Annotated in this window: 43 protein-coding genes (1 of these 43 only partly in view); 36 read left to right on the top strand and 7 right to left on the bottom strand. The window is 68.9% G+C overall.

Annotated features, from left to right (window positions below; all coding sequences use genetic code 11):
• Together SK854_RS42925 and SK854_RS42920 are read left to right on the top strand one after the other, a co-directional pair.
• Positions 1 to 250 (top strand): adenosylhomocysteinase (locus tag SK854_RS42925; RefSeq protein WP_319980902.1); only part of this gene is annotated, 250 nt, incomplete at its 5' end.
• A 106-nt stretch (positions 251 to 356) separates the two neighbouring features.
• Positions 357 to 1547 (top strand): cytochrome P450, encoded by a 1191-nt coding sequence (locus SK854_RS42920; protein WP_319980901.1) that lies wholly within the window; start codon positions 357 to 359, stop codon positions 1545 to 1547.
• Between the two features lie 6 nt (positions 1548 to 1553).
• On the opposite strand, the gene SK854_RS42915 is transcribed toward SK854_RS42920, so the two are convergent.
• On the bottom strand, positions 1554 to 2273 hold the full coding sequence (locus tag SK854_RS42915; RefSeq protein WP_319980900.1) for a DinB family protein: 720 nt from the start codon (positions 2271 to 2273) through the stop codon (positions 1554 to 1556).
• 103 nt (positions 2274 to 2376) lie between these two features.
• Between SK854_RS42915 and SK854_RS42910 the strand changes: the two genes are divergently transcribed.
• The 7 genes from SK854_RS42910 (at position 2377) to SK854_RS42880 (ending at position 9067) form a co-directional block, all read left to right on the top strand.
• Entirely contained in the window at positions 2377 to 2820 is a 444-nt protein-coding gene (locus SK854_RS42910) for a hypothetical protein (RefSeq protein WP_319980899.1), read from the top strand.
• Entirely contained in the window at positions 2817 to 4025 is a 1209-nt protein-coding gene (locus SK854_RS42905; RefSeq protein WP_319980898.1) for an ATP-binding protein, read from the top strand. Before SK854_RS42910 ends, SK854_RS42905 begins: the two co-directional genes overlap by 4 nt.
• The gene (locus SK854_RS42900; RefSeq protein ID WP_319980897.1) at positions 4022 to 5785 is read left to right on the top strand and encodes a tetratricopeptide repeat protein; all 1764 of its coding nucleotides are present in this window, start codon (positions 4022 to 4024) and stop codon (positions 5783 to 5785) included. Before SK854_RS42905 ends, SK854_RS42900 begins: the two co-directional genes overlap by 4 nt.
• A 225-nt stretch (positions 5786 to 6010) precedes the next feature.
• Positions 6011 to 6583, top strand: coding sequence for a hypothetical protein (locus tag SK854_RS42895; protein WP_319980896.1), 573 nt, complete (start codon positions 6011 to 6013; stop codon positions 6581 to 6583).
• Positions 6584 to 6758: 175 nt separating this feature from the next.
• Positions 6759 to 7286, top strand: a complete 528-nt coding sequence (locus SK854_RS42890; protein WP_319980895.1) for a MarR family winged helix-turn-helix transcriptional regulator — start codon at positions 6759 to 6761, stop codon at positions 7284 to 7286.
• Positions 7287 to 7450: 164 nt separating this feature from the next.
• Positions 7451 to 7864, top strand: a complete 414-nt coding sequence (locus SK854_RS42885; RefSeq protein ID WP_319980894.1) for a PPOX class F420-dependent oxidoreductase — start codon at positions 7451 to 7453, stop codon at positions 7862 to 7864.
• A 237-nt stretch (positions 7865 to 8101) separates the two neighbouring features.
• Positions 8102 to 9067: an MBL fold metallo-hydrolase gene (locus tag SK854_RS42880; RefSeq protein ID WP_319980893.1), complete on the top strand. Its 966-nt coding sequence runs from the start codon at positions 8102 to 8104 to the stop codon at positions 9065 to 9067.
• Positions 9068 to 9267: 200 nt separating this feature from the next.
• Here SK854_RS42880 and SK854_RS42875 read toward each other — a convergent pair whose 3' ends face one another.
• A complete protein-coding gene (locus SK854_RS42875) occupies positions 9268 to 11169 on the bottom strand; it encodes an ATP-binding protein (RefSeq protein WP_319980892.1) in 1902 nt (633 codons plus the stop codon).
• Between the two features lie 193 nt (positions 11170 to 11362).
• Here SK854_RS42875 and SK854_RS42870 point away from each other — a divergent pair, with 193 nt between their 5' ends.
• From SK854_RS42870 to SK854_RS42775, 20 genes are all read left to right on the top strand, one after another.
• A complete protein-coding gene (locus SK854_RS42870) occupies positions 11363 to 11824 on the top strand; it encodes a carbohydrate-binding protein (protein WP_319980891.1) in 462 nt (153 codons plus the stop codon).
• Positions 11825 to 12379: 555 nt separating this feature from the next.
• A complete protein-coding gene (locus SK854_RS42865; protein ID WP_455032271.1) occupies positions 12380 to 13231 on the top strand; it encodes a winged helix-turn-helix transcriptional regulator in 852 nt (283 codons plus the stop codon).
• Positions 13232 to 13769: 538 nt separating this feature from the next.
• Entirely contained in the window at positions 13770 to 14573 is an 804-nt protein-coding gene (locus SK854_RS42860; protein ID WP_319980889.1) for an HAD-IIA family hydrolase, read from the top strand.
• A gap of 90 nt (positions 14574 to 14663) precedes the next feature.
• Positions 14664 to 15728 (top strand): Rossmann-fold NAD(P)-binding domain-containing protein, encoded by a 1065-nt coding sequence (locus tag SK854_RS42855; RefSeq protein WP_319980888.1) that lies wholly within the window; start codon positions 14664 to 14666, stop codon positions 15726 to 15728.
• A gap of 50 nt (positions 15729 to 15778) precedes the next feature.
• Positions 15779 to 15982, top strand: a complete 204-nt coding sequence (locus SK854_RS42850) for an MbtH family protein (protein ID WP_319980887.1) — start codon at positions 15779 to 15781, stop codon at positions 15980 to 15982.
• Positions 15983 to 16082: 100 nt separating this feature from the next.
• A complete protein-coding gene (locus tag SK854_RS42845) occupies positions 16083 to 20978 on the top strand; it encodes a non-ribosomal peptide synthetase (RefSeq protein ID WP_319980886.1) in 4896 nt (1631 codons plus the stop codon).
• Positions 20979 to 21090: 112 nt separating this feature from the next.
• The gene (locus SK854_RS42840; RefSeq protein WP_319980885.1) at positions 21091 to 21723 is read left to right on the top strand and encodes a hypothetical protein; all 633 of its coding nucleotides are present in this window, start codon (positions 21091 to 21093) and stop codon (positions 21721 to 21723) included.
• Positions 21724 to 21762: 39 nt separating this feature from the next.
• A complete protein-coding gene (locus tag SK854_RS42835) occupies positions 21763 to 22923 on the top strand; it encodes a pyridoxal-phosphate dependent enzyme (protein ID WP_319980884.1) in 1161 nt (386 codons plus the stop codon).
• 78 nt (positions 22924 to 23001) lie between these two features.
• The gene (locus SK854_RS42830; protein ID WP_319980883.1) at positions 23002 to 24543 is read left to right on the top strand and encodes an AMP-binding protein; all 1542 of its coding nucleotides are present in this window, start codon (positions 23002 to 23004) and stop codon (positions 24541 to 24543) included.
• Between the two features lie 42 nt (positions 24544 to 24585).
• Complete coding sequence (locus SK854_RS42825; protein WP_319980882.1) at positions 24586 to 26919, top strand: FAD-dependent oxidoreductase; 2334 nt, start codon at positions 24586 to 24588, stop codon at positions 26917 to 26919.
• A 5-nt stretch (positions 26920 to 26924) separates the two neighbouring features.
• The gene (locus SK854_RS42820; RefSeq protein ID WP_319980881.1) at positions 26925 to 27263 is read left to right on the top strand and encodes a chorismate mutase family protein; all 339 of its coding nucleotides are present in this window, start codon (positions 26925 to 26927) and stop codon (positions 27261 to 27263) included.
• Positions 27260 to 29356: an aminodeoxychorismate synthase component I gene (gene pabB, locus SK854_RS42815; protein WP_319980880.1), complete on the top strand. Its 2097-nt coding sequence runs from the start codon at positions 27260 to 27262 to the stop codon at positions 29354 to 29356. Before SK854_RS42820 ends, pabB begins: the two co-directional genes overlap by 4 nt.
• Positions 29357 to 29423: 67 nt before the next feature.
• Positions 29424 to 30275, top strand: coding sequence for a prephenate dehydrogenase dimerization domain-containing protein (locus tag SK854_RS42810; protein ID WP_319980879.1), 852 nt, complete (start codon positions 29424 to 29426; stop codon positions 30273 to 30275).
• Between the two features lie 67 nt (positions 30276 to 30342).
• The gene (locus SK854_RS42805) at positions 30343 to 31590 is read left to right on the top strand and encodes an MFS transporter (protein WP_319980878.1); all 1248 of its coding nucleotides are present in this window, start codon (positions 30343 to 30345) and stop codon (positions 31588 to 31590) included.
• Positions 31591 to 31653: 63 nt separating this feature from the next.
• Positions 31654 to 32796 (top strand): 3-deoxy-7-phosphoheptulonate synthase, encoded by a 1143-nt coding sequence (locus tag SK854_RS42800; protein ID WP_319980877.1) that lies wholly within the window; start codon positions 31654 to 31656, stop codon positions 32794 to 32796.
• A gap of 179 nt (positions 32797 to 32975) precedes the next feature.
• On the top strand, positions 32976 to 35405 hold the full coding sequence (locus SK854_RS42795; protein ID WP_319980876.1) for a condensation domain-containing protein: 2430 nt from the start codon (positions 32976 to 32978) through the stop codon (positions 35403 to 35405).
• Between the two features lie 130 nt (positions 35406 to 35535).
• Positions 35536 to 35931, top strand: coding sequence for a GntR family transcriptional regulator (locus tag SK854_RS42790; RefSeq protein WP_319980875.1), 396 nt, complete (start codon positions 35536 to 35538; stop codon positions 35929 to 35931).
• The gene (locus tag SK854_RS42785; protein WP_319980874.1) at positions 35928 to 36836 is read left to right on the top strand and encodes an ABC transporter ATP-binding protein; all 909 of its coding nucleotides are present in this window, start codon (positions 35928 to 35930) and stop codon (positions 36834 to 36836) included. The genes SK854_RS42790 and SK854_RS42785 overlap by 4 nt, the downstream gene beginning before the upstream one ends.
• Positions 36824 to 37801, top strand: a complete 978-nt coding sequence (locus tag SK854_RS42780) for an ABC transporter permease subunit (RefSeq protein ID WP_319980873.1) — start codon at positions 36824 to 36826, stop codon at positions 37799 to 37801. The genes SK854_RS42785 and SK854_RS42780 overlap by 13 nt, the downstream gene beginning before the upstream one ends.
• Positions 37802 to 38172: 371 nt before the next feature.
• Positions 38173 to 39426 carry a PP2C family protein-serine/threonine phosphatase gene (locus SK854_RS42775; RefSeq protein ID WP_319980872.1) on the top strand — a complete coding sequence of 418 codons (1254 nt, stop codon included), beginning with the start codon at positions 38173 to 38175 and terminating at the stop codon, positions 39424 to 39426.
• Here the strand turns inward: SK854_RS42775 and SK854_RS42770 are convergent.
• Positions 39402 to 39656, bottom strand: a complete 255-nt coding sequence (locus SK854_RS42770) for a hypothetical protein (RefSeq protein WP_319980871.1) — start codon at positions 39654 to 39656, stop codon at positions 39402 to 39404. The genes SK854_RS42775 and SK854_RS42770 overlap by 25 nt on opposite strands.
• Before the next feature lie 431 nt (positions 39657 to 40087).
• On the opposite strand from SK854_RS42770, the gene SK854_RS42765 reads away from it, so the two are divergent.
• Complete coding sequence (locus tag SK854_RS42765; protein ID WP_319980870.1) at positions 40088 to 40489, top strand: STAS domain-containing protein; 402 nt, start codon at positions 40088 to 40090, stop codon at positions 40487 to 40489.
• 49 nt (positions 40490 to 40538) lie between these two features.
• On the opposite strand, the gene SK854_RS42760 is transcribed toward SK854_RS42765, so the two are convergent.
• The 4 genes from SK854_RS42760 to SK854_RS42745 all read right to left on the bottom strand — a co-directional run bounded on the left by SK854_RS42760 (position 40539) and on the right by SK854_RS42745 (position 44206).
• Entirely contained in the window at positions 40539 to 40970 is a 432-nt protein-coding gene (locus tag SK854_RS42760) for an ATP-binding protein (RefSeq protein ID WP_319980869.1), read from the bottom strand.
• Positions 40971 to 41149: 179 nt separating this feature from the next.
• On the bottom strand, positions 41150 to 42727 hold the full coding sequence (locus tag SK854_RS42755; protein ID WP_319980868.1) for a hypothetical protein: 1578 nt from the start codon (positions 42725 to 42727) through the stop codon (positions 41150 to 41152).
• Between the two features lie 131 nt (positions 42728 to 42858).
• Positions 42859 to 43347 carry a GNAT family N-acetyltransferase gene (locus SK854_RS42750; protein ID WP_319980867.1) on the bottom strand — a complete coding sequence of 163 codons (489 nt, stop codon included), beginning with the start codon at positions 43345 to 43347 and terminating at the stop codon, positions 42859 to 42861.
• A 7-nt stretch (positions 43348 to 43354) separates the two neighbouring features.
• Positions 43355 to 44206 (bottom strand): aminoglycoside phosphotransferase family protein, encoded by an 852-nt coding sequence (locus tag SK854_RS42745; protein WP_319980866.1) that lies wholly within the window; start codon positions 44204 to 44206, stop codon positions 43355 to 43357.
• A gap of 263 nt (positions 44207 to 44469) precedes the next feature.
• Between SK854_RS42745 and SK854_RS42740 the strand changes: the two genes are divergently transcribed.
• The 6 genes from SK854_RS42740 to SK854_RS42715 all read left to right on the top strand — a co-directional run.
• A complete protein-coding gene (locus SK854_RS42740; RefSeq protein ID WP_319980865.1) occupies positions 44470 to 44928 on the top strand; it encodes a hypothetical protein in 459 nt (152 codons plus the stop codon).
• A 231-nt stretch (positions 44929 to 45159) separates the two neighbouring features.
• A complete protein-coding gene (locus SK854_RS42735) occupies positions 45160 to 46707 on the top strand; it encodes a PucR family transcriptional regulator (RefSeq protein ID WP_319980864.1) in 1548 nt (515 codons plus the stop codon).
• A gap of 84 nt (positions 46708 to 46791) precedes the next feature.
• Positions 46792 to 48045 (top strand): NAD(P)/FAD-dependent oxidoreductase, encoded by a 1254-nt coding sequence (locus tag SK854_RS42730; protein ID WP_319980863.1) that lies wholly within the window; start codon positions 46792 to 46794, stop codon positions 48043 to 48045.
• A 7-nt stretch (positions 48046 to 48052) separates the two neighbouring features.
• Positions 48053 to 48232, top strand: a complete 180-nt coding sequence (locus tag SK854_RS42725) for a hypothetical protein (RefSeq protein ID WP_319980862.1) — start codon at positions 48053 to 48055, stop codon at positions 48230 to 48232.
• A gap of 124 nt (positions 48233 to 48356) precedes the next feature.
• Positions 48357 to 48827: a GreA/GreB family elongation factor gene (locus tag SK854_RS42720; protein ID WP_319980861.1), complete on the top strand. Its 471-nt coding sequence runs from the start codon at positions 48357 to 48359 to the stop codon at positions 48825 to 48827.
• A 36-nt stretch (positions 48828 to 48863) separates the two neighbouring features.
• Positions 48864 to 49103, top strand: partial view of a DUF3040 domain-containing protein gene (locus tag SK854_RS42715; RefSeq protein WP_319980860.1) — the 5' portion only. The gene runs 45 nt beyond the window's last position; only the first 240 of its 285 coding nucleotides appear in the window; its start codon is at positions 48864 to 48866; its stop codon lies beyond the right edge, outside the window.

The raw sequence follows: 49103 nt of genomic DNA, 5'->3' as shown, positions 1-49103 counted from the left end.
GACGGGTCACCCGTCGTTCGTCATGTCGAACTCCTTCTCCAACCAGGTGATCGCCCAGATCGAGCTGTTCACCAAGTTCAAGGAGTACGACAACGAGGTCTACCGCCTGCCCAAGGTGCTCGACGAGAAGGTCGCCCGCATCCACCTCGAAGCACTCGGCGGCGAACTCACCGAGCTCACCAAGGACCAGGCCGCCTACCTGGAACTGGATGTCGCCGGGCCGTTCAAACCCGAGCACTACCGCTACTGAGCGCATGGACGGTGACGGGTCCGGCTCGACCTGGGGCCGGACCGTTGCCGTCGAACGTTGTTGCCACCAAAGGAAATTCCGTGCCTGAACACCGGAGTTGTGCGAGATGACCGAAGTGATCTCCGACAGACTGCCACTGGAACGCCAGAATCCGTTCGACCCGCCCGCCGAGGTCACCGCGATCCGTGACAAGGCCCCGATCAGCAGGCTGAGGTTCGCCGACGGACACCTGGGCTGGCTCGTCACCGGCTACCACCAGTTGCGGGAAGTCTTCGGCAGCCCCAAGTTCAGCAGCAGCAGGGAGAACCACCACCTGCTCGACCCGCGGTTCCAGGGTTCCGACGATCCCGGCAACTTCGTCAGCCAGGACCCGCCGGACCACACCCGGATGCGCAAGATGCTGCAGGGCCAGTTCACCGTGCGAAGGATGAACCAGCTGTCCGACTGGATCGGCGAGATCGTCGAGAACCAGATCAAGCATCTGCGCTCCCTCGGCAACCGGGCGGACCTGGTGAAGGAGTTCACTCTCCCGATCCCATCGCTGGTGATCTGCGCGATTCTCGGCATCGACTACGACGAACGGCACAGGTTCCAGGAAGACACCGAGATGCTGGCGAGCCAGAACACCTCGCCCGAGGAGCTGATGGCGGCGCTGCACCGAATCCGCAGCTTCATCGGCGAACTGGTGGTCAGGAAGAAGGCGAACCCCGGCGACGACATGCTCAGCGGCCTGCTGGTCACCGGAGGGCCGACCGACGAGGAAGCGTCGAACATGGCGCTGCTGCTCCTGCTGGCCGGCCACGAGACCACGGCGAACATGCTCGGCCTCGGCACGTTCGCGCTCCTGCAGCACCCGGACCAGCTGAAGATCCTCAAGGACGAACCGGAGATCATCGACAACGCCGTCGAGGAGCTCATGCGCTATCTCTCGGTCCCGCACTTCGGACCGTTGCGCACCGCGCTCGAAGACGTGGAGATCGACGGGCACGTGATCAAGGCCGGTGACACCGTGCTGGCGCACCTGCCCACGGCCAACCGGGACCCGAAGAAGTTCCCCGGCAACCCCGACGAGCTCGACCTGCGCCGCGAGGCACCCCACCACCACCTCGCGTTCGGCCACGGCATCCACCAATGCCTCGGCCACCAACTCGCCCGGATCGAGATGCGGCTCGGCCTCTCCAGGCTGTTCCAGGAGTTCCCCGACCTCCGCCTGGACGTGAAGCCGGAAGAAGTGCCGCTGCGCACGGACATGCTGCTCTACGGAGTCCACTCCTTGCCCGTGACCTGGTCGGAGTGAACGGCCCTACTCGGCGTCCCGCGCCTCGATCAGGTCGAGATCGCGGACGCAGAAGCCGTGGTGCTCGAAGGTCTCGTTGAGCACCGTGCGGAGGCACTGCCGCACCGAGCGGCCGCGCGCGTACGGCGGCCAGACGTCGTCGCCGGGCACCGGCGCCGGCGCTGCGAGCTGCTCGGCGGTGACGTCGTCGAGCCAGGCCTCGAGCTCGGCGGCCTGTGCGGCACGCACGGTCCCGATCTCGTCGAGGGTCGGGTCGAGCGAGAGGTCGAGCCCGTGCGCTTCGCGGTAGGGCTCGACGTCCGGCCCGATGCCCATCGGCGTGAACCGCTCCGTCGAGCCCAGGCAGCAGCGGCGGAACCACGAGTCGTGGACGAAGACGAGGTGGCGCATCGTCTGCACCGCCGACCACTCGTCGTTCACGCTGCGGCGCTCGATGCCGGGCGCACGGCGGATCCGCTCGGTCGTGGCGGCCCAGCCGGCGTGGAGCTGCCGCGCTGCCTCGCGCAGATCGGCGGGGTCCTCGGAGCGGACCAGCACCCGCGCCGGATGGCGCCGGTCGAGCTCCGCCTCGACGTACCCGGTGACCTCGACGCCGTTCACCACGAGGTTCGTGACGAGCCCCTCGATCACGGCGTCCTGCAGGACGACGCCGATCAGGCGTGCTCCGGTCAGATCGCACTCGCGGAACTCCGCACCGTGCAGGTCCTCGTCGACGTATCGCGTCATGCTCCGCATCCTAGGTCCGAGCACATGGCTGACCGGGTGTTTCGTCGTAATCGGCGGCATGGTTCTCTCTGGTCTGAAACCGGAGCAGACGAGAGAGAACCGCGTGATCAGAGACAACGACCCCGCGACGGTCGCCGAGCTTGACCGCCTCGACGAGGCGGTCAAGGCAGCGCCCGCGGGAGACACGACGGCGCAGATCGCGCTGTGGCGCCAGGCGACCGCTCTGGAGCACTGGTTCTTCATCGCGCGGGGCTCGGCCGACCAGCCCCGTCCCTATGCCGTGGCCGCTGAGCAGGGGTCGATGATCTGCCTCTACAGCAGCGCCGCACGGGCGAACGAGGCCGGCCACGTCCTCGGGCTGGCCGACTCGCAGGGGAGCGCGGTGCCGACGTTCGGCGTGCCGATGCCGGTCGCGATCGACTACGTCGCCTCGTTCGGCCAGGTCGGCGTTTTCGGCGTGACGCTGGACCATCCGCGGCTCGGTCACTACATCCCGCTGGCGAACCTGGGTCTGCTCAAGAGCTGGCTCGAGGGGGCCGGGCGGTGAACAGTGCCGGCTCGGGCGACGGCTTCGTCGAGGTGATCGCGCGCGAGGTGGACGCCGACCCCGCGAATCTGGCCCTGCGTGAGGACTTCGTCACGCTGCTACTGGAGCAGGACCTGGGACGCGCGGCCACCGAACTGAAGAAGTTCGAGGCCGTGGGCGGTGATCCGGCACGGGTCCGTCTGCTGCGCGCCCGGCTGATGGCGGCGCGGCTACGAGCTTCGAACCCGCCGCCCGCGGCACCGACCGGGGGAGGCGAGCGGACGCCGGTTCCGGCCCCGTCCGATGAGGACCGTCAGGACAGCGCTGCCGGTCAGGCGTCGCTGTGGGACGCCGAACGCCCGGCGGTGACGCTGGCCGACGTCGCGGGGCTCGCCGAGGTCAAACGGCACCTGGACACCACGTTCCTGGCGCCGCTGCGCAATCCCGAGCTGGCGGCGGCGTTCGGGCAGAAGCCGGGCGGGTCGCTGTTGATGTACGGCCCACCCGGATGCGGCAAGACGTTCATCGCCAGGGCGATCGCGGGCGATCTCGGGGCGTCGTTCATCCACGTGACCCTCGCGGACCTGCTCAGCAGGTGGATCGGGGAGAGCGAGAAGGCGATCCAGAGCGTGTTCCGCGACGCACGCGCGGCAACGCCGTGCGTGATCTTCTTCGACGAGTTCGACGCGCTCGGCGGCCGGCGCACGTCCGGTGGCGGCGGGTCGCAGTCGATGCGGATGCTCGTGACGCAGTTGCTGGAGGAGCTCGACGGTGTGGCGAGCGCCAACGACGGGGTCTACTTCCTGGCGGCGACGAACCGGCCGTGGGACATCGACCCCGCGCTGCGCCGACCGGGCCGGATCGACAGGACGGTGCTGGTGCTGCCACCGGACGCCGCCGCCAGGGCGTCGATCGTCCGGGGCGCGCTGGAGGGCAAGCCGGCCGGCGATGTCGACGTCGCCGCCGTCTCGGCGGCGACCGAAGGGTTCTCCGGCGCCGACCTCAGCCACCTGACGACCACCGTCCTGCAGCAGGCGATGGTCGAGTCGATGAGCAGGGGTGAGCTGGTGCCCGTCACCACCGACGCGATGCTGGCCGCGGTCGGCGGCGTCACTCCGTCCACCACGTCGTGGTTCGACCAGGTGGCGCCGGTGCTCGAGTACGGCGTCGACGACGGCACCTTCGATCAACTCCGGGCGTACCGGGTCAAGCGAGGCATGCGATGAGGGACTTCGGCCGCACGGCCTCCGGCGACGACGGCGCCGTCGAACGAAACCTGGACCTGGCCTGGGAGCTCTTCGCGGCACAACCGGCGCATCCCAGGATCGCCGAGCTGGCCTCACAGGTCCTCGCGTCCCAGCCGGAGCGGAGCAGCGCGGCGCTGTTGCTCGGCAATCACCGTGAGGTGTGCGGCGATGCCGTCGAGGCGCGGCGTCTCTATCTCCAGGTGGCCGGCCGCCGCGACGGCCAGTTCATCAACGCGGCTCGTGCCCTCCGGCACCTGGCGCTGGCCGAGCACGATCATGCCGAGGCGCTGCGGTGGGCGCGCAAGGTGCTGGGCGAGGACCGCGAGGAGTGGGACGACTGGATGGAGCTGGGCTTCGCCCAGGCACTGTGCGGGGACCACGAGGAGGGCTGGCGCCGGCTCGACGAGGCGGTCGCACTGTGCTCCCGGACGGCGCCGGACGGACTCCCCGGCGCGCTGGGGAAGCGCGCGGCGTACCTGCTGGGGACCTTCGCGCCACCCGACCGCTTCGCCGCCACGGCTGAGGAGGCCGTCCGGGTCGACGCGGCGAACTCGTGGGTCGCTCTGATGCTCGGCTGGGCCTATCTGGTGCAGTACCGGTTCGCCGACGCCGAACAACTCGGCCTGCGACTGCTGCGCGAGAACCCGACCGAGGAGATGCTGCACAACCTGGTGGGGACGGCGCGGACGTTGCGGCAGATCTTGGAGAACGCCCACGCCCAGGACATCTCGCTGGAGGACGTCCGCAACGCCGGGGTGATCGAGATGGGGTGGCAGCAGCTCCGCGACCAGATGCTCGGCACCGACCTGGCTTCCGCGCTGGCGGCGCTGGACGACGTGATGCCCGCCGGCCTGCGCGCCACCCTGCGACCGGGTACCTCGATCGCCGACGAGTCCCAGAGGGACGAGCTCGGCTCCATGGCCGCGGAGGACCTGGTGGCCTGGCACGACGGCCAGCAGCCCGGCTCCGGTGGCGCCTGGGGGCTCGCCGAGCCGTTCCGCCTGATGTCGGCAGCCGAGATCATCGCCATGAGCACCGAGATCGAGGCCGACCCTCAAGCGCACCCGGACTGGCCCGAGAACGAGGTCTGGGAACAGGTGATGACCGACGACGCCGGGGCGCACCTGGTCGTCGTCGCGTTCGGAGAGCTGGTCAAGCGCCGCCCAGGACACCCAGACGAGCCCGTGGCCGCGTCCGTGGCCGACTGGATCTGGGACCGGGTGGCGGGCTTCGGCGGTCAGGATCCGCGACCGGCACCCCGGAAGGCCGAGGCGCTCCCGGTCGGCCTGCCGGCTGTCCCCGGCACGTCGCTGAGCGGCACCATCGCCACGATGTACGCCGCTCTGGGAACGTCCGAGAGCTCTGCGCCGTACGAGGAGCTGCGCGGGCTCTTCCCCGGCTCGACCGTCCGGCAGAGCGCGCTGGACCCCGTGCTCCCAGGTCCCGACGGCGTCGACATCGCGTTGCTCGACGGTCTGGTGAAGAAGGTGACCGTCGACGTCGCGCTCTGCCCGAGCGCCGACCGCGTGATCTCCGGGCTGGACCTCGGCGGGCAACGCGAACCAGTCGATGCCCACGTGCGCGCTCACGGCGCCCTCGTGCACAACAGCTGGGAGAATCGCGCCTCCCGTGAGATCACCGTCAACTACGACCTCGCGGAGCATCGACTCGGCTTGCAGTGGAAGGCTGGGGAACTCGCCCGGATCTTCGTGGCCGCCGTCCAGCCGGCAGACGACTGAACAGGGGATGTCGCTTTCTGTAGCAGCGCGCTCACCAGCAGAGATGTGACCATGAACACTTGCCTGTGATGTTGTCGTGTTCATTTCGTAATGTGGCGCGCTGTGTGAGCATGCCCTGTCCCCAACGCAAGGTGTTCCCGAATGTCGGGCCGACATAGAACGCAAGAGACAGCCAGCCGGAAACTGCCCATCGCAGTCGCCGTCACCCTCACCGTGGGCCTGGGCGTGACCTTCTGGGTCGTCCGGGGCTCCGACCAGCCGGTCGATCCAGCCGGAGCCGCCGCCCTTCTGGCCGCCCCGCAGACGTCCGTCAGCCAAGACCTGCGGCCTGTCACGACCTCCACCACCGCGCCGTCGTCCTCGGAACCTCCGGTGACCACCACGCCGCCCCCGGTGACCACGACAACCCCCGAGGCCCCGCCGCCGCCTCCGCCGCCCCCGCCCTGTCCGACCACTCTGGACGGCGTCAAGCCGCACGTGGCGCAGGTGGGTCACCACATCGCGGGCAAGTTCGGTGTCACGGACATCGGCGGCGCCGCCGGCCGGGGCGGTTCCGGCGAGCACCCCCAGGGCCTGGCGCTGGACTTCATGGTGAACACCGCCACCGGCAACGCCCTGGCCGACTACGTGCTGGCCAACCGCAAGGCGTTCGGCGTGACCTACGTGATCTGGCGCCAGCGCTACAACGACGGCAGCGGCTTTTCGCCGATGGAGGACCGTGGCAGCCCCACGGCCAACCACATGGACCACGTGCACGTGTCGTTCCAGGCGGCCGCGACCGTCAAGGTCACCTGCTGATCTCTTCCGGCGGCATCCCCACCGCTCCAACGGCAACGGCCGGTCGACTCTCGCACCTCGTAGGTGTCTTCGAGTGTCGACCGGCCTTTGTCGATGACGCTCGTGTCGGAGTGCCTAGGCTTCGCCTGAAGTGGCGACGGTGCCAAGCGTTCGATGCCTCACGAGGAGACGATCAATGCCGAGTACGTCAGGTGACCAACCGTCCTCCGGGCACGTGCCGAGCCTGCCGGTTCCGCCCATGGTCGCCGACCTCGGCCCGATCACCCACGCGTTGTTCAGGGTGGCGCGGTTGAATCGTCTGCACGCACGGAAGCTGCTCAAGCCCAGTGGCCTGCATCCGGCGCAGGAGCTCGTGATGATGCAGTTGTGGGGCGTGGGGCCGCAGCGGCAGACCGACCTCGTCAACCTCCTCGGCTCGGACGCCGCCACGATGACGCGGACCATCCGCAGACTTGAGGACGAGGGTTTCATCACCCGGCGTCGCGACGAGCGCGACAAGCGGGCCACCATCATCGAGGCGACTGCCGAAAGCCAGGCGTTGCGCGCCGGCGTCGAGCAGGTGTGGTCCGAGCTGGAAGCCACCGTGACGCGAGGCCTCGACCAAGAGCAACGCGACGTCCTTCTGGCGCTGCTCGAGACCGTCGAGTCCGGCCAGGCGCACATCCTCGTCGACGCCCAGATCGACGGCATCGCGCAAATCTGACGAGGTCTCCCCACGCCGGGCCGGCAACCGCTCGGTCGGTTCGAGCTCGACATCAAGCCTCAGGTGTGACCGGGACCACCCGAAAACGACATCGCCCTCGGAACAACTCCGTGCAGTTACCTGTTCGAACAAGTATGTTCAGGTCGAGTCACGAGGAGCCCTCCATGTCGTTCAGCGAAGAAGAACGCGCCTACATCGCCGACCAGCCGCTGGCCCGCATCGCCACCGTGTCGCCCGACGGTCAGCCCGACGCGACACCCGTCACCTTCGACTTCGACGGCACCGACTTCTACGTCGGCGGCCACGACCCCGGCAACACCCGTCGCGCTCGCAACGTGCGGGCCGGTCAGCACAAGGTCGCTCTCATCATCGACGATCTTCTGACCCGGCAACCGTGGACCCCGCGGTTCCTTCGCGTGTACGGCACGGCCGAACTCGTCGATCGCGGTGGCCAGGACGTGCTGAGGATCAGACCGGTCACGAGCTGGTCGATGAACCTGTCCGGCGCCTGGTCGCCAGGGTCGCGTGTGGACAATCCCACGCGAAAAGCCGATCACACCAACAACATCGAGGACTGAGGCTGCCGGGTTGCCGCTGCCGGCCGTAGTGGCCGCCGGCGACGTCGAGCCACGCCCCACCCCGCTTCTCAGGCGACCGCGCCCGCTCTGATCGCCGCGGGCGCGATCATCGTGCCGACCTTTCCCGCGTCGGCTCTCGCGTTCTTCCGTTGCGCACCAACGCCTCGCGTGCACGCGCTGGCTGGATTTCGCGCGCCCAAATTCCCCGCACCCTTCGAATCCACAGACAGGAAGATCATGACCGCGACCGGTTACCAGCCGACCCAGCCCAGGTACAGCTCGACCCTGCCCGTCCCGAGCACGGCGGACGGACCGAAGATCCCCGACGAGGGATACCTCGTCCAGGAGATCGCCGACCAGTTGTACTGGCTGACCGATGGCGGCTACGGGATGATGTTCTCCGTTGCCGACGAGGGTGTCATCGCCGTCGACGCGCCTCCGACGCTCGGACACAACATCACCAGGGCGATTGCGAAGGTCACCGCCAAGCCCGTCACCGACGTGATCTACAGCCACCAGCACTCCGACCACATCGGCGCCTCCAGCATCTACCCGGACACCGTCCGCCGCTACGCGCACCGCGAAACCGCGCGTCAACTGTCGGACGTTCAGGACAAGAACCGCCCCGTGCCGACCGATGTGTTCGACACCTCGATGGTGGTCGGTGAAGGAAAGCACTCGCTGCAGCTCGACTTCCACGGCCCGAACCACTCGACCGGCAACATCCACATCTTCGCGCCGGCGCAGAAGACGCTCATGTTCGTCGACGTCATCTTCCCCGGTTGGGTCCCGTTCGCCTACCTCGCCGTGAGCGCGGACGTCCCCGGCTGGATCAGGGCCCACCACGCGACCAGGAACTACGACTTCGACACCCTGGTCGCCGGTCACCTCACCCGGCTCGGAACACCCGCGGACGTCGACACCCAGATCGACTACGTCACGAATCTCCAGGAGGCCGCGACGCAGGCGCTGGCGTCCGTCGACTTCGCCAAGGTGACCGGCTCCCTCGACCGCGCGAACGGATGGGCCAGGTTCGGCGCCTACTTCGACGCGGTCGCGGGACAGGCCACCGACGCGATCGTCCCCCGGTGGGCCGACCGGCTCGCCGGCGCGGACGTCTTCACCTGGTCGAACGCCTGGGCGATGGCCGAGGCCGTGAACATCGACTTCGGGACCGTCACCGACTACCAGATCCACCCCTGACCGACGCCGTCCCGTCCGCCGCCGTCGCACGATCGTGCGACGGCGGCGGACGGCTCGCCCAGGTGTTCCAGTCCCACGGACATGGACGTCTCACGCGCCCGTCGCCTCAACCTTCGACGTGGGTCCTGTCGTACGTGTCCGGCCGGTCTTGCTCCGCTGGCAGGCCTTGCGATGTGGTGGCGCCGCGGTCTGGCGTGCGTTCAGTCGCGCGACTGCCTGCTGTGCCTGGCTTTCCGGAACTGCGACCAGAGCTGCTCCGCCTTCCGCTCGTGTCCCCCTTCGAGGTAGGCGGCATGGGCGGCGTGCAACTGGCGCTGCACCTCGTCCTGCTGATCGGCGTCCCACGCGAGCAACGCGAGGTGCTTGTGCGCATGCCCGACCAGGTCGTGGCGGCCGGCGGCCTGGGAGATCTCGACACAGTCCAGGAAGTACTCGACCGCGCGTTCCGAGAGCCCCGCGGTGTCGGCGAGGACCCCCAGGCTGTAGTGGACCTGGGCCTCACCGGAGCGAAGGCCGCCCTTGCGAAAGCACGCCAAGGCCGCGCCGTGGAGCCGCCATGCCGCGTCGAAGTCCTTGCGGCGCCGGGCGAGCAATGCCAGCTTGTGCAACGCTTCGCCCTGACTCTCGTCGTCATCGAGGTCGCGGCTGAGCGCGGCGGCCGACTCGAACAGTGCGCGAGCGGCCTCGTCGTGGCCCATCTCGCGGTGCAGGCGCCCCAGTCCTAGCAAGGCCTTGGTCTCCGCTTTCCGATCGCCCAGGCTCACGGCCGCGTCCAGAGCCAGTTCGTAGGCGGAGATCCCTTCGGCCGCGGTGCGGCGGCTGTAGAAGAAGTAGAGGAACGTGCCCAAGGCGAACGCCAGGCGCAGCACCTGTTCACGACGGCCGGTCCGGTGCGCGAGAGCGATGACGGCGAGGATGCTGTCACGCTCGGCTCGCAACCAGACGTGGGCACGCCTGCGGCTCTCAAGGCCGGGCCACTGTTGTTCGGCCTGCTCCGCCGCCTCGACGTAGTAGTCGATCAGGCGGATGAGCGCGGCCTCGCGCACCTCTTCCGCTTCGGCATCGCAGTGCTCTGCCGCGTACAGCCGCAACAGGTCGTGGAAGCGGAACCAGCCGGGCGGTTCACCGCTCTCGATCATGTGCGCGCGCCGCAGGCCGGTCAGCAGCTTCCGCGTGGACTGCGGTGATCGGCCGGCCAGTGCCGCCGCTGCCTCGGTGCTGACCTGGAGGCCGGGGCTGAGCGACAGCAACCGGAACAGCCGCTGCTCCTCGTGGGCGAGCCTGGCGTGCGAGAGGTCGAACGCCGCGCGGACGGCCAGGTCGTCGTAGCTGAGTTCGGCCAGTCGCGCTTCCCGCAGCAGTACGACGAGTTCGGTGGGCGGAAGCCCGGGATCGTCGGACAGCAGGGCCGCCACGATGCCGAGCGCGAGCGGCAACCGTCCGCACAGTTCGGCGATCTCGTGCGCGGCCCGCGGGGCATCGGCGATCCGCGTGTCGGTGGGATCGGTGGCCTGCAGGAGGTTCGCGAGCATCCTCACCGCGTCGTCGGCCGGCAGCACGTCGATCTCGACACGCCGGGCGCCCTGCAGATCTCCGAGCGTGTGCCGGCTGGTCACGAGCACGCGGTGCTGGTCGCCCGGCGGCAGCAGCGGCCGGACCTGTTCGGACGACGACGCGTTGTCCAGCACCACCAGCATCGGCCGGCGCTTCGCGAGCTGGGAGCGGTAGAGCGCCTCTCGTTCCGGCTGCGACTCCGGCACCCGCAGCACTCCCAGCGCGCCGAGGAAGGTGGCGAGCGCGGTCAGCGGTTCGACGCGCGTGCCGTAGCCCTGGAGATCGATGAACAGCACACCGCCCGGGAACCGACCGGCGGCGTCGTGGGCAGCCTTGACCGCCAGCGTGGTCTTGCCGACGCCGGCGAGTCCCGTGGACACGACGACCGGTTGCGGGCCGTCCAGCGCCGCGGCGACGACGGCGAGGTCCGCGGACCGGCCGGTGAACTCGGCGGCGACCGGTGGCAGTCCGTCGAGTGCCATCGGGGCCCGAGACTGCAGGTACACGTCACGTGCTTGCACCACGGTGCCGTGGACGACCCCACTCACCTCGTTGTGCACACCTTCGTTGTACCGCAGACAGGTCCAGTTCGCGCAGGAACCGCGCGCGATCGGTCTAGCCGCCGGGCGGGCTCGTGCAAAAGCGGACAGGATCCTGGGCGGCCGTATTCCGTGGGAGCGTTTCCATGGTGCACTGCAGTTCGGCACCGATCGGGTCCGGCCGTCGGGAAGGGTGCACGGCGTGCCCGACGCGGGGGACCGCTGCTCCGACACCGCGGGCACCGTCTCCGGCTGCCCGACCCCCGCTCAGCTGGAAGCCGAGGACGCGCACAACACCGGCGGCGTCAAGACGAACGTCAACCACACGGGCCATTTCGGCAGGGCGTTCATCGACGGCCTCTGGGCGCAGGGCGCCACGTCGTCGTTCACGCTGCACCGCACGTCGGCGGCACCGGGCTCCGGCGCGATCACAGTGCGGTACGCGAACGCCAACATCGACGCCCGCACGATGACGCTGTCGGTGGACGGACGCGCCGTGCGTCAGGTGAGCTTCCCGAAGGTCTCCGACAGCTGGGACGCCTGGGGCACGGTCACCTTCGACGACGTCCCGTCGAGCGGCCGCGACCCGGTGGTGACGCCGTCCTGCGGCCAGAACGACACCGGTTCGATCAACCTCGACCGGCTCGGCCACCGCGGACCGTGACCGGCTGGGATCAAGGGTGGTTGCTCGCGCTCTTCGCGTGATCCCGGCATGCGGGCGCGAGTGCTGTGCGGGGCGGTCGTCGCGCCGACGCGTGCCATCGTGGTGAAGGGCGACTCACCGGATTCGCCCTGGTCGTGTGCGGCCGAACGACCTGTCAGCGCCGTGTCAGCCGCGGCCCCTAGCGTGATCGACGCCTGATTTTCCGTGCCCGCCGACCGGACACCCGGCGACCGCGGGCGCGCCGGTGTGGAATCACGTGATCGTCGGCTTGAAAGGAGGTCTGCTTACCGGGACCATGGCCTCTTGTGGAGGCAAAGCACAGGGGGCAGCGCCAACACTGGCAGGTACCGTTTTCTGACCACAGATACTGCCGTCCAATGGCGTGATGAATCTGCTGGGGGAGTTGTGAGGACTGGGGAAACAGCGTTCGTGCCTGCAGCCAGGGGAGGATCAGCACTCGATTTTCCATTGACTACCGGGCCGGTGCGGACTATATCCACGCGTACCCTGTCGATCGGGAACTCGCCGCGCTCGACCGGTATTGACGAAGCACACGTGCAGGTGCTCAACGAATCCATTACCGAGCTGCCACCGATCATCGTGCACCGCGAGACGATGCGGGTGATCGACGGCGCGCACCGTCTGCAGGCGGCCAGGGCCGCGGGTGCCGACGAGATCCGGGTGCGGTTCTTCGACGGCGACGAGAACAGTGCGTTCGTGGTCGGTGTGCGGGCGAATACGGCGCACGGGTTGCCGTTGTCGCTGGTAGAACGCAAGAAGGCGGCGGCGCGGATTCTGAGGGACTACCCCGAGTGGTCGGACCGGGTCATCGCCGTGGCCACCGGTCTCTCGGCCAGGACGATTTCCGGGTTGCGCGGGTGCTCAACCGCGGAAGGTCCGCAGTTGAACAGCCGGGTCGGGATGGACGGGCGCAGGCGTCCGGTCAGCACCGCCGGGGGCAGGCGGCTGGCATCGGAGATGCTGTCCGCGAAACCGGACGCCTCGATCCGCGAGATCGCCAGGGCCACCGGCATCTCCCCTGGAACCGTGAAGGACGTCCGCGATCGCATGGACCGAGGGCTTGATCCGGTACCCGAGCAGGTCTCCGCGGCGCACCGAGCCGGGAACCGGCACCAGAAGAAGGACCACAACGGCCTCACGTCCGAGGACGTCGCCGCCCTGTTGCGGGGCATCCACCGGGACCCGTCGTTGCGGTTCACCGACGCCGGACGGCTGATGCTGCGCTGGCTCGACGCCAACGCGGTCGGCAGCACGGAGCGGGAGCGTCTGGTGGCGGACCTGCCGGCGCACACCGCCGGGGTCATCGCCGAACTGGCTCGCTGGTATGCGGCCGATCTGGCCGAGTTCGCGGCTCGGCTGGAAGGGCGCTCGCCGCTCGGCAACTGATCGCTCCACGCCCGCCTGGGACAGCCATCGCGGGCAGTGGCCAGAGCGGTCGTGCCGACCGGCGACCCCTGCCGGCCGGCACGGCCAGCCGCTCGCGGTCGCGGGTCCGGGCGCGTGGTGCGTGCTCGTCGACCTGCGATTTCGCGACGCCGACGACCCCTGATGACGAATTCCGCGGCGCGGTCCGCGGATGCTGTCAATTGGTGAATTTGTCGGCTTCATTGACGATGACAGTGCTCAATTGGACGTGTCCGATCAGTCCGGCACCGTGGTAGTGGGCGGATTCAATAGTTGCCCAGCGCTAATACTCGCTATATGGTCGAGAAAGATTCTGGGGCGGGGCTCGAACACTGGGGTGCGTGAGCCGGACTTCGGAAAGCTCGTATCACGCTGTTGCCGCAGGCTGCGGCAGTTGGGGGTTTGTGTTGATTCGCGGTGCCTGCGTCAGCCTGCCGTTCGCCGGCTGGAACCGTGACCGGAGGGGTGATGTGAGTGCGGCGTTCTCCCAGGGGAACGCCGTCAGGTCGAGGGTTGCCGAGTGAGCAGTCTCGTCGACCGTCATGATCTGATCCTGCTGGACGTAGACGGCGTTCTCGTGCTCGGCCGGAATCCCATTCCGGGTGCGGCGGAGACAATTGCGGCCATCCGTGCCAAAGGTGTGCCACTGCGTTTCACCACCAACAGCCCGCGTCGCCGCACCGCCGAGGTGGCGGAAATGTTGAACAACGCCGGTATCGGAGCCAGTGCCGACGAAGTGGCGACCCCTGCCGCTATCGCCGCGACTGCCTTGGCCGAACGTCTCCCGTCCGGCGCGGCGGTCCTCGTCGTCGGCTCGGGCGCGCTGCGTGACGAGGTGGCGGCCGTCGGACTCAAACCCGTCGACTCCGCTGACGACGAGCCACAAGCCGTGGTGCAGGGTTTCGACCCCGCCATCGCCTGGCCCGTTCTCGCGGAAGCCGCCCTCGCCCTGCATCGTCCGGAAACGCTGTGGATGGCGACCAACCTGGACGACACCTGGCCCGCCGAGCGCGGTTTGGTACCCGGTAACGGCGCTCTCATGGCAGCGCTCACAACCACCACCGGTCGCAGGCCGGACCTGTCTGTCGGCAAACCCGAACCGACCATGTTCCAGCAGCAGGCCAAGGCGCTCAACGCTCGAAAACCATTGGTGGCGGGTGACCGGCTGGACACCGACATCGAAGGCGGGATCCGGGCCGGGTTCGACACGCTGCTGGTTCTGACCGGCATGACAACCCGGGACATGGTGGCCCATTCGCACGTCCAGCCGACCTATGTCGGTGAGAGCATCACGCACCTTCTCGCTGAATCCGCGGTCTTGTGACTCAGCCGTGGTGAGGCGCTGAGTGCATTGATCCCCGCAGAGAATGGTGAACACTCCGTGGCATCGTCGAAACTCCCGAGTCCTACTCCTGTGAGCACCGTGCTGGTCATGGGAATGGGCAACATGGGGGAGCGGCTCGCGTACCGTTTGGCAGAGGGCGGGCGCGTGCGGCGCCTTGTGCTGGCCGGGCGGTCCGCCGAGACGGTCGAGGCCATCGCCGGCACCGCCGCCAGCATCTCTGATCACGTGGTCGAACCGGTCGTCGTGAACGCGACCCGGCGGGACGAAGTCGCCGACCTCCTCGCCCGCACACGGCCCGACCTGGTGGTGCAATGCGCGGCCGTGCGTGGGCCCTGGGCGCTGTCGGGTCGGGACGACGCGGCGGCGACGGCCGTCCTCAGCGGCGGTCTGGCGCTGCAGTTGCCGTACCAGTTGCCGGTGCCGCTGGCCGTCATGCGAGCGACCCGGGACGCCGGCTACACGGGACCGGTCGCGAACCTCTCGTTTCCCGATGTGACCGGACCGGTTCTCGCCCGTCTCGGGCTGGCCCCGGCAGTCGGACTCGGCAACGCCGCGATGGTCGGACTTCGCGTTCGCGCCGCGCTGCGTGCCGCCGGGGCTGACGGCGAGGCGCCGCTCATCCGCGTCATCGGTCACCACTCTCAGCTGCTCGACGCGATGCTGTCCCGTGAACCGGCCGATCGCGCCGACCGCTGCATGGTCTTCCTGGGCGAGGACGGACGACGTGCGGACGAGCTCGCCTACCGGGCGCCGTCGATCGTGCGGTCTCAGCGCTACAACGAGGTCACGGCTGCCGCCGCGATCCCGGTGCTGCACGCTCTCCTTCCCGGCGCGGCACCTCTGCGCTGCTCGACCGCCGCCCCCGGCGGGCTCCCAGGTGGCTATCCCGTGCGGATCGACAACGGCGCGGTCACCCTCGACCTGCCACCCGGTGCCGATCCAGCCGAAGCGATCGCGTTCAACGAGAAACAGGCGCGCGGCGACGGTGTGGAACGCATTGACGACGACGGCACCGTTCATTTCACCGCGGCGGCTCGTGACGCGGTGGCGGAGGTGGACCCCGGAATTGCCGATCCGCTTCCGGTCGCCGATCTGGAGAAGCGGGCCAGGCGCCTCGACGACCTGCTGATGTAACCATTGTCAGACCGTGTTCAAAGGCCACTTGAACAATCGCAAGGAGCACCATGTCGGTTGACGACGCTGACTTGACCGCGCCCTACCGCGTGGTCGTCAATGACGAGGAGCAGTACAGCATCTGGCCTGATGGCAGGGAGGTTCCTGCCGGCTGGCGGGTCGTCCGGGAGGCCGCCCCGAAAGCGGACTGTCTCGACTACGTAGAAGAGATCTGGACCGATATGCGGCCGTTGAGCACGCGCCGGGGCGCCTGAGCGGAAATCCGCTGTCCGGACATCTTTTGTCGTGATCCGATGGGGGCAAGTCTTGAGTAGCGTTGAGGATTCCACCCTCCACGAGTTGTTTCAGGATGCGGTGGATCGAACTTCTCTGCACGAACTGTTCGAAGCCCAGGTGGACCGCACCCCCGAAGGCGCCGCACTGGTCCTGGGAAACGAGGCGTGGACCTACCGGCGACTCGACGATCGCGCCAACCAGATCGCGTGGAGCCTGCTCGCGAAGGGGGTCGGGCCGGAGCACGTCGTCGCTCTGCACACCCGGCGGTCGCCGGCGGCGTTCGCGGGGATGCTCGGCGTCCTGAAAGCCGGTGCCGCCTACCTGCCCATCGACCCGGCGCTTCCCGCCGCCCGCATCAGCTACATGCTCCAGGACTCCGGCGCCGCGGTCAGGCTCGCCGACCACACCACCTCTGAGCTGAACAGCCACCTGGACACCCTCGTCCTGGACGACGAGGAGACCTGGACGCGGCACCCCTCCACCCGCCCGAGCGTCGCGGTCAGCCCCGGCAGTCTCGCCTACCTCATCTACACCTCGGGTTCCACCGGTCAGCCCAAGGCCGTCATGGTTCCGCACAGCGCCATCGTCAACCACACCGTCTGGGCCGTCTCGGACGTCTGGCGCGGCAAGCAGCTGAAGTTCCTGCACCGCATGTCACTGAGCTTCGACGCCTCGAACCTGGAGATCTACGGTCCGCTGACGTCCGGCGGCACGGTCGTGCTCACCCCGAGTCAGACCGGGATCGACATGGACGAGCTCCGGGAGCTGATCACCAGCGAGCAGATCGACGTGATCGGGGTGACGCCGCCGGTGCTGCGCGAAGCCCTCGCGGCGCGTGCCCTGGCGGGGACGGGCCTGCGCTGGCTGATGTGCGGCGGAGAAGCGCTCGAAGCCGACCTGGTCACCGAATGCAGGACGCAGCTCCCCGGCATCGAGGTGGCCAACTTCTACGGCCCGACCGAGACCTGCGTCAACTCGACCTACTACCCGGCCCCCGAAGACCAGGAACCGGGGCCGCTGCCCATCGGTTCGCCGATCCGCGGCACCAGCGCGTACGTGGTCGACGAGACGCTGAACCTGGTCCCTCCCGGTGTGGCGGGGGAGCTGCTGATCGGCGGGGCCGGGGTGACGCGCGGCTACCACGGCCGGCCGGGCCTGACCGCGGAACGGTTCATCCCGGACCCGTTCGGCGCCCCCGGCGCTCGGCTCTACTGCACCGGCGACCTCGTCCGCCGGGGATCGTCGGGAGAGCTGGAGTTCCTCGGCCGGATCGACCAGCAGGTCAAGCTGCGCGGCTTCCGCATCGAACTCGGCGAGATCGAAGCGACCCTGGCCGGGCTCGACGGTGTCACGGACGCGGCGGTGACCGCGGTCCGGCACCCGAGCGGAGGGACCCAGCTGATCGGCTACGTCACCGGAGGCGCGAACACCAAGGTGCTGCGCGATGAGCTGAGCGCTCGCCTGCCCGACTACATGGTGCCGTCCATGATCGTCAGCCTGGACAAGCTCCCCCTGACGTCCAACGGCAAGCTTGACCGCGCCGCGCTTCCGGTGCCGGAGCAGGCCGGAACCGGTGAGGGCCATGTCAGTCCGCGAGACCCGGTGGAGCACCTCCTCGCGGAGCTCGTCGCCGAAGTCCTGGGCGTCGACCTGGCTCGTGTCGGTGTCCACGACGACTTCTTCGACCTGGGCGGGCACTCGCTCCTGGTCACCCGGCTGATCGCGCGGGTGGGCAGTGTCCTGGCCGCGTCGCTGAAGCCGCGGGACGTGTTCGAAGGCAGGACGGTCGCGAGGCTGGCCGCTCAGGTGCGCGAGTCCCGAAGCACAGCACCGTTGCACCCGATCCGTCCCGTCGGACGCGACGGCCGCACACCCCTGTCGCCGGCTCAGGAGCGGTTGTGGTTCCTGGAACAACTGCGACCGGGAACCACCACCTACACAGCCGCCGTCGAGTACCGCCTCCGAGGTGTTCTGGACGTGGCGGCGCTGAGGACCGCACTGTCCGATGTGGTCGGTCGGCACGACGCACTGCGGACCGTCTTTCCCACCAACGGTGAGCGCCCGCAACAGGTCGTCCTGGAGCAGGTCGACGTGCCGTGGGAGTTCCACGATCTGCAGGGCCGGGACACGGACTCCGTACGGGCGCTCGTGAACGACGTGGTGCGCACACCGTTCGACCTGGCCGCGGGCCCGTTGCTCCGCGCCCAGCTGCTGGGCATCAGCGCGGAAGAGCACCTCCTCGTGCTGACCGTCCACCACATCGCCTTCGACGGTTGGTCCTTCAACGTCCTGACCCGCGAACTCGCGCACTGCTACCGGGCACGGGTGGACCGAACCGCGCCCGGCCTGCCGGCGCTGTCGCTGCAGTACGCCGACTTCGCTGCCTGGCAACGGGACTGGCTGGGCAGCGGTCCGGCCGCCGAGCAACTCGAGTACTGGCGGGACCGCCTGGCGGACGCGCCGGCCGCGCTGGACCTCCCGGTGAACCGGCCTCGTCCGGCCGTCCAGACGCACCGCGGTGGGTTCGAGCCGGTGTTGATCCCCACGGATCTGGTGGAACGGCTTCGGAGTCTGGGCAGGCGCGAGGGTGTCACCCTCTTCATGACCCTGCTCGCCGGGTTCAAGGTGCTGCTCGCCCGCCACGCGGGGGTCACGGACGTCGTGGTGGGCACCCCCGTCGCGAACCGCAACAGGGTCGAGCTCGAGCAACTGATCGGGTTCCTCGTCAACACCTTGGCGTTGCGCACCGACCTGACCGGCGATCCCACCCTGTCGGAGCTGCTCGGCCGGGTGCGCGAGACCTGCCTCGGCGCGTACGCCAACCAGGACGTGCCGTTCGACCAGGTCGTGGAGGACCTGCGGCCGTCGCGGGACCTGAGCAGGTCACCGGTGGTCCAGGTGATGTTCGGGTTCGACGTCGCGGTGGCGCGGGCCGACTCGCTGCACGACCTGAGCCTGGACTTCTCCAGGCTGGAGAACGGTTTCGCCGTGTGCGACCTGGTGGTCGACCTCGTGGACGACCCCCGCGGAGTCGTCGGTGGCTTCACGTACGCGTCGGATCTGTTCGACGCCACGACCATCCGCCGGATGATCGGCCACTACCTCACGATCCTCGACTCGATGACGCGGCACGATCCGGCGGCGCTGCGGACGTCCCGGGTGGAACTGCTGCCCGCGGCCGAGCGAGCCGAGATCATCGCGGCCGGGACCGCGCCGGAGACGACGTGGCCGGGTCACTCCGGCCTGCACGAGGACTTCGAGTCGCAGGTGGACAAGACCCCGGACGCCATCGCGGTCCGCTGTGCCGAGCACGCGTGGACGTACCGTCAGCTCGACGATCGGGCCAACCGAATCGCCTGGAGGTTGCGCGAGCAGGGCATCGGACCCGAACAGGTGGTGGCGCTGTGCGCCCAGCGCTCCCCGCACGTGGTCGCCGGGGTGCTCGGCATCCTGAAGGCGGGCGCCGCCTACCTGCCCATCGATCCCGCACTGCCGCCCGCTCGCGTCCACTACATGCTCGAAGACGCGGCGAGCACCGCGGTGCTGACCGACCGCCACAGCGTTGCCCAGGTCGAAGGCCGCGGACAGGTGCTCCTCCTCGACGACGAGGACACCTGGAACCCGTACCCGGCTGATCGCCCGGCTGTCCGCGTGGGCCACGACGACCTCGCCTACCTCATCTACACCTCCGGCTCCACCGGCCTGCCCAAAGCCGTGACGATGAGTCATCGGGGAATCCACTGGCTGAACGTGTCGCTGGCGAGCGAGATCATCGGCACCGGCCCTCGTCCGAAGACGGTCGCGCTCAACTCCCCGATCTTCTTCGACGGTCACGTGATGCTGTTCGCCTGGATGGCCGCCGGAGCGACGATGGTGATCGTTCCTGAGGACGTCCGGCGTGATCCGCGGCTGCTCGCCGATCTGCTGATCCACCACGAGGTCGAACTCATGGACGTCACTCCGTCCCAGCTGGACATGGCGATCAGCGTCGACGTGCTGGAAAAGATCCCGGCCGAGACGACGATGCTCGTCATCGGGGAGGCGGTCAGCGAGAAGCTCTGGCGCACACTGGGCGACGGCCCGTGGCAGGCCTACAACCTCTACGGCCCAACCGAAACCCACGCCGCCACGATGACGATCATCGACCCGGCCGAGCCGCTGAGCATCGGTTTTCCGATGGCGGGATACGACGCCTTCGTGGTCGACGCGTCCGGAGAGCTCGTGCCGCGGGGTGTGGCCGGGGAACTGGTCGTGGGCGGCGGTCGCATCGCGCGCGGCTACCACAACCGACCGGCGCTCACCGCCCAGCGGTTCATCCCCGACTCGTTCACCGGCAGGGCCGGGCGCCGGCTGTACCGAACCGGCGACATCGTCCGGTACACCTCGGCCGGGGCGCTGGAGTTCATCGGCCGCCGGGACAACCAGGTCAAGGTGCGGGGTTACCGGATCGAGCTCGGTGAGATCGAGGCGGCGATCCTGCGCGAGCCGGGCGTCACCGCCTCCGCGGTGACGCTGTACGACGGTGCCGCCGGGGACAAGCGCATCGCCGCGTACTTCGTGGCCCCGCCGTCGCTGACGGAGGCGGATGTCCTGCGGGGGCTGAAAGTCCGGCTGCCGGAGTACATGGTCCCGTCGTCGCTCCTGAGGCTCGACTCCTTCCAGATGACCAGGAACGGGAAGGTCGACCGGTCCGCGCTGCCGGAGGCGAAGCCGGTCGGCACCGACGACGGGGATGCCACGCCTCCGAGCGACGACACGGAAGTCCTGCTGACCGACCTGTGGTCGGAGCTGTTGAACGATGGCGGTCTGGGCGTCCACAGCCACTTCTTCAAGTCCGGTGGCCATTCGCTGCTCGCCATCCGGCTGATCACCCGGATCAACCAGGAGTTCGCGGTCGACCTGCCCCTGCAGGCTTTGTTCCGCAACCCGACACCGCACGGCATGGCGAAAGAACTGCGCGAACTCGCCTCGTAGATCACGAAATAAAGTACTCCTGCGTTAATCGGCAGTGGACATCTCTCCTGCTCTCATTAGGATGTGAGAAAACGTGGCGTTGAACTTTGTGCTGATGTTGACCGAAAAAGATGTGACAATTCCTGACGCGGTCGACGTGTACGAGAAGCTCTCGGTCGACGAGCTCCGGATCATCGCGTTCAAGGACGTGGGCATCGATCCGCAGATGGCCAAGGACCTGACCGAGGCCGCGCACGCGGACGGCCGGTCGGTCCTGCTGGAGCTGGCCGACATGAGTGACGCCGGCCAGGAACGGGGCTACCAGTTCGCGCTGGACCTCGGCGTGGACCGCGTGATCGGAGCGTGGCGGCCGGACGTGGCACAGACGTTCGCGGGGAGCGGGAAGCCCGAGTACTGGCCGTTCGTCGGATCCCTGTCCGGAAGCCCGTTGGTGCTGGCCAGCTCGCCTGACGAGCTGGCGGCCGAGGCGGAGCGGCTGAGCGCGACGGACGGCGTGCGAGGCATGTGCCTCATGCCCTACCGGCAGTCCTCGTACGACCCCGTGCTGCTGATGCAGCGCACGGCGGCCGCGGCGACCGTGCCATTTGTCATCGCGGGAGGCGTGCGCGGGGCCGAGCAGATCACCGATATCGCCGGTGCGGGCGCCTGGGGTTTCACGATGGGCGGCGCCGCGCTCGCGGACCGGCACGACGATCCGGCATCGGTGACCGAGCGCGTCTCCGAAATCATTCGACTTTCCCGGTAAGCGTCCGACGCACACTGAGTTTTTCATGGGAGCAATGAAATGAAGCTCGTCTGCAAGAACTGTTCTGATCTGCCCGGTGTCGGTTCCGTGGACGGCCCCAACGAATGGCTGTGCACCCGCTGCGGTGAAGCGCTGTCGGAGTCGCTGCCCGACGTCGCGAGTTGGGCGGACGCGGTCACCGACACACCGGGTGTCGGCCGCTACGCCGCGCTCCTGCCGGTGTCCGCGCCGGATGACCTGCGCAGCAACGAGAAGGCGCTGATCCCGCTGGAAAGCCCGCGGCTGGCCGAAGCGCTCGGCGTCGCGTCCGTCCGGCTGGTGCCGCAGACCCTGAACGACACCGGCACGTTCAAGGACAACGAGGGTGTGCTCCTGGCGGCCAAGTGCGTCGAGTGGGGGCTGTCGTCGGTGTGCATGCACAGCTCCGGCAACACGGCACGGTCCTACCAGTACTACATGGAACGGCTGGGCGTCGTGTGCACGGGCTTCGTGCCGCAGCCGTCCGCGTACAAGTGCCCGACCACCTCGATGGGCAAGTCGCAGGTGGTGGCCGTGCCGGGCAACATGGTGAACGCGGCCGACGCGGCCATCGCGCACAGCAAGGAACACGGCGCGTTCCGGCTGACGCCGAGCCAGTGGAAGATCGAGGGCAAGGTCCCGGTGGGACTGGCGATCGCGGAGCGGTGCGCCGACGCCACGATCATCGCGGTGACGATCGCCAGCGGCTACGGCCCGCTCGGCTTCGAGCGCGGCATCCAGCGCGCCAGGGCCGCGGGACTGCCGGCACCGGGCGAGTACACGTACCACCTGTTCCAGGCGGCGGACGCCGGGCTGCTGGGTGCGGCGTTGCGGGAAGGCCGTGACGAGATCGACCTGAGCGACATGGTGGCGCCGGAGCACGCCTTCGAACCCACGCTCCAGTCGACGAACCCGAACCGCACGTTGCCGTTGGTCCGTCAGCTGGTGGCGGACACCGGCGCGAGCATCGACTCGGTGGAGCCGTCGCGGGTGGAGAAGGAGGCTCAGCTGCTGATCGACGCATGCGCCGAGCTGGACATCCCGCTGGCGTACGAGACGGAGAAGTCGGCCTTCATCTGCTGGGGCGGGCTGCGGCAGGCCGCCGAGTCCGGCCGGCTGTCGCCCGACGACCGAATCGTCATGATCGTGAGCGGTTCGACGCCGCTGAACCAGCTGCCGTAAACGCCCGGAGATCCCAGTCGGCGGCCGCTGTTCCCGGCCGCGGCACGGAAGCCCATTCGAAGGGGCAACGCAGCTGCGATGAGCACAAAGAACATTCCTCTGTACGAGTGGTTCGCCGCCTCGGCGAAGCGCTGCCCGGATCAGCCCGCGCTGGAGATCGCGGACAGCGTGATCAGCTACGCGGAACTCGAAGGCATGGCCGAGTTCCTCGCCGGCCGGCTGCTGGCCGCCAATGACGACGTCGCACCCCGGCGCGTCGGTCTGCTGGCCGCGGCGAACACGGTTTTCGCGTACGCCGGGTATCTCGCCGTCCAACGACTCGGTGCCACGGTCGTGCCGCTCAACCCGTCATTCCCTGCCGCTCGCAACGCGGCGATCACCCGGGCCGCCGGGCTGGACCTGGTGCTGGGGGAGCGGGAAGGGCTCGGCGCCGATCTGCCCGCCCGAGTGCTCGCCGTGGATTCCGGAGAGTTGCCGGGAGTCAGGTCCGCGGGTGAGCTACCCGGACTCGCCGCCGGGCCGGAGGACCTGGCCTACATATTGTTCACCTCGGGCTCCACCGGTGAGCCCAAAGGCGTTCCCATCCAGCACCGCAACATTTCCGCGTATCTCAGTCACAGCATCGGGCACTACGAGCTCGAGCCGGGGTGCCGGGTGCTTCAACCGTTCGAGCTGACGTTCGACGTGTCGGTGCTGGCGATGTTCGTCGGGTTCGGCTCCGGCGCCACGGTGGTGGTGCCCGGTCGCAACGATCTGCTCGCGGCAGCGCGGTTCGTGCAGCGCCGCAAGCTCACGCACTGGTTCTCAGTGCCGTCGGTGATCTCCTTGACGCAACGGATAGCCCCACTTCAGCCAGGGTCGATGCCGACGCTGCGACGCAGCATGTTCGCCGGCGAGGCTCTCGCTCTCCAGCAGGCGGAAGCGTGGCACGCGGCGGCGCCGAACGGGGTGGTGGAGAACGCCTACGGACCGACCGAGCTCACCATCATCTGCGCGGAGTACGTGTTGCCCGCGCAGGTGGCGGAGTGGCCGCGCACACCCAACGGGACGGTGCCCATCGGACCCGGTCTCAGTTCCCTGGAATGCGTTGTTCTCGACGCCGAAGGCAAGCCGGCCGAGGAGGGGGAGTTGTGCGTTCGAGGCCCGCAACGTTTCGCGGGTTATCTCGACCCGGCGCACAACGAGGGCCGATTCCTGGCCTACGAAGGAGACAAAGCGACGCCGTACGACCCGGCGACCCCGCTCACTGACGAACATTGGTATCGCACAGGTGACCGGGTTCGCACCAGTGCGGACGGATACATCTACTGCGAACGCCTGGACCATCAGGTCAAGGTGCGTGGTTACCGCGTCGAACTCGGCGAGATCGAGGCGGTCTTGCGGGAGCAGCCCGGAGTGCGCGACGCGGTGGTGGTCGCCCAGTCGGCACTCGGCGGCGACGCGGTGCTGGCCGCCGCGTACACGGGCCGGATCAGCGACACCGAGGACCTTTTCCAGGCACTCCGGGAAAGACTGCCCTCCTACATGGTCCCCGTTTCGCTGACCGCGTTCGAAGAATTCCCACTCAATGTGAACGGCAAGGTCGACCGACGGCGTTTGGCCGAGGCGTTGTCGCGATGAGCGGCCCAACTGGAACATCCGACTCTGAAAGGGGACGTGCTGATGTCTGAGGGCAACCACCCGTACGACGTTGTTGTGGTAGGCAACGGCTCGTTGGGACTCTCGCTCGGCCTGGAACTCGCCCGGCGCAAAGTGCGCGTGGCCGTGCTCGGCCAGCCACACCGGCCGGGTGCCGCGTCCACGGCCGCGGGAGCGATGCTCGGCGCCTTCGGTGAGGTCACCGCCGACCTCATGAACAGCGAGTCCGGCCGGAGCAAGCACGAGCTGGCCTATCAGGCGAGCAAGCTGTGGCCCGAGTGGGTGAGCGAACTTCCCCGCGACTCGACCGACGCGGATCTGTTCACGGCCAAGGGCACCTTCGTGATGCTGAACGCCGTCGGCATGCCCGAGCTCGACACGCGGAACTACAAGGCCATCCGCGACTCGCTCGTCAAGTACGGCGAGAACTTCGAGGACGTGGATCCCGAGGACATCGACTGGCTGGACGCCGAACCGACGGCACGTCCGCTGCAGGCGATGTTCCTGCCGGACGAGCACGCGGTGAACGCCACCGAGTTGGTCATGCGACTGGAAAAGGCGTTCCTGGCGGCCGGCGGAATGCTGATCGCGGAGCGCGCGACCCGTGTCGAACACGCCCACGGCCGGGTGCACGGGATCGCACTGGAATCCGGCACGATCCTGCGCACCCACAAGACCGTGCTGGCCGCGGGGGCGTTCTCCCAGACCGTCCTGGACAGCGTGCCCGAACAGGCCGTGCAGATCCCGCGGCTCGTCAGCGGCTACGGGGTGTCCGCCGTGGTGGACACCGTCGACGGCACCTGCCCGCAGAGCGTGATCCGCACGCCCAACCGCGCTTTCGCGTGTGGCCTGCACGTCGTCCCCCGTCCTGAAGGTCAGGTCTACGTCGGGGCGACGAACATCATTTCGATGGAGCCGCGGGAGACCGCGCTCATCTCGGACGTGCTGTTCCTGCTCAACTGCGGCAACCGTCAGGTTCGCCGGGGTCTGGCCGACAGCGGTCTCCGCAAGATCCAGGTCGGCAACCGGCCCGTGCCGCTCGACGGGATGCCGCTGATCGGTGAGACGGGGCTGAGCGGTCTGTGGATGATGACCGGCACCTATCGGGACGGTCTGACGCTTTCCCCGCTGCTGGCCAGGGAAATGGCCGCGCTCCTGCTGGAGGAGGAGGCCACCGTCGACCTGGAGCAGTTCCGGCCGGTCCGGCCTCCCGTGCAGCTCGCGAGCCGGGAGGAGGTGGTGGAAGCCACCGTCATGCACATGCTGGCGACCGGCTACGAGTCCAATTGGGACGTTCCCCTCTACTGGCCCGCCACCATCGAGCACTATCTGCGTGAGGCTTACACGCAGCGGGCGCAGGACCTGGATCCGACCTTCACGCCACCGCCGGAACTGCTCGCGGCGGTGCGCACGAACCCCGTGCTGGAGAAGGGACTGCGCGACTACTACGCGGCCAGTCGCTCCGGGGCGGCCGGTGTCTCGTCTTCCGCGGCGGTGCACGCGGCCGACCGGGAAGAAACGGTCGAAGACCTTCTGCGGGACGCGGTGCGCACGTTGACGAACGGCGGCGTGCCGTACCCGCGGCAGGACGCCAACGAGCTCCTGGCGCACGTTCTGGGCTCCCACGAGCCCCAGCGCCGGGTGTCCGGCGAGGAGGCGCGCGAGGTGCGCGCTCTCGTGGCCAGGCGAGCCGACCGGATCCCGATCGGCCACATCCTCGGGTACGCCCGGCTGGGCGGCATCGTGGTCACGGTCACCGAGGACGTGTTCGTGCCGCTGTTCCCCACGGAACGCCTTCTGGCGTGGGGTCTGTCGACCATCGCCGAGATCGGGAAGCCCTTGGTGGTCGACCTCTGCACGGGTTCCGCGGCGGTCGCGCTGGCCGTGGCCCACGCCCGCCCTGATGCCCAGGTCCACGCGGTCGACGTGGACGAGAAGGCCCTGGACTGCGCGCACCGCAACGCGGCGATGCGTGTGGCGGCGGGCGACACGCCGGTTGCCGTCCACGCGGGCGATGTCGCCGATCAGGAGCTGCTGAGCGACCTGCGCGGCGAGGTCGATCTCGTGCTGGCCAACCCCCCGTACGTGCCCGAGGGCACCGAGCTCGCGCCGGAGTTCGCGAAGCACAACCCGGCACGAGCCATCTTTTCCGGCGCCGATGGTCTCGACGTGATCCGCCAGGTGATCGCCACCGCCGGGCGGTTGCTGCGGCCGGGTGGTGCGCTGGCGATCGAGCACGACGACCCGCAGATCGGGGTCGTACCGGCCTTGCTGGCGGAGTCCGGCCTGTTCGGCGACGCCGTGGGTCACCGCGACCAGGAGAACCGTCCGCGCTACACCACCGCCTTCAGGAAGTGAACGCCATGACTGCAACGGCAAACGGTGACGACAACGGCCTGGCTCGGCTGCGGGACGAACTCGACGGCATCGACATCCGGTTCCTGGACGCCGTGCGGGACCGCATCGAGTGCTGCGTGCGCATCGCACATCACAAGCGGGAGCACGAGGTGCCGATGATGCAGCCGCACCGCATCGACGCGGTCCAGCGTCGTGCTGCGAAGTACGGCGCCGAGAACGGGATCAGCGAAGCCTTCCTGTCCCGCCTCTACGACCTGATGATCGAGGAGACCTGCCGCGTCGAGACTCTGGTGATCGAGGAAGGAAGCCAGGGCGAGGAGTCCGTTTCCGGGGCCTCGCAATGAGTGGCCCGGTTCGAACACTCCTGGTCGACAACTACGACTCCTTCACCTACAACCTCTACCAGTTGCTGGGCGAGGTGAACGGGCAGCCACCCACGGTGCTGCGCAACGACGTGGACTGGTCCTCCCTGCACCTCGGGGACTACGACAACATCGTGATCTCGCCGGGCCCCGGACATCCCAACCGGCAGCGGGACTTCGGCATCAGCGCCACGGCGATCCTGGACTCCCGGTTGCCGGTGCTCGGCATCTGCCTGGGGCACCAGGGTGTGGCGGAGCTGTTCGGCGGATCCGTCCAGCACGCGCCTGAGCCGATGCACGGAAGGATTTCCGGCATCTACCACAACGGCGAGGACCTCTTCGCCGGCCTTCCGTCACCGTTCTCCGCGGTTCGTTACCATTCTCTCGCGGTCACCGAACTCTCCGACGAGTTGATCGGCACCGCGTGGACGCAGGACGGAGTCCTGATGGCGCTGCGGCACCGCAGCAAGCCGATCTGGGGAGTGCAGTTCCATCCCGAGTCCATCTCGAGCGAGTACGGTCGCGAGCTGCTCAGGAACTTCAGCGCGCTGACCCTGAAGCATCGTGAGCAGGAGCGCGACACCCTGCCGTCTGCCCACGACCTGCTGCACGTTCGCCGGCTGGACTTCGCGCCCGACACCGCGGCCGCCCACGCCGAACTCTTCTCCGGGAAGCGGTGCGGCTTCTGGCTGGACAGCGGCGCGGACGCCGACGCGAACTCCCGCTTCTCCATCCTGGGTGACGGCACGGGTCCCCTCGCCGAGTACGTGACCTACGAGGTGGCCACTCGCACGGTGCGGGTGGAAAAAGCCGACGGGGTCGTCGAGCACCGGGGCAGGGGCATCTTCGAGTACCTGGACGCGCAACTCCGCGCCCGGGAACTGCCTGCTGACAACGATCTCCCGTTCGACTTCAACCTCGGCTACGTCGGCTATCTGGGATATGAACTGAAAGCCGAGGTCGGTGCGCAGGCCGAACACACCTCGGCCACACCCGACGCCGCGCTGCTGTTCGCCGACCGGGCGGTGGTGGTCGACCACGTCGAGAACACCACGTACCTGCTGGCGCTGGGCACGTCTCCCGGCGACCCGGACGCGGTGAAGTGGCTCGACCGGACCGCGCACCGCCTCGAACTGCTGCCCGCCGCGGAGACCGGCCGGCGGCACCCGCCGGTCATCCCCGTGGCGCTCGGGGAGAACCTGGTTCCGCGCCATGATCGCGAGCAGTACCTGGCGCGGATCGACGAGTGTCTTGAAGAGATCAGGAACGGCGAGTCGTACGAAATCTGCCTCACCAACATGGTCACCGCCGACGCGGTTCCCGACCTGGCGCACACCTACGGGCTGCTTCGGGACATCAGCCCCGTCCCGTACGGGGCGTTGCTCGACTTCCCGGGCGTGGCCGTGCTCAGCGCGTCCCCGGAGCGGTTCCTCGCCATCGACACCGAGAGGGTCGCGGAATCCAAGCCGATCAAGGGAACGCGACCACGAGGGGCGACTCGCGCAGAGGATCTGGCGTTGCGCGAGGAACTGCGCGACAGCGAGAAGGACCGTGCGGAGAACCTGATGATCGTCGACCTGCTTCGCAACGACCTGAACACCGTGTGCGAGGTCGGTTCCGTCCACGTGCCGAAACTGTTCGACGTCGAGACGTTCGCGCCGGTGCACCAGCTCGTGAGCACTGTCCGCGGCCGGCTGCGGCAAGGGGTGTCGGCCGTGGAGTGCGTCCGGGCCTGCTTCCCCGGTGGCTCCATGACCGGTGCGCCGAAACTGCGCACCATGGAGATCATCGATCGGCTGGAGGGAGGACCGCGCGGGGTGTACTCGGGTTCGCTCGGCTGGTTCTCGCTGAACGGGGCCGCGGATCTCAGCATCGTGATCCGCACCATCGTGGCCACACCGGAGGGAGTGTCCTTCGGAGTCGGCGGCGCGATCGTCAGCCTGTCCGACCCCGTCGAGGAGTTCGAGGAGACCTTGGTGAAGTCCCTCGCGATGGCGAAGGCGATCACAGGCTCCTCGTCCACCGGCTCGGCGGCACCGCTGCGCGAAGGCGAAGTGCGGCATGAACAAGTCTGAGTTCCCGGCTTCCCCCGGACACATCCGGCGCGCCGTCGTGGTCGGCGGTTCCGGTGCGGTCGGGCAGATGTTCACCGAGGTGCTGGCCCGAGCCGGCGTCTCGGTGTGCGTGGTGGATCCCAGCCCTCCCGCGGCAACGCCGCCTGGTGTCCGTTGGGTCGACGGTGACATCCGCGCCCCTGGCGATGCCGTCCGCGCCGAGGTGTCGCGAGCGGAGCTGCTGCTGCTCGCGGTACCGGAGCCGGTCGCCGTCGCGGCGGTTCCGGTTCTGGCCGATCTGCTCCCCGAAAAGGCGCTGCTGGCCGACACCCTGTCCGTGAAGGAACGAATGGCGACCGCCCTGCGCGGCTTCCCGGATCGTCAGGCCGTGTCGCTCAACCCGATGTTCGCTCCAGCACTCGGGATGCGGGGACGGCCGGTGGTGTCCGTGGTGTTCCACGACGGGCCTCTGGTCGACGAGCTGCTGGAACTGGTCGGGGAGTCCGGCGGCCGGGTCGTGCGAATGGAGGCCTTGCAGCACGACAGACTGGCTGCCATCTCACAGGCGCTGACGCACGCCACCGTGCTGGCATTCGGGCATGCGTTGCACACTCTCGACGCGGACGTCGAAGAACTGATCGCGGTAGCGCCTCCGCCCCATGCGACGCTGCTGGCTTTGTTGGCGCGAATCGCCTCTGGTACCCCTGAGGTGTACTGGGACGTCCAATCCGGAAATCCGCTGGTATCGGACGCACATGACGCACTTGCCGGCGGAGTGGAGCATGTGCGAAACATCGTCAGGAGCAGCAACGGCGCGGATTTCGAACGACTGTTGCTCGATGTCGGCGACGTCCTTGGCGGACGACTGCAATACTTGCAAGGCATGTGCGCTCAACTGTTCGCGAACACCGCGCTCGTCGACTCCGAGGAGAGAGCGTGACCAGTAAGTAGTCGCGTGCCGTTCAGTGAGTGACGAGAACGTAATGGAAAGGCACGAGAAGAGACACATGGACTCGTTGAAAACAACCCTGCGCGGTTCGGCCCGGACCCTCGCTGTGGGCCAACTGATCAGCAAAACCGGCGACGGAGCGTATTACGTCACGTCGGCACTGTTCTTCACGCAGGTTGTCGGATTGTCGCCGGCCGAGCTCGGCCTCGGACTGACCATCGCCTGGACCGTGGCGCTGGCAGTCGGCGTGCCGCTCGGGCACCTGGCGGATCGCGTCGGCCCTCGGGAAACCGCGGTCTTCTTCTTCTGCTGTGCGGCTGTGGCCGCGGGCTCCTACGTCTTCGTTCGTTCTTTTCCGCTGTTCGTGCTGGCGGCCACGGTGTACGCCATCGGGCAGCGCAGCGGCTCCGCTGCCCAGCAGGCGCTGCTGGCCGGGGTCGTGCAAAAGGGGAAGATCACCACGGTTCGTGCGTTCCTGCAGGCCGCGAGCAATGCCGGGCTGGCGTTCGGAGCCGCGCTCGGTGGCATGGTGCTGCTTTTCGACACGCGTGAGGCCTACCTGACAGCGTTCGCTCTCAACTCGGTCGTCTTTCTCGCGGCGGCACTGGTGCTGACAAGGGTGCCGACCGTCGCCCCGGCGCCGGTCAGCTCGGAGGGCGAGAAGTCCCGGTCGGTGTTGAAGGATCGTCCTTACGTCGCCGTGAGTGTGCTGAACCTGATCCTGGTGCTGCACGGTCCGCTGATCGACGTGGCTCTGCCGTTGTGGATCGTCACCCACACCGAGGCTCCGAAATGGGTTCTGGCGGCGATGTTCGTCCTGAACACACTGGCGGTCGTCGCGTTCCAGGTGCGCGTGGCGCGCGGCGTGACCGACATGACGAGTGCGGGGCGGTACGTGGTGAAGGGCGGCCTGCTGCTCGGTCTGAGCTGTGTGGTCTTCGCCTACTCCGGCAGCGGGAGCTCGGTGTGGTCCGCGGCGCTGCTGCTCCTGACCGCCGCCGCGATTCAGACCGCGGGCGAGATGATGCAGTCGGCCGGCACCTGGGAGATCAGCTTCGGTCTCACCCCCGATGGCCGGCACGGCCAGTACCAGGCGTTCTTCGGCTCCGGCCACACCGTGGCGGAACTGATCGGCCCGCTGGTGCTGACCGGCCTGCTCGTCTACTGGGGACCGCCGGGGTGGATCCTGCTCGGCGCGCTCTTCGTCGTGGCGAGTTTCCTCATGGTTCCGGCGGCGAAGTGGGGGGAGCGCCGGTTGAACGCCGGGAAGGCGACGACAGGGGCATCTCCATCGGGTGCGGAATAGGCACTCAGAAATCGGGGGAATTGTGTCTTCAGGCAGCTTTTCCGAGACAGTCGGGAAGATTCCATGGCCGCAGTTCTGACCCATGCGGCACGGCAGCAGCCGGAGTGGGTCGATCAGGCAGCACTCGCCGACGTGACCGCCAGGCTGGCGATCAGTCCGCCGTTGGTGAACGCGACCGCCGTGCGCGAACTGCGAACCGTCCTCGCGAACGTGGCGCTGGGCAACGGGTTGGTGATCCAGGCGGGCGACTGCGCCGAGGACCCGGCGGAGCGGACAGCCGCACACGTGGACGGCAAGGTGGCACTGCTCACCCAGCTGGCCGATCGCGTCGCGGGCCTCACCGGACTGGACGTCACCCGCGTAGGTCGCATCGCCGGGCAGTTCGCCAAGCCGCGGTCCCAGCCGACCGAATGGGTCGACGGCCGGGAACTGCCGGTGTTCCGCGGACACATGGTGAACAGCCCGGTACCCGATCCGCTGCTCCGGCAACCGCAACCCCGGCGAATGCTGGAGGGATACCGCGCGGCCCGGGAAATCATGACCCACCTGAACCGGCACGCTCAGGTGTGGACCAGTCATGAAGCGTTGTTGCTCGATTACGAATCGCCGATGGTGCGGCGCGACCAGCTGGGGCACAAGTTCCTCGCGTCGACGCACTGGCCGTGGATCGGCAATCGCACCCGCAATCCAGAGGGTCCTCATGTCGCACTGCTGGCGGAGATCGTCAATCCGGTGGCGTGCAAGGTCGGTCCTGGCATGACCGAGAACGAATTGCTGGCCTTGTGCGAACGACTGGATCCTGATCGTCTGCCCGGCCGGCTGACCCTCATCGCGCGCATGGGTGTGAACAGAGCTGGAGAACAGCTGGCGAGCCTGGCCAGGGCGGTACGGGTGGCCGGCCACCCGGTGATCTGGTTGATCGACCCGATGCACGGGAACACGGTGAACACACCTGGGGCGCTCAAAACGCGCTTTCTCAGAGATGTCACCTTGGAAGTGCGGCAGGCGGTGGCGGCCATCCGCGGTGCCGGTGGAGTGGCTGGTGGCCTGCACGTGGAAACCACGCCTCAGCACGTCACCGAATGCGTGTACGACTCAGGCCAGCTCGATCTGGTCGGGGAGTGCTACACGACGTTCTGCGACCCGCGGTTGAATCCCGGCCAGGCGTTGCTGGTGGTGACCGAGTGGGCCAGGTGCCTGATCTAGCGGTGCGTCTCGGAACGTCGGCGAGGTGATCCACGCTCAGCAGGGCACCTCGCGGCGCCGCCCCCACACCCCCGTACAGCCAGTACGAAGACGCGGGGGCGACACCACGACGCACCCGTCCGACCGCGAATTCCCCCGGCAACGTTCCGAGCCACACCACTAGACCGCGGAGGAATGTCATGACCCGCCATGTCTCGGCACCACAGCAGGAGGCGCTGTGGTGGATACAGCAGCGGTCGTCCCGCAAAGACCTCTACAACCTGACCTGGCGGATGTCCGTCGGCAGTCTGGACGAGGCCGCGCTCGGCAGGGCGTGGCAGGCCGTCGCGGACCGGTACGAGGCTCTTCGAACGGCGCTCGTTCACCAGGACGGCGCGGTCTGGCAGGAGATCCACGAGCGAGCGACCGTCACCCTCGACGTGATGAGGTGGCCACAAGAGGCCCAGGACGCGGTGTTGCCAGGACATGACCTCCTCGACGACGTGGCCGAACAGGTCCACAAGACACCGTTCGATCTGGGCAAGGCTCCGCTCGCCCGCCTCTCGCTGATCACCGTGGGCGAACTCGGCGAGTTGGTGCTGACCGCGCACCACGCGGTGGTGGACGGCTGGTCGATGCAGCTTCTGGTGCAGGACCTGGCCGAGGCCTACCACGCTGAACTCGCGCACCCCGGCAGCGCGACCTTTCCCGAACCTGCTGTGCAGTTCACCGACTACGCGGTCAGGGCTCGAAACGCCATGGCCGACGGCGGCTGGCACGAGGACATCGCCTACTGGGTGCGAACCTTGGCCGGTGTGGAGAGCGCGACACCGGTGCCTGATCGCGCGCGGCCGCAGCAGGTTCCCGGCACGCCGGGTGCCGTACTGCGTTACCCGCTCAGCTCGAAGGCGTCCGACGGCGTGGCGGCGTTGACCGACCGCGGTGGCATGACCCCGTTCGCAGGTTACCTGGCCGCTTTGTACGCCGTGCTCGGCCTCGGCGGTGTCCGCGGCCGGTTGGCAGTGGGCGTGGGGGTGGCCAATCGGTTCAGCGAGCGCGATGCCGCCTGCGTCGGCTATCTGACCAACGTCGTCGTCGCGACGGGGGAGCTGCGTGCGGGCGACACCCTGGACGACGTGGTCGGCAGGGCACGCGACGGCTTCTGGGACAGCCTGCCGCGCCAGCACGTTCCGTTCTCGTTGGTGCACAACGCGATGCCTGTCGAAGACAGGAACCGGCTGGGTGCGACGCCGGCTGTGCTGCTGACCTACCACGGGAAGATCGGTGCCGGTGTCCTGCTGGGGGAGCGGGAGACCCGGCTGAAGGCCAGCCCCAACACGAGTGCCGTCAACCCCGTGACGCTGGGCATCTACGAAGAACCGGATGCGACCGTGATCGAGGCGGGGTACGACACCGGTCTTTTCGACGAAGCCACGGTGCACACCCTGCTGGCGGACCTCGAACGTGTGCTGGAGGCGGGAGTACGGGCTGAGGTGCCGGTCAGTGCCCTGCACGTCAAGTCTCGCACCACCACCGAACTGGCCACGCGAACCGATTCCGCGGACGAGGAGCGGACTTCTTCGACCGAGGAGGAAGAGACAGGGACACCGGGGATCGTCCGCGAGATCTGGCGCAGGACGCTCAGGCTGCCCGCGGCGGAGACGGGAAGTGACTTCTTCGCGGCCGGCGGCCATTCCCTTCAGGTGTTCGACCTGTTCGGGGAGGTCCAGAAGGTCGTGGGGAGCCAGCTGGACATGATGGACTGGCTCGACAGTCCCACACTCGGCAAACTGGTCGAGCTCACCGAGCGGACAGTCGCGACAGGACAGTCGAGTGTGCACGGCGTGTTGCTGAGGCAAGGCGAGCCGAACGAGCCACACCTGCACCTCATTCATCCAGCGGGTGGCGCCGACCAGGCCACCTACCAGGACCTGGCGAACGCGTTGCCGGCGGGCTGGACGGTGACCATGTCCCCGGACGGGGATCAGGAGACCCTGGTGGGGATGGCCGACCACCACCTGGAAAACCTGCGCACCGGCCGGATGCCCGACGTGATGGGTGGCTGGTCCCTCGGCGGCTTGATCGGGTACGTCATGGCCATGCGCATGCGGCAACTCGGCGAGACACCGCCACCGCTCCTGCTGATCGACCCGCCCGCCCCGGACGGCAGCTCGTCGGCTGAGGCGGAGCGCGAGCTGGATTCGTTCATCTACACGGTTCTGCGTGCGGTGGACGCGCCGGCATTGGTGCCGGCCGAGTTGCGACTGTCGCCAGAGGACGTCGAGCACGGTCTGGGTGTGTTGGCGGCACTGCTGAACGCCGCGGGTTCCTCCCTGTCGATCGATGCCCTGCGAAGGCGTTTCGACACGATCCGGAGACACTGGACGGCCGTGGGCGAGTACGTCTCGGACGAACCGGTCGACGTCCCGTCGGTGCTGGTGGCCGCCGAACTGCCGGAAGAAGCTGTCGCACAGTGGAAGTCCCTGCTCGGAGCCGACATGGTGCTGGTGGACGTGGATGCCGACCACTACGCGGCGGTCAAGGATCCGTTCGCGGCGCGGATCGCGGAAGCGGTCGTGGCGTGCCTGTGGGGTACCAGAACTCCGCACTCGCCCGCTGAGCCGCGGTGATCGGGTTCCGCAGGTCGGCGAAGAGGTGCCACGGTCAACAGGTACGTCACTGTCGCGGGGGCGCGTCGGCTCTCTTGACCGGCAGCTCGCTGCTTTACTAGGTTACTAGTAAAGCAGCAAAGGGGCCACCGTGTTCGTCTTCCGGCTCGACACCCACTCCGGCGTGCCGCCGTACCTGCAACTCGTCCAGCAGGTCCGTCAGGCGGTGCTGCTGGGCTTTCTCCAACCCGGCGACCGCCTCCCGCTCATCCGCGAGGTGGTCGAGGAACTGGCGATCAATCCGAACACCGTCGCCAAGGCGTACCGGCAGATGGAGCAGGAGAACCTGGTCACCGGCCGGCCCGGCCAGGGCACGTTCGTCGACGAACAGCAGTCGGCCGCGATGTCGGCATCGACGTACACGTCGCTGCACCGCGGCCTGGCGACCTGGTTGCGCCGCGCGTACGCGGCCAGTCTCGACGAGCAGGCGGTCAACGCGCTCTTCGCTTCCGTCCACCAGCAGACGAGGAACGAGGGCGTGGCGTGACAGCGACCGAGTTCGCGCTGCGCACCGACGGTGTGGGCAAGCGGTACCGGAAGGGCTGGGCGCTGCGCGACTGCACCCTGGCCCTGCCGGCGGGTGGCGTGATCGCCCTGGTCGGGCCGAACGGCGCGGGCAAGACCACGCTGCTGCGCCTGGTGGTCGGGTTGCTGGCACCGAGCACCGGCACGGTGGAGGTCCTCGGCCACGACGTCACCGCCAGCACCCCGCAGACGCTGTCCCGGATCGGGTTCCTGGCCCAGGACCACCCGCTGTACAAGCGCTTCACCGTCGCCGAGATGCTCCGCTTCGGCAGGGCCTGCAACCTGCGGTTCGACCAGGGGCTCGCCGAGCGCCGGCTGGCGAAGCTGGGCATCCCGCTCGACCGCAGGGCCGGCACGCTCTCCGGCGGGCAGCAGGCCCAGGTCGCGTTGGCCCTGGCCCTGGCGAAGCGGCCGGACCTGCTCGTGCTCGACGAGCCGGTGGCCAGCCTCGACCCGCTGGCCCGGCACGAGTTCCTGCAGGTCCTCATGGGCGCGGTGGCCGAAGGCGGGGTGACCGTCCTGTTCTCCTCCCACGTCGTGCACGAACTGGAGCGCGTCTGCGACCACCTGATCGTGCTCAACCAGGGCCGGGTCACGCTCACCGGTGACATCGACACCCTCCTGACCGAGCATCGGCTGCTCGTCGGCCCGCGCACGCCCACCGACCTCGACCGGGCCGGCGCCGTCGTGGAGGCCGTCCACAGCGACCGGCACACGACGCTGCTGGTGCGCGACGGCGCACTCCCGGCCGCGCCGGGGTGGCAGGCCCGACCGGTCTCGCTGGAGGACCTGGTGCTCGCGTACCTGCGCCGGCCGTCCGAGCCGGGCGCCGCGGTCACGCCGGAGGTGGCGGCATGGCGTGGTTGATCTGGCGCCAGCACCGGACCGAGGTCTGCGTCCTGGGTGTGCTCGTCGGCCTGTTCGGCATTGCCCTGCTCGTGCTCGGGACGCAGGCCCACGACCTGTTCCCCGGCGGTCCCGCCCGATGTGCGGGGGAGGCCCGTGTCACCGAGGCCTGCACGGCGTCCTTCCGCCGGCTCGACGAGGAGTACGGGTTCGTCGAGAACCTCCTGGCGGCCTTCTACCTGGTCCCCGTCGTCATCGGTGCGTTCCTCGGCGCGCCCCTGCTCGCGCGCGAACTGGAGGACGGCACCTGGCAACTCGCCTGGACGCAGGCCGTGCCGCGGATGCGCTGGCTGGCGGCCAAGCTCGCGGCACTGGCCGGCGTCACCGTCGCGCTCACCGCGATGTTCACCGCGGTGCTCACCTGGTTCCGTCAGCCGTTCGACGCGTGGGAAGGGCGGTTCCAGTACGACGCCTTCGACCTGGAGGGACTTGTTCCGGTGGCGTACGCGCTGTTCGCGTTCGGCGTCGCCACCGCCGCGGGGGCGATCCTGCGGCGCAGCCTGCCCGCGTTCGGCGTCGCGTTCGGGGCGTTCCTCGCCATCCGGATGCCGGTCGCCCTGATGGCCCGTCCCGCGTACGCAACGTCGCTCACCGCCACGGAGCCGGTCGCCCTCGGCGGCTCGAAGGAGCAGGCGGGGCACCGGCCCGCGCCCGGTGTCGCCGACTGGATGATCGAACGCGGCTACGCGGACGCCACCGGGCGCAGGCTGAGCTCGACCGAGTACTACGAGCTGGAGGCGGCCGCCGACCGGGCCGGCACCAACCTCAACCAATTCCTGCACGAGCGGGGCGTCCAGCGGTTCGGGGTCTACCACCCGGCCGACCGGTTCTGGACGTTCCAGCTCATCGAGGCGGCCCTGTTCGTCGCCGTCGCGGCGGTCCTGATCGGTGTGGTGGTGTGGCGGGTACGGCGCCGGGTGATCTAGCGCCCTGACCACGAACGTTCGACCCCGAGCCCGACCGCCCCACGAGGCATCGCGCCGCGGTGGACTCCCGGACGACGAGCCTGCACGGCCGGCGGATCACACCGGAACAGGTGTGACCGGTGCGGGCGGCAACGGCCGGGTGTTCCTCTGCCGGCACGGCGCCGACGGCCACGCCCTCGGACTGCCCGATCCACTTCGACCGACGGCACCCTGATGTCGGCGTCCTTCTGCGGCCACCCGAACACCCACTTCGGCCAGGCGCGGAAGACCGCGATCCTCAACGGAGGTTTCCTGTCCTGACGGCGAGCTTCGTCGTGTCCGACCTGTGCGGGTGATGCGGTTAGGGTGGTCCCAACTGCTCGGAGGTTGCCGTGGATGGCGATGTGTTGCGACCGGGTGATGTGCTGGCGGCGGCCGAGAGCGCGCCGCCGGTGGAGTCGGTCGAGGTCGTCGCGAGGGACCTGGCGAAGCGGTTCGAGGCCGTCGACGTGTCGTTCCTGTTGATCGACGTCGGTGATGAGCGGCTGGTGCGGCTGGCCTCGACCACCCGGGATCTGCCCAGGGGCCGCGCGGCGAGCGTTGAACTGCGGGACAGCGTCTACGAGGAGGTGCTGCGCACCCAGCTGCCGTGGCAGGGCCAGGACGGTGCCGGGGTGCGGGTGGTGCTGCCGGTGACCAATCGCGGCGACTGCGTCGGGGTGCTGGAGGTGACGGTGCCCTCGATCGACGACGAGATGCTGGCGCAGCTGGGGGAGGCCGCGCACGCGTTGGCCTACGTCATAGTCACCGACCGCCGCTTCACCGATCTCTACCACTCCGGCAGGCGCACGACGCCGATGAGCCTGGCAGCGGAGATCCAGCACCAGCTGCTGCCCACGGCGTCCTGCTGCGAGGCCGCCCAGTTCACCGTGGCCGGCGCTCTGGTGCCGGCCCACGACATCGGTGGCGACACCTACGACTACGCCCTGGACCGCGACGTCCTGCACCTGTCGATGACCGATGCCGTCGGTCACGACGTGGGCTCGGCGATGACGGCGACCCTGCTGGTCGGCGCGCTGCGCAGGGCCCGCCGGGCCGGCGACGGCCTGGCGGAGCAGGCAGAGCAGGCCAACCAGGCCCTGCTGAACCACCGCCTGGGAGCACTGGCGACCGGGCTGCTGGTGCGCGTGGACCTGCGCGACGGAGCAGTCGAACTGGTCAACGCCGGTCACCCGGTACCGCTGCTGCTGCGCGACGGCGTGGTGGAAGAGCTTGACCTGAAGGTCGACCTGCTCTTCGGCGTCCAACCGCATCCCTACCGGGTGCAACGGCTGAACCTGCGCCCAGGAGACCGGCTGATGCTGCTCACCGACGGCATGTTCGAACGCGACGCCGAAGCCGTCGACCTTCCCGCGCTGCTCCGCAACACCGAGGCACTGCACCCCAGGGAGGTGGTACGAGCGGCGACCAGAGCCGTGAGGCGCGCTTACCGCGATCACCTCCAGGACGACGCCACCGTGCTCTGCCTGGACTGGCACGGAATCGGCCGCACCGAACGCCAGGCGGACAACGGCGCCGACACGGACTCGGCCTCGCCCTCGCGTCCTCTGCGTCCGGCCGATCAGGCGAACGTCAGCAAGCCTTGACGGTGCGCCTTGCCGCCGAGGTCGAGGATCGTCACGTCGCGGTTGCCGGCGGGCACGCGGACCCGGTAGGTCTTGCCCTTGGTCGCGGCGGTGGCGGATCCGGCGCCGAGGGCCGAGAGCACAAGACCTGCGGCGGCCAGGCCGGTGAGAACGCGCCTCCGGGTGACGTGGACGTCGATCGCAAGACGTCCAGCGGCGCGTCCGAACACAGTGGGCCGAACGACCGACACCGCGTTCCGGCACCCCGTGAGTCCGCGGAATCCAGAATCCGGAATCGCTGATGGCGGGGTCCTGTTTCGAGATTCCCCACTGCGCACAAACCCGTCCGGACTGTGATGTGTTCGGAGATTGATGTCCGTCCGCACAGGGCATCCGGGGCCGCGTAACTCCTGCGAAGAAAGTCGACACAATGCAGATCGAGCACGTTTCGCGTCATGACATCGGCGGTCACGACGAGCTCTTCAGTCACGTGGACGTGGTTCAGGCCGTCTCAAGGCCTGGTACGCCGCCCGCCGCAAGTCAGTGGTCCCACGCCGAACTGTTCCGCGAACCAGCCGGCTCTCTGCGGAACGTCTAGTCGCAGGCGGTGCCCGCGCAGCTGCTGTTGTGCGTCTCCGCGTACGGGCATAGCGTAGGTCGCGGTTGCCCGACGGGAGTGGCGATGAACAGCCGGTACACCGAAGCTGTAGACGCACTGACCACCCAGATCGTGGATCATGACGGCGTTGTGATCGTCGTGCTGGCCGGCGAAGTCGACATGGCGACGGGGAGCGATCCGCTTGCCGGGGCCATCGCGGCCGTGAAGCGGACCAGTGCCGGTCTCGTCGTCGATCTGAACGCCGTCACCTTCTTCGGATCCTCCGGCATCAACCTGCTGGTGGCCGCGCGGCAGCACGCCCAGTCGATGGGCGTCCCGTTCGCCGTCGTCGCGGATCGGCCCGCCGTGCTGAAGCCGTTGGCGATGACGGGGATGGACGTGTGCCTCGCCCCGTTCCCCAGCGTGCCGGACGCTCTGACCGCCATTCGCGCCCAGCCTTCCGTGCCGCCTCAGTCACGGTGCTAGCGGGCACCGCCGACCGAACCGCCGCTGGTCACCTGGGCACGTGTGTCGTTCAGGGGGTCGCCGGGCAGGCCACCACGGCCCACACGCACTTCCCGACGGCGCGTCGAGCCACGCCCCACTTCTTGGACAACTGATTCACCATCACCAGCCCGCGGCCTCGTGCCGAATCAGGGGAGGACGGCCGCAGCTGGGGCGGTGTCGCCGAAGCGTCCTCGCTGGCGATGCTGACCTCGCAGGGCTTGGTCGACCGGCGCAGCTTCACGCGTGCCGGGAACCGGCCGTGGTCGTACACGTTGGACACCAGCTCCGTGACCACCAGCAGCACGTCGAGGAGATCGTCCTCGTGCAGGTTCGGAAGCACCGACCGAACCCATCGCCGGACTTTTCCGGTATCAGGAACGGTCTCGAGAAGTTCCAGCGTGTGCCACCCGCCAGCAGGTACTCCGTCCACCGTGTTGGGGCTCTGTTCTGCCGACGTCATACCTGTTGAAGTACCTCCGCTGAATCGATTGAAACCCTTGTCAACGCAGTGTCGCCACTACTGCGTCTCTGATCGAGACCGCTCCAGAAGAGACGATTCGTACCTGCCGTTGTACCGGTGCCCACGCTGTGTGACTGATTTGCCGTGCGGGCGGCGCACCGCAGGACGACACCGTTCTCTCACAGACGATGCTGTTGACCAGCCGCGCCAGGATCGGGCCGTTGAGGATCGCCGGCGGCCACGGCGCCGGTGATCGCCGGGTCCCGGCCTGCCCACCAGCCCGCCGCGACGAGCAGGGGCAGGCATGCCGCCGCGAGGATCAGACCGATCTGGACGGCGGTCTCCCGGTCGGCGGGGAAGCCCAGAGTCCAGCCGAGGAAAGGTCCGAGGAACGCCAGGCCGGTCAGCACGGCGACGGCATCGACCACCGCCGCGCGTGATCGGCGCACCGCCCCCTGCATCATCGTGAGACCGATGCCGATGCCGATCAGGCACAGCGGGACCGTCATGTTGGGCACGGTCAACGTTCCGGAACTGGAGGTGAAGAACACCAGCACGCCGATGATCGGGATGGCCGCCAGGAGGAGGAAGACCAGTGGCAGCACCACGACGAGCACGTGTCCGAGCCGGGCGCGGGTCCGGCCGACCGCGACCGACATCCCGATCAGCAGGGCGAGCAGGGTGATCAGTCCGGCGTCGATCACGTCGTCGCCGATCACCTGGCCGAACCCGGTGAGCGGTGCGGGACGGAGGTCCAACCCGGTCGCCGCGACCACGACCGGCACGCGTCGCCACGCGCCGCCGGCGTCGCGAACCGCGAGTCCTTCGACACCGTTGGCCACGATCACTTCGTGTCCACCGGGGACCGAGCGGACCAGGACGTCCACACTGGCCACCTTGGACATGCGGTCCGCTCCGCTGGGAAGCGAGTGCTGGCGTTCGACGAACGGCCACCGCGCGGCCGGCACCTCCCAGACCGTGTGCCAGCTCTGACCGGCGTCGGTCGTTTCGTCGACGCCGAGCAGCCGGCCGCCGTGTGGCCTCCGTTCCACGGTGTCGAGGTCAGCGCCACCGTGCACCCGGTAGCAGTGCGCGGCGTCATCGGGTACGCAGGCTTCGAGCTGTTGGCGCTCCGGCAGCTGTCCGAGCGGCGTGTCCGGCAGCAGCGTCCACTCGCCCGTACCGGAGCCGGAACCGTAGAACCGCTCGTTCACCTCGATGATCACCTGCTCGCCCGTGAGCTGCACGGAGTCCACCGACGGAAGCGTGTCGGGGGCCGCGGAGGTCGCGGCGATCGCCAGCACCGCGAACGGCATCGCGAGCACCACCCGCAACCGGTGAGCCGGGCCGTCCGGCAGTGGTGGAGCCGCCGCCGCCCGCCGCCACGCCCACCAGGCGAGGCCCAGCGCGGGCAGCGCGATCAGGTCGCTCGGATCGGCCAGAACGACCGAAGGTCCGTTGACGACGGACCACGCCGCCGACGCGACCTCGGCTCCCGTGCGGCTCAGCTTCACCCACGCGAATCCGGCTCCCGTCAGCAGGGTTGCCGCCGCGGCGCCGAACGGGCCGGCGCGGAACAGGCCGAACAACAGCCCCAGCACCGCCGGCGCCACCACCAGTCCGGCGACGTCGCTGAGTTTGCCGGTGACGACCCCCGGCCACGCCTGCTTGAACACGTGGTCGTTGAGCAGCAGGACCGCGGTTGCCGCGACGGTCAGCGGATGCGCCACCCAGCGCAGGAAAACCCCAGCTCGCATGAGGCCAGCCTGCGTTGCCGTGATCACGGCAACGACTCGGCCCGGCGCCAGATCGGCCTAGACGGGGCTCTCGGAGCCGTCAGCACGATCTTTCAGCCGGGTCCTCGACGGAGCGCCGGCCGAGCCGTTCGTCACAGGTCCAGCCACATGATCCGCAGGCCCACCAACCCCTGGGCCGGGTGGCGGAACGCCCTGGGCGCGGTGCCGAGTGTGACGAAGCCGAGGCTCTCGTAGAGGTGGATCGCCGCCGTGTTCGTGTCGACGACGGCGTTGAACTGGATGGCGGCGAACCCGCTGCGCCGGGCCCAGTCGATCATGTCGGTGGTGAGGGCACGGCCGACGCCCCTGCCGCGGGATTCCTCGGCGACCATCAGGGTGCCGGAAGCGACGTGGTTGCCGGGGCCGCCCCGGTTGGCGTACATGTTCGCGGTGCCGAGCACCTGGTCGTCGCCGGCCACGACCACTCTCGCCGGTGCGGGCAGCAGCCACGTCCGCCGGGCGTCGGGCTCGCTCATGCCGGGGTCGTAGGGGATGGTCTCCTGCCGGGTGATGACGTTCCGGATGATCGGCCAGATCTGCGGCCAGTCGTCCTCGCGGGCCTCGCGAACGGTGGGAAGCATGCGGTCCTCAGTCTGCTAGGGCTTGGGTGATCTGGCGGGTGGTCTGCTCGGCGACGCGGGGGTTGACCGCGGCGTGGTGGACGTAGGCGTTCAGGCCGGTGGCCAGGGCCCAGCCACGGCCGCGCGTCCAGGTGGCGTCGTCCACCCCGAGCGCGGCGCGGAACGTGGCTCGCGTCCCGGCCGACAGGAGCGTGAAGGCGATGATCAGGTCGAGAGCCGGATCGCCCACCCCGAACTCGCCGAAGTCGATGACGGCACTGAGCCGTCCCTCGGTCGTCAGCAGGTTGCCGGTGTGGAAGTCGCCGTGGCGCCACACCGGATCCTGTTGCGGGGCAGCGAGAGCCGCGTTCCACAGCTCGGTCGTGCGCACTTGGTCGAACGGGACCTCCGCGATGGCCGACCGCGTCGCCGCGTCGCGTGTGGACAGTGGCGCTGCGACGCCGGTCGGTTCGGCGTCGAACCGGTGCAGCGCCTGGAGGAACTCGGCCAGCGCCTCAGCGGCCTCGTGCGAACCGGACAGTGCCTCGACGGTCGCCACCTCGCCGTTCAGCCAGCGCGACACCGCCCACGGCCAGGGATAGCCGAGGTCCGGTTCGCCCACCTCCACCGGCACGGGCACGGCGAGCGGCAGGTGCGGGGCGAGCCGGGGCAGCCACTCGGCCTCCTTGCGGGCCTGGCCGATCGCGCCGTCGTGACGAGGCAACCGGACGGCCAGCTCGTCGCCCAGCCGGTAGATGACGTGATCCGAACCGGCCGGGTCGTGCAGCCGCAGCGGCAACCCGGCCCATCGCGGGAACTGCGTGTCGACCAGTCGCCTCGCCAGCGTCGCGTCGAGGTTCGGTGTCGCTCCGACGGACAAGCACGGCTCCCTGCGGGATGGACGATCAACGGCCGTGGCAGCCTGGCACCGTTCCTCCGGTTCCATCAACCGGTTATCGAGGTGTCGTCACCAGTTCGTGGACGTTGCCGTCGGGGCCGAGCAGCTTGACGCCCGCCGCGCGGAGTCCTGTCGGACAACGGGGACAGCAACTCGCACCGCCACCGCGTGCGACCATGTCACGCTGCGCTGCACAACGAGGCGCCGGAACGTGGGGGAACGAAGTGAGAATCAGGTTCGCAGGCATGCTGGCGGCACTTGCGCTCGTGGCCGCGTGCGGCACCGATCTGCCGGCCGGCCTGGCCGACAAGGTCGAGTCGGGCTGTCCCGGCCTGCTGAAGCCCGAACCGCTGGCGGTGATCACCAAGGGCTTCGAGGTCTCGGAGGTGAACTCCGTGGAGGCCAACGGCTGTCAGGTCTTCGTCTCGACCGGGAAAAAGGTTCTCAGTCTGGGGCTCGTCGCTTACACGAGCCAGGAGGAGTCGGAGCGGCTCACGCCGATGCTCTGCACCAGCGGGGTGCTGGACTCCGAGACCAAGTCGTGTGAGGCCGGGGGACCCGGAGACGGGGAACTGTCGGTGCACGCCGTTGCCGGGCGGTGGAACGTGCGGGTGCACGTGTACGAGCTGCCGGCGAACGACGAGATCAAGGAAGCGGTGCAGCAGATCGTCGAGGACCTCAGGAACTCCGACAAGACCAAGTGATCCCTGCGTTCCGGCTCGCGGCCAGGAGGTGCGCCGGGCCGCTGCGGTGACCGTGGTCGGTGTCGACCAGGACACCGCCGGCAGGTTGCTGCCGGCGAGATCCGACTTCGTGGCATTTCAGGGCGATGTCGTGCGCGGGCCGTGGCGGCTGGGTCGCCCCCGCCGACCGGAGGTGCTCCCCGCGGTCTCGGCCTCTACGGTGGCGTGAGCGGTAGGACAGGGAGCTTGCACATGGTGAGGCTGGACCGGCTGGTCAACGTGCTGGGCGGGTACGGGGTCCGGTTGTGTTGTTGCCCGGTGCCGCGATCGGCGGAGCTGCGTGGGGTCGTGCTGCGGGACGCCGCGGATGACCGCGCCGAGGTCGGCGACGTGTACCTCGCCGTCGGTGCCGGGTCCGTGGCCGAGGCTGTGCGTGCGGCGGTGTCCGCGCGTTCCGTCGTGGTGCTGGTCCGAGGTGGTGAGGAGCTGCTGGCGGACGCCGTCGCGGTGGGGGAGTCCGAGGGTGTCGCGGTGATGCTGGCGGATCCGGCCCTGTCGTGGAGCCAGCTCGCGGGAGTCGTGTACGGCCTGGTGCTCGAGGGCAGGGAGACCGAGTCGGGACGCGGTCCCACCGACCTGTTCGCGCTGGCTGACAGCCTGGCGGCGGCCACCGGTGGCGCGGTGACGATCGAGGACCAGCTGTCGCGTGTGCTGGCGTACTCCGGCCCGCAGCAGGAGGTCGACGCGGCGCGCCTGGAGACCATCATGGGTCGGCAGGTGCCCACGTGGGTTCGTGAGTTGTTCGACGCGGCGGGTGTGCGGGCGCACCTGCTCGGGTCCGATGAACCGCTCTTCGTCTCCGGCGAGCCCGCGCGCGGCCTGACCGGGCGGATGGTGGTCGCGGTCAGGGTGGGCAGGGAGTTGCTGGGGGCGATCTGGGTGGCCTGCCCTGCGCCGCTGGAAGGTGCTCGGCGCACCGCGTTGACCGATGGCGCCCGGACCGTGGCGCTGCACCTGCTGCGGTTGCGGGCCAGTGCCGATCTGGAGCGCCAGGTGGAGTCGGAGTGGGTGATCCGGCTGTTGGAGGGCACGGCGGACGCCGCGACGGTGATCAGCCAGCTCGGGTTGCCGCCGGGACCCGCCAGGGTGGTCGCGGTGCGCGCGCACGTCGGGGACGAGCGGCACGCGGCCGTGTTGCTGGCGTTCGAACAGGCGACCACCGGGTTCGGCTGGTCGCGGCCGGGACGAAGTACGTTGGCGGGCAACAGTGTCTACACGATCCTGCCGGGGGAGCGGGTCGCCGCGGCGCGGGAGTGGCTGGCGGCGTTGAGGGCGGCGCTACCCGAGAACGTCCTCATGTCGGCGGGAATCAGCGCGGTCGCCGAGCCCGCGGACCTGCCCGCCGGCCGGCAGGAGGCGGACGAGTGCCTGGCACTGCACGAGATGCGGGCCGCGGACACGGCTCCGCCCGCCTACGACGAGTCGTGGGACGAGATCCTGCTGCAGCGCCTGCGCACCGCGGCACGGGTCGGCCGGGCGTCGGCCCGCGGTCCGGTGGCCGACCTGCGCAAGCACGACAGCGAACACGGCACCGACTACGTCGCGACGTTGCGCGCCTGGCTGGAGGCGCAGGGCGATCTGGCGGTGGCCGGTGAGCGGCTTGCCGTGCACGGCAACACCGTGCGGAACCGGCTGCGCAAGATGAGCGAGGTGACGAACCTCGGGTTGGACGACGCCGCCAAGCGGGTCGCGATGCTGATCGATCTCGCGGCGACGGTGTCCGAAACCGACAATCGCTGAGCGGCAATTGTAGGAAGCGGACAACCGGTTCGGCCCCTGTCCCCAGCATCCTGGAATCGAGACAAGCGATGACAGGAGGTCGGGATGGACGAGCGCCTTGACGGTGGTCCGCGCTCAGCGGTGGTGGTCGGTGCGGGCGTCGTGGGGCTGTCCACGGCATGGTTCCTGCAGGAGCGCGGCGTCGAGGTGACGGTCGTCGACCGGACCGGAGTCGCGGCCGGCGCGTCCTGGGGCAACGCCGGGTGGATCGCACCCGGACTGGCGATCCCGCTGAACGAACCGGCGGTGCTGCGCTACGGGCTGCGGTCCCTGTTCAACCCGGCCGCGCCGCTGCACATCCCCCTGACCGCGGACCCGAAGCTCTGGTCGTTCCTGACGCGCTTCGCCGCCCACTGCCGGTGGCCGTCGTGGACCAGGGCGGTGAAGGCGAACCTGCCCCTCAACGAGGAGAGCGTCGAAGCCTACGACGTGCTGACCGCGAACGGCGTCGAAGCGCCCACGATCGATGCCCCGATCACCGCCGTCTTCACCTCTCCCGAACAGGCGCGAGGTCTGGTGCGAGAGCTGGAAAGGCTTGCGGCGGCGGGACAACCGGTCGACCACACCGCACTGTCCACAGCGGACTTGCGGGAGCACGTCCCGCTGGCGTCCACCGTCCTCGGCGCCGGTGTGCGCATCGACGGGCAGCGTTTCGTCGACCCTGGCGGCTTCGTGCAGGCTCTGGGCCGTGCCGTGGTCGCCCGTGGCGCCACGATCCGTTCTCTGGAGGTGGCCGACATCCGGTCGGAGACCTCCGGTGTCACCGTGCGGGCGAAGGACGGCGACGCCGTCACCGCGGACGTGGCGGTGCTGGCCACCGGTGCCTGGCTGCCGAAACTCGCCGCACGAGCCGGTGTTCGCACGCCGGTCCAGGCGGGTCGCGGGTACTCGTTCACCGTGCCGACGCGGAAGCCCGTCCACGGCCCGGTCTACCTGCCGGAGGTGCGCGTGGCGTGCACGCCTTACCAGGGCAGCCTTCGAGTCGCGGGCACGATGGAGTTCCGCGGCCCGGACGCGCCGTTGGACGAGGCACGGGTGGACGCGATCATCGCCTCCGTCCGGCCGCTGCTCGACGGGGTGTGGTGGGAGGACCGCACCGACGTCTGGGTGGGTCCCCGTCCGGTCACTCCGGACGGTCGCGCTCTCATCGGCGTGACCAGGATTCCCGGCGTCTACGTCGCGGGCGGGCACGGCATGTGGGGCCTGGCGCAGGGGCCGGTCACCGGGCGGTTGCTGGCGGAGCAGATCACCACCGGCAAGCAGCCCGATGCGCTGCGCGAGTTCGACCCGCTCAGGTGACCGCCACATGGGAACCGAACACACCGACCCGCCGTTGACCGCCGGCGAGCGAGCCGAACTGGCGTGGCTGCGCAAGGAGAACGACTTCCTTCGCGTCCAACGCGACGTCCTCCTGCGCGTGGCCTCCGGCTACGCCCACGACTTCGAAGCGGCGCTGCGCCGCAACGACGGCCAACGCCACCACTGACCCCTTTCCTGTCCGTGCGGGTCGCGGGTCGACGAACCCGGCCTGCTCGGACGCCCCCGCCGTCAGGGCGGTACCTCCCCCCAGACCGCCCTGACGGCACTTACACCTGCCACGGAGGCATGACATGACGAGTACGACCCCGCGCGTGTGGCTGACCCCGCAGGCGCACCACAGGCTCCGCAACGAACTGGTGACCCTGCTGTCGCCGGTGCGCAGTCGCCTGGGCGAGGAGTCCAGCGAGTCGGACTTCCTGTCGCAGCGGGACCGGGAGGCGCGCATCCGTCAGATCAAGGACCTCCTCACCAACGCGATCGTGGGCGAGGACCCACCGGACGACGGCATCGCCGAACCCGGCATGGTGCTCACCGTCAGCTTCGACGACACCGGCGAGTCCGACACGTTCCTGCTCGGGGCACGCGGCGCGGAGCACGGCACGATCGAGGTGTTCTCGCCGGACTCCCCACTGGGAGCGGCGGTGAACGGTGCCCGCCAAGGAGAGCAGCGCGCCTACCGGACCCCGAGTGGAACCACGGTCCGCGTCACCCTGCTGAACGCGGTGCCCTACGGGCAGGCGCGCGAAGAGGAAGTCCGGTGACACCGGCACCTCACGAGCCGTGGCAGGAGGTGTGCCGTGCTCAGTGACCGTGAACGCGAGACGCTGTGCGAGATCGAGCGCAACCTCAGCGACGAGGACCCGAAACTCGCCGAAACCTTCGAGGGCGCTCGGCTGCAAGCCCCGCATGATCGCCACCGCCGCTCGTACGTGGCTCTGCTGGTGATCGCCGCGCTGCTGAGCGTCCTCGCGATCGCGCTCGGGCACCTGACAGGTGCGCTGGCCTGTGCGCTGGTCGCCGGGTGGACCTGGGGTGCG

This window comes from Lentzea sokolovensis, from assembly GCF_033949975.1.
GTDB lineage: Bacteria > Actinomycetota > Actinomycetes > Mycobacteriales > Pseudonocardiaceae > Lentzea > Lentzea sokolovensis.
Note: the sequence above shows the minus strand (reverse complement) of the source record. Positions and strands in the feature narration are given on the sequence as shown.

What these genes read in the sequence shown, in the direction of transcription:
- pabB (WP_319980880.1), top strand. Translation starts at nt 27,260, where the DNA reads ATGAGTGGCCCGGTTCGAACACTCCTGGTCGACAACTACGACTCCTTC.
- SK854_RS42755 (WP_319980868.1), bottom strand. Translation starts at nt 42,727, where the DNA reads ATGCGAGCTGGGGTTTTCCTGCGCTGGGTGGCGCATCCGCTGACCGTC.
- SK854_RS42730 (WP_319980863.1), top strand. Translation starts at nt 46,792, where the DNA reads ATGGACGAGCGCCTTGACGGTGGTCCGCGCTCAGCGGTGGTGGTCGGT.
- SK854_RS42795 (WP_319980876.1), top strand. Translation starts at nt 32,976, where the DNA reads ATGACCCGCCATGTCTCGGCACCACAGCAGGAGGCGCTGTGGTGGATA.
- SK854_RS42810 (WP_319980879.1), top strand. Translation starts at nt 29,424, where the DNA reads ATGTTCACCGAGGTGCTGGCCCGAGCCGGCGTCTCGGTGTGCGTGGTG.
- SK854_RS42735 (WP_319980864.1), top strand. Translation starts at nt 45,160, where the DNA reads ATGGTGAGGCTGGACCGGCTGGTCAACGTGCTGGGCGGGTACGGGGTC.
- SK854_RS42850 (WP_319980887.1), top strand. Translation starts at nt 15,779, where the DNA reads ATGTCGGTTGACGACGCTGACTTGACCGCGCCCTACCGCGTGGTCGTC.
- SK854_RS42835 (WP_319980884.1), top strand. Translation starts at nt 21,763, where the DNA reads ATGAAGCTCGTCTGCAAGAACTGTTCTGATCTGCCCGGTGTCGGTTCC.
- SK854_RS42880 (WP_319980893.1), top strand. Translation starts at nt 8,102, where the DNA reads ATGACCGCGACCGGTTACCAGCCGACCCAGCCCAGGTACAGCTCGACC.
- SK854_RS42760 (WP_319980869.1), bottom strand. Translation starts at nt 40,970, where the DNA reads ATGACGTCGGCAGAACAGAGCCCCAACACGGTGGACGGAGTACCTGCT.
- SK854_RS42820 (WP_319980881.1), top strand. Translation starts at nt 26,925, where the DNA reads ATGACTGCAACGGCAAACGGTGACGACAACGGCCTGGCTCGGCTGCGG.
- SK854_RS42720 (WP_319980861.1), top strand. Translation starts at nt 48,357, where the DNA reads ATGACGAGTACGACCCCGCGCGTGTGGCTGACCCCGCAGGCGCACCAC.
- SK854_RS42805 (WP_319980878.1), top strand. Translation starts at nt 30,343, where the DNA reads ATGGACTCGTTGAAAACAACCCTGCGCGGTTCGGCCCGGACCCTCGCT.
- SK854_RS42750 (WP_319980867.1), bottom strand. Translation starts at nt 43,347, where the DNA reads ATGCTTCCCACCGTTCGCGAGGCCCGCGAGGACGACTGGCCGCAGATC.
- SK854_RS42800 (WP_319980877.1), top strand. Translation starts at nt 31,654, where the DNA reads ATGGCCGCAGTTCTGACCCATGCGGCACGGCAGCAGCCGGAGTGGGTC.
- SK854_RS42885 (WP_319980894.1), top strand. Translation starts at nt 7,451, where the DNA reads ATGTCGTTCAGCGAAGAAGAACGCGCCTACATCGCCGACCAGCCGCTG.
- SK854_RS42765 (WP_319980870.1), top strand. Translation starts at nt 40,088, where the DNA reads ATGAACAGCCGGTACACCGAAGCTGTAGACGCACTGACCACCCAGATC.
- SK854_RS42900 (WP_319980897.1), top strand. Translation starts at nt 4,022, where the DNA reads ATGAGGGACTTCGGCCGCACGGCCTCCGGCGACGACGGCGCCGTCGAA.
- SK854_RS42830 (WP_319980883.1), top strand. Translation starts at nt 23,002, where the DNA reads ATGAGCACAAAGAACATTCCTCTGTACGAGTGGTTCGCCGCCTCGGCG.
- SK854_RS42740 (WP_319980865.1), top strand. Translation starts at nt 44,470, where the DNA reads ATGCTGGCGGCACTTGCGCTCGTGGCCGCGTGCGGCACCGATCTGCCG.
- SK854_RS42890 (WP_319980895.1), top strand. Translation starts at nt 6,759, where the DNA reads ATGCCGAGTACGTCAGGTGACCAACCGTCCTCCGGGCACGTGCCGAGC.
- SK854_RS42780 (WP_319980873.1), top strand. Translation starts at nt 36,824, where the DNA reads ATGGCGTGGTTGATCTGGCGCCAGCACCGGACCGAGGTCTGCGTCCTG.
- SK854_RS42725 (WP_319980862.1), top strand. Translation starts at nt 48,053, where the DNA reads ATGGGAACCGAACACACCGACCCGCCGTTGACCGCCGGCGAGCGAGCC.
- SK854_RS42825 (WP_319980882.1), top strand. Translation starts at nt 24,586, where the DNA reads ATGTCTGAGGGCAACCACCCGTACGACGTTGTTGTGGTAGGCAACGGC.
- SK854_RS42915 (WP_319980900.1), bottom strand. Translation starts at nt 2,273, where the DNA reads ATGACGCGATACGTCGACGAGGACCTGCACGGTGCGGAGTTCCGCGAG.
- SK854_RS42920 (WP_319980901.1), top strand. Translation starts at nt 357, where the DNA reads ATGACCGAAGTGATCTCCGACAGACTGCCACTGGAACGCCAGAATCCG.